This window comes from Cupriavidus cauae, assembly GCF_008632125.1.
Classification (GTDB): Bacteria; Pseudomonadota; Gammaproteobacteria; order Burkholderiales; family Burkholderiaceae; genus Cupriavidus; species Cupriavidus cauae.
On sequence record NZ_VWRN01000053.1, the window covers coordinates 56,261 to 112,057 of the forward strand.

At 64.8% G+C, this 55,797-nt stretch carries 57 protein-coding genes, 1 other RNA gene and 3 pseudogenes (1 of these 61 running past the window's edge); 26 read left to right on the forward strand and 35 right to left on the reverse strand.

Annotated features, from left to right (window positions below):
• Positions 1–123 precede the first annotated feature (123 nt).
• The 9 genes and pseudogenes from F1599_RS19225 to cmk form a co-directional block, all read right to left on the reverse strand.
• Positions 124–510 carry a ComEA family DNA-binding protein gene (locus tag F1599_RS19225; protein ID WP_149317894.1) on the reverse strand — a complete coding sequence of 129 codons (387 nt, stop codon included), beginning with the start codon at positions 508–510 and terminating at the stop codon, positions 124–126.
• A gap of 253 nt (positions 511–763) precedes the next feature.
• Positions 764–1,759, reverse strand: a complete 996-nt coding sequence (rfaD, locus tag F1599_RS19230) for an ADP-glyceromanno-heptose 6-epimerase (RefSeq protein WP_150084145.1) — start codon at positions 1,757–1,759, stop codon at positions 764–766.
• A gap of 28 nt (positions 1,760–1,787) precedes the next feature.
• Positions 1,788–2,738, reverse strand: coding sequence for a D-glycero-beta-D-manno-heptose-7-phosphate kinase (rfaE1, locus tag F1599_RS19235; protein WP_149317892.1), 951 nt, complete (start codon positions 2,736–2,738; stop codon positions 1,788–1,790).
• A 51-nt stretch (positions 2,739–2,789) separates the two neighbouring features.
• Positions 2,790–4,163, reverse strand: a complete 1,374-nt coding sequence (locus F1599_RS19240) for a UDP-glucose dehydrogenase family protein (protein ID WP_150084146.1) — start codon at positions 4,161–4,163, stop codon at positions 2,790–2,792.
• 44 nt (positions 4,164–4,207) lie between these two features.
• Complete coding sequence (lapB, locus tag F1599_RS19245) at positions 4,208–5,461, reverse strand: lipopolysaccharide assembly protein LapB (RefSeq protein ID WP_150084147.1); 1,254 nt, start codon at positions 5,459–5,461, stop codon at positions 4,208–4,210.
• 3 nt (positions 5,462–5,464) lie between these two features.
• Positions 5,465–5,788 (reverse strand): LapA family protein, encoded by a 324-nt coding sequence (locus F1599_RS19250; RefSeq protein ID WP_149317889.1) that lies wholly within the window; start codon positions 5,786–5,788, stop codon positions 5,465–5,467.
• Between the two features lie 548 nt (positions 5,789–6,336).
• A pseudogene (locus F1599_RS26675) lies at positions 6,337–6,655 on the reverse strand (integration host factor subunit beta); the annotation flags it as partial.
• 39 nt (positions 6,656–6,694) lie between these two features.
• Positions 6,695–8,389 (reverse strand): 30S ribosomal protein S1, encoded by a 1,695-nt coding sequence (gene rpsA / locus F1599_RS19260; RefSeq protein ID WP_149317887.1) that lies wholly within the window; start codon positions 8,387–8,389, stop codon positions 6,695–6,697.
• Between the two features lie 167 nt (positions 8,390–8,556).
• The gene (gene cmk / locus F1599_RS19265; protein ID WP_149317886.1) at positions 8,557–9,231 is read right to left on the reverse strand and encodes a (d)CMP kinase; all 675 of its coding nucleotides are present in this window, start codon (positions 9,229–9,231) and stop codon (positions 8,557–8,559) included.
• Positions 9,232–9,348: 117 nt separating this feature from the next.
• Here cmk and F1599_RS19270 point away from each other — a divergent pair, with 117 nt between their 5' ends.
• The gene (locus tag F1599_RS19270) at positions 9,349–9,591 is read left to right on the forward strand and encodes a DUF2061 domain-containing protein (RefSeq protein ID WP_150084149.1); all 243 of its coding nucleotides are present in this window, start codon (positions 9,349–9,351) and stop codon (positions 9,589–9,591) included.
• Positions 9,592–9,644: 53 nt separating this feature from the next.
• On the opposite strand, the gene aroA is transcribed toward F1599_RS19270, so the two are convergent.
• The 7 genes from aroA to gyrA form a co-directional block, all read right to left on the reverse strand.
• A complete protein-coding gene (gene aroA, locus F1599_RS19275) occupies positions 9,645–10,949 on the reverse strand; it encodes a 3-phosphoshikimate 1-carboxyvinyltransferase (RefSeq protein WP_150084150.1) in 1,305 nt (434 codons plus the stop codon).
• 72 nt (positions 10,950–11,021) lie between these two features.
• Positions 11,022–11,918 carry a prephenate dehydrogenase gene (locus F1599_RS19280; protein ID WP_150084151.1) on the reverse strand — a complete coding sequence of 299 codons (897 nt, stop codon included), beginning with the start codon at positions 11,916–11,918 and terminating at the stop codon, positions 11,022–11,024.
• Positions 11,919–12,057: 139 nt separating this feature from the next.
• Positions 12,058–13,173, reverse strand: a complete 1,116-nt coding sequence (hisC, locus tag F1599_RS19285; protein ID WP_150084152.1) for a histidinol-phosphate transaminase — start codon at positions 13,171–13,173, stop codon at positions 12,058–12,060.
• A 94-nt stretch (positions 13,174–13,267) separates the two neighbouring features.
• Positions 13,268–14,419, reverse strand: coding sequence for a prephenate dehydratase (gene pheA, locus F1599_RS19290; protein ID WP_149317881.1), 1,152 nt, complete (start codon positions 14,417–14,419; stop codon positions 13,268–13,270).
• An 82-nt stretch (positions 14,420–14,501) separates the two neighbouring features.
• On the reverse strand, positions 14,502–15,656 hold the full coding sequence (gene serC, locus F1599_RS19295; protein ID WP_150084153.1) for a 3-phosphoserine/phosphohydroxythreonine transaminase: 1,155 nt from the start codon (positions 15,654–15,656) through the stop codon (positions 14,502–14,504).
• 115 nt (positions 15,657–15,771) lie between these two features.
• A complete protein-coding gene (locus tag F1599_RS19300) occupies positions 15,772–16,335 on the reverse strand; it encodes a DUF2059 domain-containing protein (protein WP_053821306.1) in 564 nt (187 codons plus the stop codon).
• Positions 16,336–16,416: 81 nt separating this feature from the next.
• The gene (gyrA, locus tag F1599_RS19305; RefSeq protein WP_223819766.1) at positions 16,417–19,164 is read right to left on the reverse strand and encodes a DNA gyrase subunit A; all 2,748 of its coding nucleotides are present in this window, start codon (positions 19,162–19,164) and stop codon (positions 16,417–16,419) included.
• Between the two features lie 436 nt (positions 19,165–19,600).
• On the opposite strand from gyrA, the gene ompA reads away from it, so the two are divergent.
• The 4 genes from ompA (at position 19,601) to ssrA (ending at position 22,347) form a co-directional block, all read left to right on the forward strand.
• A complete protein-coding gene (ompA, locus tag F1599_RS19310) occupies positions 19,601–20,263 on the forward strand; it encodes an outer membrane protein OmpA (RefSeq protein ID WP_023265125.1) in 663 nt (220 codons plus the stop codon).
• 244 nt (positions 20,264–20,507) lie between these two features.
• Positions 20,508–21,257, forward strand: a complete 750-nt coding sequence (ubiG, locus tag F1599_RS19315) for a bifunctional 2-polyprenyl-6-hydroxyphenol methylase/3-demethylubiquinol 3-O-methyltransferase UbiG (protein WP_150084154.1) — start codon at positions 20,508–20,510, stop codon at positions 21,255–21,257.
• Between the two features lie 2 nt (positions 21,258–21,259).
• Complete coding sequence (gene gph, locus F1599_RS19320; protein WP_150084155.1) at positions 21,260–21,934, forward strand: phosphoglycolate phosphatase; 675 nt, start codon at positions 21,260–21,262, stop codon at positions 21,932–21,934.
• 54 nt (positions 21,935–21,988) lie between these two features.
• Positions 21,989–22,347: a transfer-messenger RNA gene (ssrA, locus tag F1599_RS19325) on the forward strand.
• 266 nt (positions 22,348–22,613) lie between these two features.
• Here ssrA and cadR read toward each other — a convergent pair.
• Positions 22,614–23,093 carry a Cd(II)/Pb(II)-responsive transcriptional regulator gene (cadR, locus tag F1599_RS19330; RefSeq protein ID WP_114483855.1) on the reverse strand — a complete coding sequence of 160 codons (480 nt, stop codon included), beginning with the start codon at positions 23,091–23,093 and terminating at the stop codon, positions 22,614–22,616.
• A gap of 69 nt (positions 23,094–23,162) precedes the next feature.
• Between cadR and F1599_RS19335 the strand changes: the two genes are divergently transcribed.
• A complete protein-coding gene (locus F1599_RS19335) occupies positions 23,163–24,290 on the forward strand; it encodes a cation transporter (protein WP_455423660.1) in 1,128 nt (375 codons plus the stop codon).
• 92 nt (positions 24,291–24,382) lie between these two features.
• Here F1599_RS19335 and F1599_RS19340 read toward each other — a convergent pair whose 3' ends face one another.
• The 5 genes from F1599_RS19340 to F1599_RS19360 are packed head-to-tail and all read right to left on the reverse strand — an operon-like array spanning position 24,383 to position 27,240.
• A complete protein-coding gene (locus F1599_RS19340; RefSeq protein ID WP_150084156.1) occupies positions 24,383–24,856 on the reverse strand; it encodes a hypothetical protein in 474 nt (157 codons plus the stop codon).
• A complete protein-coding gene (locus F1599_RS19345) occupies positions 24,853–25,224 on the reverse strand; it encodes a site-specific recombinase resolvase (protein ID WP_150084157.1) in 372 nt (123 codons plus the stop codon). Before F1599_RS19345 ends, F1599_RS19340 begins: the two co-directional genes overlap by 4 nt.
• Complete coding sequence (locus tag F1599_RS19350; RefSeq protein WP_150084158.1) at positions 25,224–26,603, reverse strand: recombinase family protein; 1,380 nt, start codon at positions 26,601–26,603, stop codon at positions 25,224–25,226. Before F1599_RS19350 ends, F1599_RS19345 begins: the two co-directional genes overlap by 1 nt.
• Positions 26,600–27,049, reverse strand: a complete 450-nt coding sequence (locus F1599_RS19355; RefSeq protein ID WP_150084159.1) for a DUF2924 domain-containing protein — start codon at positions 27,047–27,049, stop codon at positions 26,600–26,602. The genes F1599_RS19350 and F1599_RS19355 overlap by 4 nt, the downstream gene beginning before the upstream one ends.
• Positions 27,049–27,240: a hypothetical protein gene (locus tag F1599_RS19360; RefSeq protein WP_150084160.1), complete on the reverse strand. Its 192-nt coding sequence runs from the start codon at positions 27,238–27,240 to the stop codon at positions 27,049–27,051. The genes F1599_RS19355 and F1599_RS19360 overlap by 1 nt, the downstream gene beginning before the upstream one ends.
• Before the next feature lie 180 nt (positions 27,241–27,420).
• Between F1599_RS19360 and F1599_RS19365 the strand changes: the two genes are divergently transcribed.
• The 12 genes and pseudogenes from F1599_RS19365 (at position 27,421) to F1599_RS19420 (ending at position 36,817) form a co-directional block, all read left to right on the forward strand.
• Positions 27,421–27,699 carry a helix-turn-helix domain-containing protein gene (locus F1599_RS19365; protein ID WP_150084161.1) on the forward strand — a complete coding sequence of 93 codons (279 nt, stop codon included), beginning with the start codon at positions 27,421–27,423 and terminating at the stop codon, positions 27,697–27,699.
• Positions 27,700–28,512 (forward strand): hypothetical protein, encoded by an 813-nt coding sequence (locus tag F1599_RS19370; protein WP_150084162.1) that lies wholly within the window; start codon positions 27,700–27,702, stop codon positions 28,510–28,512.
• 102 nt (positions 28,513–28,614) lie between these two features.
• Positions 28,615–29,034 (forward strand): hypothetical protein, encoded by a 420-nt coding sequence (locus F1599_RS19375; protein ID WP_223819767.1) that lies wholly within the window; start codon positions 28,615–28,617, stop codon positions 29,032–29,034.
• Between the two features lie 85 nt (positions 29,035–29,119).
• Positions 29,120–29,377 carry a helix-turn-helix transcriptional regulator gene (locus F1599_RS19380; protein WP_054286341.1) on the forward strand — a complete coding sequence of 86 codons (258 nt, stop codon included), beginning with the start codon at positions 29,120–29,122 and terminating at the stop codon, positions 29,375–29,377.
• Positions 29,378–29,388: 11 nt separating this feature from the next.
• Positions 29,389–29,871 (forward strand): hypothetical protein, encoded by a 483-nt coding sequence (locus F1599_RS19385; RefSeq protein ID WP_150084163.1) that lies wholly within the window; start codon positions 29,389–29,391, stop codon positions 29,869–29,871.
• Positions 29,868–30,716 carry an ATP-binding protein gene (locus F1599_RS19390; RefSeq protein ID WP_150084164.1) on the forward strand — a complete coding sequence of 283 codons (849 nt, stop codon included), beginning with the start codon at positions 29,868–29,870 and terminating at the stop codon, positions 30,714–30,716. The genes F1599_RS19385 and F1599_RS19390 overlap by 4 nt, the downstream gene beginning before the upstream one ends.
• Positions 30,717–30,721: 5 nt before the next feature.
• Positions 30,722–31,345: a hypothetical protein gene (locus F1599_RS19395; protein WP_150084165.1), complete on the forward strand. Its 624-nt coding sequence runs from the start codon at positions 30,722–30,724 to the stop codon at positions 31,343–31,345.
• Between the two features lie 11 nt (positions 31,346–31,356).
• Positions 31,357–32,211 carry a P63C domain-containing protein gene (locus F1599_RS19400; RefSeq protein WP_009238683.1) on the forward strand — a complete coding sequence of 285 codons (855 nt, stop codon included), beginning with the start codon at positions 31,357–31,359 and terminating at the stop codon, positions 32,209–32,211.
• Positions 32,212–32,326: 115 nt separating this feature from the next.
• Entirely contained in the window at positions 32,327–32,572 is a 246-nt protein-coding gene (locus tag F1599_RS19405) for a hypothetical protein (protein ID WP_009238686.1), read from the forward strand.
• Positions 32,569–34,818 carry a phage/plasmid primase, P4 family gene (locus F1599_RS19410; protein ID WP_150084166.1) on the forward strand — a complete coding sequence of 750 codons (2,250 nt, stop codon included), beginning with the start codon at positions 32,569–32,571 and terminating at the stop codon, positions 34,816–34,818. The genes F1599_RS19405 and F1599_RS19410 overlap by 4 nt, the downstream gene beginning before the upstream one ends.
• Positions 34,785–35,558, forward strand: a pseudogene (locus tag F1599_RS19415) (DNA-methyltransferase); the annotation flags it as partial. The gene F1599_RS19410 and the pseudogene F1599_RS19415, both read left to right, overlap by 34 nt.
• A complete protein-coding gene (locus F1599_RS19420) occupies positions 35,555–36,817 on the forward strand; it encodes a site-specific DNA-methyltransferase (RefSeq protein ID WP_150084167.1) in 1,263 nt (420 codons plus the stop codon). The pseudogene F1599_RS19415 and the gene F1599_RS19420, both read left to right, overlap by 4 nt.
• Here F1599_RS19420 and F1599_RS19425 read toward each other — a convergent pair.
• The 3 genes from F1599_RS19425 to F1599_RS19435 form a co-directional block, all read right to left on the reverse strand.
• A complete protein-coding gene (locus tag F1599_RS19425) occupies positions 36,781–37,149 on the reverse strand; it encodes a hypothetical protein (protein ID WP_150084168.1) in 369 nt (122 codons plus the stop codon). The genes F1599_RS19420 and F1599_RS19425 overlap by 37 nt on opposite strands.
• A gap of 97 nt (positions 37,150–37,246) precedes the next feature.
• On the reverse strand, positions 37,247–37,810 hold the full coding sequence (locus tag F1599_RS19430) for a DUF3489 domain-containing protein (RefSeq protein ID WP_150084169.1): 564 nt from the start codon (positions 37,808–37,810) through the stop codon (positions 37,247–37,249).
• A 95-nt stretch (positions 37,811–37,905) separates the two neighbouring features.
• A complete protein-coding gene (locus tag F1599_RS19435) occupies positions 37,906–38,112 on the reverse strand; it encodes a DUF6900 domain-containing protein (protein ID WP_150084170.1) in 207 nt (68 codons plus the stop codon).
• A gap of 106 nt (positions 38,113–38,218) precedes the next feature.
• Between F1599_RS19435 and F1599_RS19440 the strand changes: the two genes are divergently transcribed.
• From F1599_RS19440 to F1599_RS19475, 8 genes and pseudogenes are all read left to right on the forward strand, one after another.
• A complete protein-coding gene (locus F1599_RS19440; protein WP_150084497.1) occupies positions 38,219–38,785 on the forward strand; it encodes an elements of external origin in 567 nt (188 codons plus the stop codon).
• Positions 38,785–40,275 (forward strand): annotated as a pseudogene (locus F1599_RS19445) (phage terminase large subunit family protein); the annotation flags it as partial. The gene F1599_RS19440 and the pseudogene F1599_RS19445, both read left to right, overlap by 1 nt.
• Entirely contained in the window at positions 40,275–40,499 is a 225-nt protein-coding gene (locus F1599_RS19450; RefSeq protein ID WP_150084171.1) for a hypothetical protein, read from the forward strand. The pseudogene F1599_RS19445 and the gene F1599_RS19450, both read left to right, overlap by 1 nt.
• The gene (locus F1599_RS19455) at positions 40,496–42,718 is read left to right on the forward strand and encodes a phage tail protein (RefSeq protein ID WP_053821295.1); all 2,223 of its coding nucleotides are present in this window, start codon (positions 40,496–40,498) and stop codon (positions 42,716–42,718) included. The genes F1599_RS19450 and F1599_RS19455 overlap by 4 nt, the downstream gene beginning before the upstream one ends.
• Before the next feature lies 1 nt (position 42,719).
• The gene (locus tag F1599_RS19460; protein WP_150084172.1) at positions 42,720–43,073 is read left to right on the forward strand and encodes a DUF2793 domain-containing protein; all 354 of its coding nucleotides are present in this window, start codon (positions 42,720–42,722) and stop codon (positions 43,071–43,073) included.
• A 67-nt stretch (positions 43,074–43,140) separates the two neighbouring features.
• The gene (locus F1599_RS19465) at positions 43,141–43,440 is read left to right on the forward strand and encodes a DUF6127 family protein (RefSeq protein ID WP_087780729.1); all 300 of its coding nucleotides are present in this window, start codon (positions 43,141–43,143) and stop codon (positions 43,438–43,440) included.
• Positions 43,437–43,913, forward strand: a complete 477-nt coding sequence (locus F1599_RS19470) for a hypothetical protein (protein WP_053821292.1) — start codon at positions 43,437–43,439, stop codon at positions 43,911–43,913. The genes F1599_RS19465 and F1599_RS19470 overlap by 4 nt, the downstream gene beginning before the upstream one ends.
• A complete protein-coding gene (locus tag F1599_RS19475) occupies positions 43,910–44,377 on the forward strand; it encodes a lysozyme (RefSeq protein ID WP_170265834.1) in 468 nt (155 codons plus the stop codon). The genes F1599_RS19470 and F1599_RS19475 overlap by 4 nt, the downstream gene beginning before the upstream one ends.
• Positions 44,378–44,458: 81 nt before the next feature.
• Here the strand turns inward: F1599_RS19475 and F1599_RS19480 are convergent, their stop codons facing one another.
• The 10 genes from F1599_RS19480 to F1599_RS26680 all read right to left on the reverse strand — a co-directional run.
• Positions 44,459–45,613 (reverse strand): S1C family serine protease, encoded by a 1,155-nt coding sequence (locus F1599_RS19480; protein ID WP_150084173.1) that lies wholly within the window; start codon positions 45,611–45,613, stop codon positions 44,459–44,461.
• A 23-nt stretch (positions 45,614–45,636) separates the two neighbouring features.
• Positions 45,637–46,602, reverse strand: coding sequence for a zinc metalloprotease HtpX (locus tag F1599_RS19485; RefSeq protein ID WP_150084174.1), 966 nt, complete (start codon positions 46,600–46,602; stop codon positions 45,637–45,639).
• Between the two features lie 7 nt (positions 46,603–46,609).
• Positions 46,610–47,080, reverse strand: coding sequence for a phosphate-starvation-inducible PsiE family protein (locus F1599_RS19490; protein WP_150084175.1), 471 nt, complete (start codon positions 47,078–47,080; stop codon positions 46,610–46,612).
• Positions 47,081–47,155: 75 nt separating this feature from the next.
• The gene (gene trxC / locus F1599_RS19495) at positions 47,156–47,596 is read right to left on the reverse strand and encodes a thioredoxin TrxC (RefSeq protein WP_028914928.1); all 441 of its coding nucleotides are present in this window, start codon (positions 47,594–47,596) and stop codon (positions 47,156–47,158) included.
• Positions 47,593–49,476 carry an ATP-dependent zinc metalloprotease FtsH gene (ftsH, locus tag F1599_RS19500; protein WP_087780727.1) on the reverse strand — a complete coding sequence of 628 codons (1,884 nt, stop codon included), beginning with the start codon at positions 49,474–49,476 and terminating at the stop codon, positions 47,593–47,595. Before ftsH ends, trxC begins: the two co-directional genes overlap by 4 nt.
• Before the next feature lie 27 nt (positions 49,477–49,503).
• Positions 49,504–50,934, reverse strand: coding sequence for a cardiolipin synthase (gene cls, locus F1599_RS19505; RefSeq protein WP_049076447.1), 1,431 nt, complete (start codon positions 50,932–50,934; stop codon positions 49,504–49,506).
• A 17-nt stretch (positions 50,935–50,951) separates the two neighbouring features.
• On the reverse strand, positions 50,952–53,801 hold the full coding sequence (gene clpK / locus F1599_RS19510) for a heat shock survival AAA family ATPase ClpK (protein ID WP_053821287.1): 2,850 nt from the start codon (positions 53,799–53,801) through the stop codon (positions 50,952–50,954).
• Between the two features lie 93 nt (positions 53,802–53,894).
• Complete coding sequence (locus F1599_RS19515; RefSeq protein ID WP_053821286.1) at positions 53,895–54,464, reverse strand: Hsp20/alpha crystallin family protein; 570 nt, start codon at positions 54,462–54,464, stop codon at positions 53,895–53,897.
• Between the two features lie 32 nt (positions 54,465–54,496).
• Positions 54,497–54,778 carry a helix-turn-helix transcriptional regulator gene (locus F1599_RS19520; protein ID WP_150084176.1) on the reverse strand — a complete coding sequence of 94 codons (282 nt, stop codon included), beginning with the start codon at positions 54,776–54,778 and terminating at the stop codon, positions 54,497–54,499.
• A gap of 227 nt (positions 54,779–55,005) precedes the next feature.
• Positions 55,006–55,797, reverse strand: the 3' portion of a protein-coding gene (locus F1599_RS26680; RefSeq protein WP_150084177.1) for a phospholipase D family protein. Its footprint extends 561 nt past the window's final position; 792 of the gene's 1,353 nt are visible here — the last part of the coding sequence; its start codon lies off the right edge, out of view; the stop codon is at positions 55,006–55,008.

A 55,797-nucleotide genomic window follows, 5' to 3' on the forward strand; every position in this document is an offset into this window, starting at 1 on the left:
CGCCACGGCGTCCGATCGGTGGCGCTGACCGGCCGCGTCGCGACATCGCCACGCCGCTGATGCGCTAGCACGAGCCATACCAGCACGGGCCGGCAGCATGGACTGAGGGCGCCGCCAGGCCGCTCAGTGCGCGGCCTTGTTCGTCTTGCCGGAACCCTTGCCGGCGGGCGAGACTGCCGCCGCCGTCGGCGCGGCGGCGGTCTGCTTGCCTCCCTTCGCCGCGGGCAGCGCCCCGCCCCGGCCGATGTTCAGCCCCTCGTTCTGCAGACGCACCACCGACTTCGGCCCCAGGCCCTTGACCCGCTCGGCCAGATCGTTGGCGTCCTTGAATGCGCCCTGCTTGCCGCGCTCCTCGACGATCCGGCGCGCCATCGCCGGTCCGATTCCCTTGACCGAGGTCAGCGCCGCCTCGTCGGCACTGTTGACGTCGACAGCGGCCAGCGCGCTGCCGGCCAGCGCCATCGACATGCCAAGACAGCACGCCAGCGCCAGCAAGGTTTGCTTGATCATGAACAGGCTCCTTCTCCGGTGACCGGAGTTCGGCTTCGTTGGCGATGCCCGGACGGGCATGCCGCCCCGCCGTCGCGACGGGGCAGGCCGAGAATAAGAGCGAGGGGAACAGTCGGCGCGCCGCGCAACAAATGTTGACGCGATTTGGCCGGAAAGCGCGGCGCCGGTTTGCGGCGATACGACAGGGAGGAAGCGGCCGCGGGGAAATCGGCGGCCGCGCGGGCTTCAGCGTGCGGGCTTCACTTGCCCAACTTCAGCCGCCGCGCTCGAGCAGCCAGCGGCAATAACGCGCCACGCCTTCCTCGACCGTATAGAACGGCGCGGTATAGCCGGTGCCGCGCAGGCGCGACACATCCGACTGCGTGAAGCACTGGTACTTGCCGCGCAGCGCGTCGGGGAACTTGATGTATTCGATCAGCCCTTCTTGCTCCATCTCCTCCAGCGTCAGCGGCGGCTTGCCTTCGGCGCCGCGCAGCGTGTTGACCACGGTGGTCGCGATGTCGTTGAACGGCTGCGCGCGCCCGGTGCCGAGATTGAAGATGCCGGACTTCTCGGGATGGTCCAGGAAGAACAGGTTGACCTTGACCACGTCCTCGACCGAGACGAAGTCGCGGCTGTGCCCGCCGGGGCCATAGCCGCCGTATTCGCCGAACAGCTTGACGGTGCCGTCCGCGCGGAACTGGTTGAAGTTGTGGAAGGCCACCGACGCCATGCGGCCCTTGTGGCCCTCGCGCGGACCGTAGACGTTGAAGTAGCGAAAGCCCACGATCTGCGAGTGCGCATTCGGCAGCGTGCGCCGCACCAGCTGGTCGAACAGGAACTTCGAGTAGCCGTAGACGTTCAGCGGCTTCTCGTATTCGCGGTCTTCCTTGAAGGTTTGCGAGGCGCCGTAGGTGGCCGCCGACGAGGCATAGAGAAACTGCACGCCCTGCTCCAGGCACGCTTCCATCAGCGCCTTGGAGTAGCGGTAGTTGTTCTCCATCATGTAGCGGCCGTCGGTCTCCATCGTGTCCGAACAGGCGCCCTCATGGAAGATCGCGCGGACCTTGCCGAATTCGCCGCGCGCGAAGCGGTCCAGGAAGTCGGTCTTGTCCAGGTAGTCGGCGATCTCGCAATCGACCAGGTTATGGAACTTGTCGGCGCGGGTCAGGTTGTCGACCGCGATGACGTTGTTCTCGCCGCGCTCGTTCAGCCCCTTGACGAGGTTGCTGCCGACGAAACCGGCGGCGCCGGTGACGATGATGGTCATGGTGAATCCAGCAGTGATAGGAGGCGCGTCAGCCTTGCGCCGCGCCGAACAATTCGGGATAGCTGACCACGGCCGTGCCCAGCTTGCCGACCACGATGCCGCCGGCGCGATTGGCATGCTGCACCGCTTCCTTCAGCGGAATGCCGGCGCCCAGCATGGTGGCAAGCGTCGCGATCACGGTATCGCCGGCGCCCGACACGTCGTAGACCTCGCGCGCCTGCGCGGAGACGTGCAGCACTTCGGCCTCGGTGTACAGCGTCATGCCTTCCTCGGAGCGCGTCAGCAGCAGCGCTTCCAGCTGCAGCGCGCGGCGCAGGTTCTGCGCGCGGATGGTCAGGTCGGCCTCGGTCTTCCAGGCGCCGACCACATGGCGCATCTCCGCGCGGTTCGGCGTGATCAGCGTGGCGCCGCGATAGCGCGAGTAGTCGTCGCCCTTGGGGTCGACCAGCACCATCTTGCCGGCGGCGCGGCCGCCTTCGACCATGCGCGACACATGGGTCAGGCCGCCCTTGCCGTAGTCGGACAGCACCAGCACCTGGTAGTCGCCGATCAATGCCTGGAAACGGTCCTGCACCGACAGCAGCACCTCGTGCGCCGGCGGGTTCTCGAAGTCCACGCGCAGCAGCTGCTGCTGGTGCGCGACCACGCGCAGCTTGATGGTGGTATTGACGCTGCGGTCGCGGTAGAGAAACGGCTGGACGTGTTCCGCGGTCAGCAGGTTCTCCAGCATGCTGCCGGGTTCGTCGTCGCCGACCACGCCGAGCATGCCGACCGACGCGCCCAGCGCGGCGGCGTTGCGCGCCACGTTGGCGGCGCCGCCCAGGCGTTCCTCGCTGCGCTTGACCTGCACCACCGGGACCGGGGCCTCCGGCGAAATCCGTTCGACATCGCCGAACCAGTAGCGGTCCAGCATCATGTCGCCCACCACCAGGATGCGCGATTGCTGGATCTGTTCGCGAGAGATCGGGTTCCTGTTCATGAGCTTCCTTTTGGCCGGCGCGCCGCTCGGCGGCCGCACCGGCATGTTGCGTCAGGCCGCCGCCGCGGGCCGGCCGATCGCGTGATATTCGATACCGGCCTCCTGCATCGCGGCCGGTTCATACAGATTGCGCCCGTCGAACACGACCGGCGTCTTCAGCCGCCGCCGGATCTGCGCGAAGTCCGGGCTGCGGAACACCTTCCATTCGGTGACGATCGCCAGCGCGTCGGCGCCGTCCAGCGTCTCCATCTGCGCGTCGCAGAAGGTCACGCGGTCGAAGCCGCCCTCGATCCCGGCCAGGTCCTGCGCCAGCGCGCGCCGCGCCTCCTGCATCGCGACCGGATCGTGCACCCGCAGCGACGCGCCGCGCGAGACCAGATCGCGCGCCAGCACCCGCGACGGCGCCTCGCGCATGTCGTCGGTATTCGGCTTGAACGCCAGGCCCCAGATCGCGAAGGTGCGCCCGCTCAGGTCCTCGCCGAAGCGCCGCACGACCTTGTCGCCGAGCACGCGCTTCTGCGCGTCGTTGACCGCCTCGACCGCCTCCAGCACGCGCATCGGCTTGCCGCTCGCTGCGGCCGTGCGCATCAGCGCCTGCACGTCCTTCGGAAAGCACGAACCGCCGTAGCCGGCACCGGCATAGAGGAAACTGTAGCCGATCCGCGGATCGGAGCCGATGCCGAGCCGCACCAGCTCGATATCCGCGCCGACCTCGTCGGCCAGGTTGGCCAGCTCGTTCATGAACGAGATCCGCGTCGCCAGCATCGAGTTGGCCGCGTACTTGGTGAACTCCGCCGAGCGCACGTCCATGTAGAAGGTGCGCTCGTGATTGCGGTTGAACGGCGCGTACAGCGCCCGCATGATCGCCTTGGCATGGCGGCCGGCGGCGTCGTTGTTGCAGCCGAGCACGATGCGATCGGGGCGCATGAAGTCCTCGACCGCGGCGCCCTCCTTCAGGAATTCGGGATTGGAGACCACCGAGAACTGCAGGTCCTCGAGCCCGCGCTTGGCCAGTTCCTCGCGGATCGCCGCCGCCACGCGATCGCCGGTGCCGACCGGCACGGTCGACTTGTCGACCACGATCTTGAAGCCCGTCATGTGCCGGCCGATATTGCGCGCGGCCGCCAGCACGTATTGCAGGTCGGCCGAGCCGTCCTCGTCGGGCGGCGTGCCGACCGCGATGAACTGCACGTCGGCATGGTCGACCGCGGCGGCGACGTCGGTGGAGAACACCAGCCGTCCGGCTTCGCGGTTGCGCTGGATCAGGTCCTTCAGGCCGGGCTCGTAGATCGGCACGCCGCCATCGTTGAGCAGCGCGATCTTCTCTTCATCGACGTCGAGGCAGAACATATCGTTACCCAGCTCGGCGAGACAGGCGCCGGTGACCAGGCCGACATAACCGCTGCCGATGATGGTGACTTTCATGAGGACGACTCCGTGAGACGGGGCGGATCAGGCTGGACGCGGACTCAGCCGAGCGCTTCGGTGCGCCGCGGCGCGTAGGATTCCCAGCGGTTGCAGCCGGGGCACTGCCAGTAGAACAGGCGGGCGCGGAAGCCGCACTCGCGGCAGGTGTAGCGCGCCAGGTTGCGGGTGCGCAGCTGCAGCAGGTCGCGGATCGCGGCGTCTTCCTGCGCGGTGGCATCGGCGGGGGTCGCATCGGCGGTGGCGTTGGCCGCGTCCGCGGCGGGCGCGCCATTGCCTTCGGCGACGTCCGCTGTCGCGGGCGCCGGCGCGGCCAGCGCGGCGCGCGCGTCGAAATAGCGGGTCAGCGCCTGCAGCGACGGCTGGCGGCGCAGCTGCTCGCGCATCAGCGCGGCGGCGGCCGCCGGGCCGGCCAGTTCCAGTTCGGTGCGATAGGCGGTATCGAGCAGTTCGGGGGCAAGACCCGTCTTCAGCAGCCCGCGCAGCCATTCGAGTGCCTTGCCCTGTTCGCCCAGGTCGCGATACGCCTTGACCACGCGATCGGCCACCAGCGGCAGGTAGCTGGCGTCCTGGCGCTCGATGCCGAGCCAGTGGCCCAGCGCCGCGCCGAGATCGCCCGACGCCATGGCGACGTCGCCCAGCAGGATCGGTGCGCGCACATTCTTCGGATTCTCGCGCAGCGCCTGCTCGAGCCAGCCGATCGCCTCGTCGGCTTGCTTGCGCTGCAGCGCGTCCTGCGCCAGCTCGCAGCAGAACTGCGCGATCTGCACGCTGTAGTCCTGCTGGGTCGCACTCTGCAGCTCGCGCGCGGCGTCGATCGCCTTGCGCCATTCCTTCTCGACCTCGTACAGCTCCAGCAGCACGCGCTTGGCCGATGCCGCATAGGGGCCCGACATCAGCGCGCGCAGCGCGTCCTCGGCGCGGTCCAGCAGGCCGGCGCGCAGATAGTCCTGGCCCAGTTCGTACAGCGCATGCTCGCGCTCGGTGTCGGGCAGATCGGGACGCGTGGCCAGGTTCTGGTGCACGCGGATCGCGCGCTCGGTCTCGCCGCGGCGGCGGAACAGCGCGCCCAGCGCGAAATGCAGTTCGGTGGTTTCGGGATCGAGCCGCGCGACCTCGATGAAGGCATCGATGGCCTTGTCCGGCTGCTCGTTGAGCAGGAAGTTCAGGCCCTTGAAATATGAGCGCGGCAAGGCGCCCTGCTCGCTGATCGCCTGCCGCAGGTCGAGGCGGGCCGCCATCCAGCCGAGCCCGAATACGAGCGGAAGGGCGAGCAGCCACCAGGTTTCAAAATTCATTGCTTAGACTTTCGGGCCGATTACGTTGTAAGGCGCCACGGCCTTGGAAGTCGACGCGCCGGCGCCATCGTCGACCGGCGTGCGTGCATTGCCGACCGCACGGCGCAGCCGGGCGATCTCCAGCCGCTGGCGCATCAGGCTGGGCGCCACCGAGATCAGCGCGGCCAGCGCGCCGAGCACGAAGGCGGCGAGCAGGATCAGAATCAGGGGCGCGCGCCAGACCGCATCGAAGAACAGCTGCAGCGACACATCGGCGGTATTGCGCAGGGCGAGCACGAACAGCAGCGCGAACAGGACGATACGGATAATCCAGGCGACAAGTTTCATGCGATTGACGAGGTGTCTGCGGCGGCGTGGCGGCGAAATGGCGAAGAAGGCGAAGAAGCGTCCGTGCGCGCGCCGGCTGTCGATATCCGAATGGCCAGCCGGCCGCGGGCGGCGGTTCCCCGGCATTGTAGCGGAATCGATTGGCGCACACGGCGCGATCAGGCCTGGCGATGCGGGCAATTTTCGGCGTCTCGTCGCGATACGGAAAGGTCACTCAGACCAGCCCGCCAGTGCCGCGGTTCCGTGCCTCGCCATGCGACGGGCATAAAAAAAGCGCTCCTTGCGGAGCGCTTTTCGATTTCCTCGCCGCTTCGTTGCCGAAGCCGCTGGAATTCAGGACTGCGCCAGATTCAGGCCGGAGCCTTCCTGCTGGACGCCGGTCATCGCGGTGCCTTGCGTCAACGAACCGGTCAACGAACCGGACAACGAACCGCGTTCGCCGCCCAGCGGGGCATGCCCATTGGCGGCGCCGCCGCCATTGCCGTTCAGCCCCAGCGCGGCGCCGTCGACACCGTTGCCATTGGCACCGTTGCCGCCGTTGCCGTTGACACCATGATCGCCGTTACCGCTGCCGTTGCCGGCCGCCGGATTGCGATCGACCCGCTCACGCAACTCCTTGCCCGCCTTGAAGTGCGGTACCCGTTTCTCAGGCACCAGCACCCGCTCGCCGGACTTGGGATTGCGCCCCACGCGCGGCGGCCGGCGATTCAGGCCGAAGCTGCCGAACCCGCGGATCTCGATGCGATGGCCATCGGCCAGCGCATCGGACATCGCGTCCAGGATCGTTTTCACCGAGATGTCCGCGTCCCGCAGCAGCAACTGCGGAAAGCGGGCAGCCAGCTTTTCGACGAGCTCGGACTTGGTCATGGCATCCGCGCGTGAGTTGGACGGTCGCGATGGACGCGATTACTGGTTGTCCTGGCCCAGCTTGGCCTTCAGCAGCGCGCCCAGGTTGGTCGTGCCAGCCGTGCCGGTGTCGGCCTGGAACTTCTGCAGGGCTTCCTGCTGCTCCGCCGAGTCCTTGGCCTTGATCGACACGTTGATGTTGCGCGACTTGCGATCGATGTTGACGATCACCGCCGTCACCTGCTCGCCTTCCTTCAGCACGTTGCGGGCATCCTCGACACGGTCGGCCGAGATTTCCGAGGCGCGCAGATAGCCTTCGACGTCGTCGGCCAGCTGGACCACGGCACCCTTCGGGTCGACGGTCTTGATCGTCGCGGTGACGATCGAGCCCTTGTCATTGGCCGAGATGAAGTTGTTGAACGGATCGCCCGACAGCTGCTTGATGCCCAGCGAGATGCGTTCCTTGTCGACATCGATGCCCAGCACCACGGCCTCGACTTCGTCGCCCTTCTTGTACTTGCGCACGGCCTCTTCGCCCGACTCTTGCCAGGACAGGTCCGACAGGTGCACCAGGCCGTCGATGCCGCCCGGCAGACCGATGAACACGCCGAAGTCGGTGATCGACTTGATCTGGCCGGTCAGCTTGTCGCCCTTCTTGTGGTTGCGGCTGAAGTCGTCCCACGGATTGGCCTTGCACTGCTTCATGCCCAGGCTGATACGACGCTTGTCTTCGTCGATATCCAGCACCATGACTTCGACTTCGTCGCCCAGCTGGACAACCTTGGACGGGGCCACGTTCTTGTTGGTCCAGTCCATTTCCGACACGTGCACCAGGCCTTCGATGCCGGCTTCGATCTCGACGAACGCGCCGTAGTCGGTCAGGTTGGTGACCTTGCCGAACAGGCGGGTGCCTTGCGGGTAGCGGCGCGAGATGCCGACCCACGGATCTTCGCCCAGCTGCTTGACGCCCAGCGAGACGCGGTTCTTCTCCTGGTCGAACTTGAGGATCTTGGCGGTGATTTCCTGGCCAACCGACAGCACTTCGCTCGGATGGCGAACACGGCGCCATGCCAGGTCGGTGATGTGCAGCAGACCGTCGATGCCGCCCAGGTCGACGAACGCACCGTAGTCGGTGATGTTCTTGACGATGCCGTTGACGATGGCGCCTTCCTTCAGGGTTTCCATCAGCTTCTGGCGCTCTTCGCCCAGGGTCGCTTCCACCACGGCGCGGCGCGACAGCACCACGTTGTTGCGCTTGCGATCCAGCTTGATGACCTTGAATTCCAGGGTCTTGCCTTCGTACGGCGTGGTGTCCTTGATCGGACGGACATCGACCAGCGAACCCGGCAGGAACGCGCGGATGCCGTTGACCATCACGGTCAGGCCGCCCTTGACCTTGCCGGTCACGGTACCCGAGATGATTTCGCCGTCTTCCAGCGCCTTCTCGAGGTTCAGCCACGATGCCAGGCGCTTGGCCTTGTCGCGGGACAGGATGGTGTCGCCATAGCCATTCTCGAGCGCGTCGATGGCCACGGAAACGTAGTCGCCGGCCTGCACTTCGAGTTCGCCCTGGTCGTTCAGGAACTCCTCCACCGGGACGAAGGCTTCAGACTTCAGGCCGGCGTTGACGACCACGAAATTGTGGTCGATGCGCACGACTTCGGCCGAAATCACCTCGCCAGCCTTCATATTGGAGCGGGCGACGGATTCCTCGAACAGTGCGGCAAAGGATTCGTTGTTTTGCAGGTCGGACATAAACGTAAGTTAGCAATCCGCAATACCGTGGCCGGCGCGACGATCACGCTCAGTCTGCCAGGGCAGCGGGGTCAGGTTGAACCATGCCGGCGGCCCGTTCCGCCTGCGGACGCGTTCGTTGTCGCGTTCGCTGCGGCCGGCTGCCGGCGCCCGATGGCGCGGCGCGGTCACCCCTGGGTCAGCGGACCCAGTTCGGCGTGCCACGCCAGCACCTGCGCCACCGCCTGATCCACCGTCATGTCGGAGGTATCGAGCAGTCGCGCATCTTCCGCGGGACGAAGCGGTGCGGCGGCACGGGAACGGTCCCGCGCGTCGCGTGCTTCCAAATCACGCAAAAGGTTTTCGATACTAGCAGAAATTCCCTTATCAATCAATTGTTTATAGCGCCTGCGGGCGCGTGCCTCGACGCTTGCGGTCAGGAACACCTTCAGGCGCGCGTCCGGGAAGATCACGGTGCCCATGTCGCGCCCGTCGGCCACCAGGCCGGGCAGCTTGCGGAAGCCCCGCTGCAGTGCCGTCAACGCATCGCGGACCGGCTGATGGACCGCCAGCGCCGAAGCCCGGTTGCCGATCGCCTCGGCGCGGATGGCCAGGCTCACCTCTTCGCCCGACAGCCAGACCCGATCCGGACCGAACTTGACATCGAGGCGACCCGCCAGGTTTGCAAGGGCCGGCACGTCGGACGCGTCGATGCCGGCGCGTTCGCTGGCCAGCGCCACCAGACGGTACAGCGCCCCGCTGTCGAGCAGATGGAAGCCCAGCGCGTCGGCGACCTTGTGCGCCACGGTTCCCTTGCCGGAGGCCGTTGGCCCGTCGATGGTGACGACTTCAGCGATAGTCATTTCTTATCAAGACAAAAGCAACGATCAATTTCTCGATCTAATTGAGAACCATTATCATTCTTCCATCGGTAGGGAGCGTCGATCCGCGGCTCCCGCAGACCAACGAGGCAATCTACCATGGCAAAAACCCTGTCGTTCGGCATCATGCACCTCGGCATCGCGTTCAGCGTGACCTATGCGCTGACCGGCAGCATTGCCATCAGCGGTGCCGTCACCTTCATCGAACCGGCCGTCAACACGGTGGCCCACTACTTCTTCGACCGTTACTGGGAGCAGCGCGAACGGCGCAAGGCAGCACAGGCGGACGCGCCGGCCGATGCCGGGCGTGACAGCGGGATGGCGATGGCGGCGGCGCAATAGGCCCGCCTGGGCCGCGCCAGCCGGCCCGGCGACCCGGCCGCTCTGACCAGGATTCAGCGGACCACCTGGCCAAACACGTCGAAATAGTCGGGAAACGTCTTCGCCACGCAGCGCGGATCGTTGATGCGGATCGGCAAGGGCCCGAAGGTCGCCAGCGAGAAGCACATCGCCATCCGGTGGTCGTCATAGGTGTCGATGCCGTCGGCGGGCGTGCGCCACTGCGCCGGCGGCGCGATGCGCAGATAGTCCTGGCCGGCCTCGATGTCGGCGCCGAGCTTGCGCAGCTCGGCCGCCATCGCGTCGATGCGATCGGTCTCCTTGACGCGCCAGCTGCCGATATTGGTCAGCGTGGTGGGACCGTCGGCGAACAGCGCCGCCACCGCCAGCGTCATCGCCGCGTCGGGAATATGGTTGCAGTCCAGCGCGATGCCCGTCAGCCGGCCGTCGTCGCGGTCCACGCCGCGCACCTCGATCCAGTTGGCGCCGGCCATCACGTTGGCGCCCATCCGGTTCAGCGCATCGGCGAACTGCACGTCGCCCTGGATGCTTGCCAGCCCCACCCCTTCGACCCGCACCGGACCGCCGCCGATGGCGCCGGCGGCCAGGAAGTACGAGGCCGACGACGCGTCGCCCTCGACGAAGATTTCACCGGGAGAGCGGTAACGCGCCCGCGCCGGCAGCACGAAGCGCGACCAGCCGTCGCGCTTGACCTCGATGCCGAAGCGCCCCAGCAGATTCAGCGTGATCTCGATATAGGGCTTCGAGATCAGCTCGCCCACCACCTCGATTTCGATGCGGCCGCCCGGCGCGTCGGCGAGCGGCAACGCCATCAGCAGCGCGGTCAGGAACTGGCTGGACACATCGCCGCGCACGCGGATCGGCCCGTCGATACGGATCTGGGACGGCTGCAGGTGCAACGGCGGATAGCCCTCGTTGCCGAGGTAGTGGATGCGCGCGCCGACCTGGCGCAGGCCGTCGACCAGATCGCCGATCGGCCGCTCGTGCATGCGCGGCACGCCCGACAACCGATAGTCGCCGCCCTGCAGCGCCAGCGCCGCGGTCAGCGGACGGATCGCGGTGCCGGCATTGCCCATGAACAGCTCGGCCGCCTTGACCGGAAACTTGCCGCTGACGCCGGTGACCAGATGATCGTCGCCGTCCTTGCGCCATGCCACGCCCAGCGTCTTCAACGCGCCGAGCATCACGCGCGTGTCGTCGGAATCGAGCAGGTCGCGCACCCGGGTCTCGCCCTCGCTGAGCGCGGCCAGCAGCAGCACGCGGTTGGAGATGCTCTTCGAGCCGGGAAGGCGAACCGTGCCGGCGGCACGGGTGAAGGGGCCAAGCGTCAGATGTTCCATGGTCGGGCTACGGTCGGGACGGCATACGAAGGGCAACAAGGCAGCGCGGGTTGGCGGCAGGATCGGCCGACATCACGGCTCGATGTCCGCCGCGGCGGCGCGCTCGGCGCCCCACTGCAGCCGGGCCTGGCTGGCGCGGGCGAACACGCGTTCGAGCGCGTCGCCATTGCCGGCCTCGATCTGCGCCTTCAGATGGGCCAGCACCGACTGATAGGTATTGAGTTCGCGCAGCAGCGCCTCGCGATTGGCCAGGCAGATGTCGCGCCACATCTCGGGCGACGACGCGGCGATCCGCGTGAAGTCGCGAAAGCCGCCGCCAGCACAGGCAAGCTTGAGCGCCGCGTCCTCGGCATTGGCGACCTGCGCGACCAGCGCATAGGACAGCAGATGCGGCAGGTGGCTGACCGCCGCGAACACCGCGTCGTGCTGCACGGCGGACATGATCTCGCAGACACCGCCGGCGGTCTCCCACATCGCGCGCACCGCCGCGACATCGGCCCGGCTGTTCTCCTGCAGCGGGCACATCACGACCTTCTTGCCGTCGTAGAGATCGTCGAGGGCGGCCTCGACGCCGTTGAGCTCGCGTCCCGCGATCGGATGGGCCGGCACGAACTGCGCGACCTTGTCGCCGAGCGCGGTCTTGGCCGCCATGATCACGTCGGACTTGGTGCTGCCCGCGTCGGTGACGATGGTGCCGGGCTGCAGATGGGGCTCGAGCGCATGCAGCAGCGCGAAGGTCTGCGCCACCGGCGCGCACAGCACGATCATGCTGGCGCCCTGCGCGGCGTCTTCGAGCGAGGCGGCGCGGTCGATCACGCCAAGCGCCAGCGCGCGTTCCAGCGAGGCGGGAGAACGGCCGACGCCGACCACTTCGCCGACGACACCGGCACGTTTCAGGGCTCGGGCCAGGGAACCGCCGATCAGGCCGACGCCGACGATCACGACACGGGAAAAATGCAGGGCACTCACGACAGTACGCCGAGATCGGCGGCGGAAAGGAGGAAAACCGGCATTGTAGCCGGTCGCTGCGCGCAGGCGGGCGCCGGTGGCGCCGATATGGCAGACAGGGCGCCAGCGGCGCCCTGTCGGGAGTTGGACCGCGGCGCCCCTACTGCAGCGCGCGCTCCAGCGCTGCGATAAAGGCCGCGTTCTCCTGCGGCAGCCCGATCGTCACGCGCAACCACTGCGGCAGCCCATAGCTGCCGACCGGCCGCACGATCACGCCCTGCTTGAGCAGCGCCAGATTGACACGCGCGCCCGCCTCATTGTCGTCGCCGACACGGACCAGCACGAAGTTGCCGTACGAAGGCACATATTCGAGGCCGAGCCGATCGAATGCCGCCACCAGCTGCGCCTTGCCCTCGCGATTGAGCGTCGCACTCTTGCGCAGGAAGGCCTCGTCGCCGAGCGCGGCCACCGCGGCCGCCTGCGCCAGGCTGTTGACGTTGAACGGCTGGCGGATGCGGTTCAGCAGATCGGTCAGCGCAGGCTGCGCGACCGCATAGCCGACCCGCAGCCCGGCCAGGCCATAGGCCTTCGAGAACGTGCGCGAGACCATCAGGTTCGGATACCTGCGCACCCACTGCACCGACTCGTACTGGTCCTCGGGGTCCAGGTACTCGTTGTAGGCCTCGTCGAGCACCACCACCACGTCGGCCGGCACCTTCGCCAGGAAGGCTTCGATCTGCGGGGCCGGCAGGAAGGTTCCGGTCGGATTGTTCGGGTTGGCGATGAAGACCAGGCGGGTATCGGGCGCGATCGCCGCCGCCATCGCGCCGAGATCGTGGCCATAGTCGCGCGCCGGCACCTCGATCGCACGGGCGCCGATTTCCTGCGTCGCCAGCGCGTAGACCGCGAACGAGTACTGCGCGTAGACGATCGATTCGCCCGGCTTGACCAGCGCATGCGCGGCCAGCTCGAGGATGTCGTTGCTGCCGTTGCCCAGGGTCAGCCAGTCGGCCGGCACGTCGTAGCGGGCCGACAGCGCGGCCTTCAGCTCGAAGCCGTTGGAATCGGGATAGCGGCCCAGCTCGGCCACCGCGGCCGCCATCGCGGCCTTGGCCGACTCCGGCATGCCGAGCGGGTTCTCGTTGGAGGCCAGCTTGACGATGGTTGCCTCGTCGAGGCCGAATTCGCGCGCGACCTCGGCGATCGGCCGGCCCGCGACGTAAGGGGAAATCGCCCGCACATATTCCGGACCGAACTGCCTGCCCTGCTCTGCCATATCGACTCCTGATTGCCTTGCCTCGGCCCGCCGCGGGCCCGGTGTTCCACCTTGGGTTGTTCTGTCCGCAGTGCGCTGCCTGCCTGCGTGCGTGCTACTTGCTGGACGGATACGAGCCCAGCACCTTGAAGTACGCCGCGTTGGCGCGCAGCTGCTGCAGCGCGCGTTCGACCGCGGCATCGCGCTGGTGGCCCTCGATATCGACGTAGAAGTAGTACTCCCAGGCCCCGCTGCGCGCCGGCCGCGATTCGAAGCGGCACATCGACACGCCGTTGTCGGCCAGCGGCGCCAGCAGCTGGTAGACCGCGCCGGCCTTGTTCGGCACCGACAGGATCAGCGAGGTCTGGTCGCTGCCCGACGGCTCGGTCTCGTAGCGGCCGATCACCGCGAAGCGCGTGCGATTGTGCGGATCGTCCTGGATATGCGAGCGGATGATGTGCAGGTGATAGCGATTAGCCGCGGTCTCGGCGGCGATCGCCGCCACCGTCGGGTCCTCGCTGGCCATGCGGGCCGCCTCGCCGTTGCTCGACACCGCCTGCCGCTCCAGATGCGGATAGTTGGCTGTCAGCCAGTGCTGGCACTGGGCCAGCGCCTGCGGATGGGCGCGCACCACGGTCACGCCCTTCATGTCGGGCGACGACGCCATCAGGTTGTGATGGACCTTGAGCGCGATCTCGCCGCTGATCTTCAGCGAGGTCTGCAGGAACAGATCGAGCGTGCGCGACACCGCGCCCTCGGTCGAATTCTCGACCGGCACCACGCCGTACTCGACTGTGCCGGCCTCGACCGCGCGGAACACCTCGTCGATGCTCGGGCACGGCACGCCGGCGACCTCGTGGCCGAAGTGGGCGTACAGCGCCTGCTCGGAGAAGGTGCCGGCCGGGCCGAGGAAGGCGACTTCCAGCGGCTTCTCCAGGCCGCGGCAGGCGGACATCACCTCGCGCCAGATCGCCGCGACGCTGTCGCCGCGCAGCGGCCCGGGGTTGTTGCCCTGGACCTTGCGAATGACCTGCAGCTCGCGCTCCGGCCGGAACACCGGCGCGCCGAACTTCTTCTTCACTTCGCCGACGTCCAGCGCCAGCTGCGCGCGGCGGTTCAGCATCGCCAGCAGCTCACGATCGACGGCGTCGATCTGCTCGCGCAGCGGTGCCAGTTCCACGGACAGCGCGCGCTCCTGCTCCTCGGTCGGCATGGCAGGCTGCTGGCCCTGGGCAGCGGCCGCAGCGTTTTTATCTTGGTTCGTCATGATGGAAATCCCGATTCGCCATCGATCGGCAGGCCACGCCCACGCAGGACCGTCTCGCCGCCGATGGCGCAATGGCCGCCGCTCAGGCGGCGCTGCGCTCGAACTCGCGCATATAGTCGATCAGCGCGGTGACACCCTCCAGGGGCATCGCGTTATACAGGCTGGCGCGCATGCCGCCCACCGACTTGTGGCCCTTGAGCTGGACCAGCCCGTTGGCGCGCGCGCCGGCCAGGAAGGCCTCGTTGCGGGACTCGTCGGCCAGGAAGAACGGCACATTCATGCGCGAACGGCAGCTCGGATCGATCTCGTTGCGATAGAAGGCGCTCTGGTCGAGGAAGTCGTAGAGCGCGCGCGCCTTGGCGATATTGCGCTGCTCGATGCCGTCCACGCCGCCCTGCCGCTTCAGCCATTTGAACACCAGCCCGGCGATATAGATCGCGTAGGTCGGCGGCGTGTTGTACATCGAATTGTTGTCGTTGACGACGCGCCAGTTGAACGCCGACGGGCACAGCGGATGCGCGTGGCCGAGCAGGTCCTCGCGCACGATCACGATGGTGACGCCGGCGGGGCCGATATTCTTCTGCGCGCCGCCATAGACCACCTGCACGCGCGACCAGTCGATCGGCCGCGACAGGATATGGCTCGACGCGTCGGCGACCACCACGCGGCCGTGGTTCTGGCCGATATCGGGCACTTCCTGGAATTCGACGCCGACGACGGTCTCGTTGGTGCACAGGTGCACGTAGGCGGCATCATCGGACAGCTGCCAGCTCGCCGGATCGGGGATGCGCGCGAAGCGCTGGTCCACGCTGCTGGCGGCGATATGGCTGGCGCCGTAGCGGCGGGTTTCCTGCTCGGTCTTGACCGACCAGGTGCCCGTCACGATGAAATCGGCCTTGGGCCGCTCGGGGTTCAGGCGTCCGATCAGGTTCAGCGGGACGATGGCGTTCTCGCCGATGGCCCCGCCCTGCAGGAACAGGATGCGGAATTCCTTGGGGACGCGCAGCAGCTCGCGCAGATCGGCCAGCGCCTCGTTGTGGATCCCCTCGAACTCCTTGCTGCGGTGGCTCATCTCCATCACCGAGATGCCGGTGCCGTGCCAGGAGAGCATTTCTTCGGCTGCCTGCTGGAGCACCTCGGCCGGCAGCGTCGCGGGGCCCGGGGAGAAGTTGTAGACACGTTCGGCCATGGCGCGCTGCATCATGGCGGCAAGGGCGGGATTCTGGGGATCGTTCATGAACGGAAAGAAAAATGGCTGCTTGGGATAGCCCAAGCAGCCATTATTACCTAAAGACGCATTTCGTTGGCGCCCCGGCGTCGCCGAGATGGCGCACCGGACGCCGGCGCCCGGCTTACTTCGATGCCGCGGTGACTTCCTTCTCGGCGGCGTCGCGCATCGACTTGCCGACCTGCGGGCCGTACTTCTGCATCATCGAGCCCCAGATTTCCTGGGTCGCCTTACCCTGGTTCGCCATGAACTTCTGGCCGGTCGGCGACTTCAGGAAGGTGGTCAGGTCGCGGATTTCCTGGGCGGTGTAGTACTTGCCGAAGGCGTCATAGTGCGCCTTGATCGCGTCGTTCTTGAACGCGTCGGTGCCGAACTGCTTGCCGGCGCCGTCGACCATGCGCTGCACCGCGCCGTTCTTCTTCAGCTTCTCGACCGCGGCCTGCTTCTGCGCGTCGCTCAGCGTCTTGTTCTCGACCAGCACCTGTTCGAGCACCAGCGGCGCTTCCTGCTTGGCGCCGGCCTGCCAGTTCTCGGCCTGGCCCTTGACGGCCTGGTCGGCCTGCATCACGGACAGCAGTTCCTTGATCGCCGCGGTCTTGTCCGCGTCCTGCGCGCGCGCATGCTGCGCGACCATCAAGGCCGGAACAAAAGCAGCCAGCACAGCAATACGTCGAGTGGTGTTGAGCATTATGACTCCCTGATGAATTCGTCCGGTTTAGTCCGGTAGCGACTGGCCTAGTTCCAGCGGCCGCGCCATTGTTGCATCTGATTACGATTGAGCGCCATTGTCACCATTTGCGACATCATCGGCGCCGTTGCCGGCACCATTGTCGTCGCCGTTGGTGCCGGCATTGGTTTCGGCATTGTTTTCGGCACCGGCGCCCTCGCCTTCCGCGTCGATCTCGCCGTTGTCGCCGCCGTCGCCGTTGTCGCCATTATCGGCATCGCTTTCGACGATGCGCTGCAGGCCCGAGAGCTTGGTGCCCTCGTCGACGTTGATCAGCGTGACGCCCTGGGTGGCGCGGCCCATCTCGCGGATTTCGGCCACCCGGGTGCGGATCAGCACGCCGCCGGTGGTGATCAGCATGATCTCGTGCTCCGGCGCGACCAGCGCGGCGGCGACCACGCGGCCATTACGCTCGCTGGTCTGGATCGCGATCATGCCCTTGGTGCCGCGGCCATGCCGAGTGTATTCCGTGATCGGCGTGCGCTTGCCGTAGCCGTTCTCCGTCGCGGTCAGCACGCTGCCGACCGAGCCGGCATCCTCGGCATTCTCGGCCGGCGCGACCAGCATCGCGATCACGGTCTGACCGTCGTCCAGGTTCATGCCGCGCACGCCGCGGGCCTGCCGGCCCATCGGACGCACGTCGTTCTCGTCGAAGCGCACCGCCTTGCCGGCGTCCGAGAACAACATCACGTCGTGCTGGCCGTCGGTGATCGCCGCGCCGATCAGGTAGTCGCCCTCGTCGAGGTCGACCGCGATGATGCCGGCCTTGCGCGGATTCGAGAATTCGGTCAGCGCGGTCTTCTTGACGGTGCCGCGGGCGGTCGCCATGAAGATGAAGTGCTCGGCGTCGAACTGGCGCACCGGCAGGATCACCGTGATCTTCTCGCCTTCCTGCAGCGGGAACATGTTGACGATCGGCCGGCCGCGCGAGGTGCGCGAGCCCTGCGGGACCTCATAGACCTTCAGCCAGTAGAGCCGGCCGCGGTTCGAGAAGCACAGGATGTAGTCGTGCGTGTTGGCGACGAACAGCGTATCGATCCAGTCGTCGTCCTTGGTCGCCATCGCCTGCTTGCCCCGGCCGCCACGCTTCTGCGCGCGGTATTCCGAGATCGGCTGGCTCTTCATATAGCCGCTGTGCGACAGCGTGACCACCATGTCCTGCGGGGTGATCAGGTCCTCGGTATCGAGCTCGGTCGCGTTCAGCTCGATCTGCGAACGGCGGTCGTCGCCGAATTCGGCGCGGATCGCGGTCAGTTCGTCGGTGATGATGGTGGTAATGCGCTCTGGACGGGCCAGGATGTCGAGCAGGTCGGTGATGGCGTCCATCACGTCGCGGTACTCCTGCACGATCTTGTCCTGCTCCAGGCCGGTCAGGCGCTGCAGGCGCATCTGCAGGATTTCCTGGGCCTGGGAGTCGGACAGGCGGTACAGGCCGTCGTCCTGCATGCCGAACACCGGGGGCAGGCCATCTGGACGGTAGGCCGCGCGGCCGCCCGGGGTGTCGGTCTCGGCGCGCGCCAGCATCTCGCGCACCAGCTGCGAATCCCAGGATTTGGCCATCAGTTCCTGCTTGGCGATCGGCGGGGTCGGCGCGGCCTTGATGATCGCGATGAACTCGTCGATGTTGGCCAGCGCCACCGCCAGGCCCTCCAGCACATGGCCGCGCTCGCGGGCCTTGCGCAGTTCGAACACGGTGCGGCGGGTCACCACCTCGCGCCGGTGCGACAGGAAGCACTCCAGCATCTGGCGCAGGTTCAGCAGGCGCGGCTGGCCGTCCACCAGCGCCACCATGTTCATGCCGAAGGTGTCCTGCAGCTGGGTGTTCTTATATAGGTTGTTCAGAACGACCTCGGGCACCTCGTTGCGCTTGAGCTCGATCACCACGCGCATGCCGGACTTGTCCGATTCGTCGCGGATATCGGAGATGCCCTCGATCTTCTTCTCGGTGACGAGCTCGGCGATGCGCTCCAGCAGCGTGCGCTTGTTCACCTGGTAGGGCAGCTCGTCGATGATGATCGCCTGGCGCTGGCCGCGGTCGATATCCTCGAAGTGGGTACGTGCTCGCATCACCACACGGCCGCGGCCGGTGCGGTAGCCTTCGCGCACGCCCTGGATGCCGTAGATGATGCCCGCGGTCGGGAAATCGGGCGCCGGAATCAGTTCGATCAGCTCGTCGACCGTCGCCTGCGGATTGCGCAGCAGGTGCAGGCAGCCGTCGACCACTTCGTTCAGATTGTGCGGCGGGATATTGGTGGCCATGCCGACCGCAATACCCGACGAACCGTTGATCAGCAGATTCGGGATACGGGCCGGCAGGATTTGCGGCTCGTTTTCGGAGCCGTCGTAGTTCGGGACGAAATCGACGGTTTCCTTGTCGATGTCCAGCAGCATTTCATGCGCTATCTTGGACAACCGGATTTCCGTATAACGCATGGCTGCGGCATTGTCGCCGTCGACCGAACCGAAATTGCCCTGGCCGTCGACCAGCATATAACGCAGCGAAAAATCCTGCGCCATGCGGACGATGGTGTCGTAGACCGCGGTATCGCCGTGCGGGTGATATTTACCAATCACATCGCCGACGATACGCGCCGACTTCTTATAGGGGCGGTTCCAGTCGTTGTTCAGCTCGTGCATCGCAAACAGCACTCGCCGATGGACGGGCTTCAGGCCGTCCCGTACATCGGGAAGCGCGCGCCCGACGATCACGCTCATCGCGTAATCCAGGTACGAGCGACGCATTTCCTCTTCGAGGGAGACCGGAAGGGTTTCTTTGGCGAATTGATCCATTGCGGCGTGGCTTATGCGGTTGAAACGCCCGCAAGCGGAGGTCGGCACCGGATGATCCGGTGCTGCCGGCGCGGCGGGTAACATGGCATTCTAACATGCGCCGCACCGCCTCCCCGCGCCCCTCCAACCACCCTTCGCGCTGCCCCCGCCGATCCGCAGCGATGCCTCGGAACCCAAGCGGCACAAGGGTTAGCGGGCCTCGCAAGGGCCATGTTGCACAAACACCACAGGCCCCGAAGCCATGGATTGAATCGCATATATTTACTTCTTAGGAAACGAGCCTTGTGGCACAATTCCCCAGCGAAGAGCCAGACATTGTTCGAAGTGGAGCATTCGTCACCTCGAGCGAGAAGGTTATACTCCGAAGAATGTATGACTTGTTTTCGTCCATTTGCTCGCAGTAACCCTGCGGTGATCTCATCCTGAGAGGAGAAATATGAAAAAATTTGCCAAGCTCGCGCTCGTTGCAGCTACCGCAGTAATGGCCGCATCCGCTCAAGCCCAGACCGCGTCGGTCCCCTACGAAAAGAAGGCCGTCAACGACAACTGGGGTAACGGTACGAGCGAGTACGTGTGGAAGAATGGCACGAACGAGCTCTGCTGGCGCGATAGCTCCTGGACCCCGGCCACGGCCAATGCTCAGTGCGATGGCGCGCTGGCTCCGGCTGCTGCCCCGGCTCCGGCTCCGGCTCCGGTCGCTCCCCCGGTTGTCTCGAGCGAGAAGGTCACCTTCGCCGCTGACACGCTGTTCGACTTCGACAAGGCTGTCCTGAAGCCGGAAGGCCGCGCCAAGCTGGACGACCTGGTGTCGAAGCTGTCGGGCATCACTCTGGAAGTGATCATCGCCGTCGGCCACACCGACTCGTTCGGTACCGATCGCTACAACGATCGCCTGTCGATCCGCCGCGCCGAAGCCGTCAAGGCCTATCTGGTGAGCAAGGGCGTGGAAGCCAACCGCGTCTACACCGAAGGCAAGGGCGAGCGCCAGCTGAAGGTCGATCCGAAGTCGTGCAAGGGCAACCGCACCGCTCAGATCGCCTGCCAGCAGCCGAACCGCCGCGTGGAAGTCGAAGTGGTCGGTACCCGCAGCGCTCGCTGATCGGTCCCGCTCCACGGCGAAAAAGCCCAGCGCAAGCTGGGCTTTTTTTCGTCCTGCGTTTTCGTTCGGTCTCCGTCCCGTTCCTGCGGTCCCGCCGTCCTGCCTGCCCTCCTGGCTTGGCACCCTGCCTCGCCTCACTCGTTCACTGGGTCAGCAATTTCCTCCCGGCTCGCCTCAGGGGACGCATTTTGTTAGAGTTGCCCCAATTCCTAATGTCCCGCGCCGCCAGGCGCGCGCCAGATTCATGACGCCGACTTCCCCCGTGATTCACCCCACCGTCGAAACCCACCAGATTGCGCGCAATGCCGACCTGAAGGAGATCGACAAGTTCAGCGAAATGGCCCACCGCTGGTGGGATCCGAACAGCGAATTCAAGCCGCTGCACGAGATCAACCCGCTGCGGCTGGGCTGGATCGACAGCATCGCCGACCTGCGCGGCAAGCAGGTGGTGGATATCGGTTGCGGCGGGGGCATCCTGTCCGAGAGCATGGCCCGCGCCGGCGCCACCGTGCGTGGCATCGACCTGTCGACCAAGGCGCTGAAGGTCGCCGACCTGCACAGCCTGGAATCGGGCGTGGCCGTGACCTACGAGGAGATCGCGGCCGAAGCGCTCGCCGCGCGGATGCCGGCCAGCTTCGACGTGGTCACCTGCATGGAAATGCTCGAACACGTGCCGGACCCGGCCTCGATCGTCCGCGCCTGCGCCACGCTGGTCCGCCCCGGCGGCCACGTGTTCTTCTCGACCATCAACCGCAACCTGAAGGCGTATCTGCTGGCCGTGCTCGGCGCCGAATACGTGCTCAATATGCTGCCGCGCGGCACGCACGACTACGACAAGTTCATCAAACCCGCCGAACTTGCGCGCTTCGCCCGGCAGGCGGGCCTGGACCTGATCGAGCTGCGCGGCATGGTCTACCGGCCGCTGTCCCAGGTCTACGAGCTGAGCCGCGATACCGACGTCAATTACATGATGGCCCTGCGCCGCACCGCCTGAGCATGCCGACCTTCGACGCTGTTTTCTTCGACCTGGACGGCACGCTGGCCGACACCGCCCCCGACCTGGCCGCCGCCGCCAACCGGCTGGTGGTCGAGCATGGCCGCCCGCCGGTGGACTATGCGCTGCTGCGCCCGGTCGCGTCCCATGGGGCGCGCGGCCTGATCGGCGCCGCCTTCGGCAAGACGCCCGAAGACCCCGATTTCCCGGCACTGCGCGATGCCTTCCTGAACTACTACGAGGCCGATATCGCGGTGCAGACCCGGCTGTTCGACGGCATGGAAGAGGTTCTGGCCGCACTCGAAGCCGCCGGCATCCGCTGGGGTATCGTGACCAACAAGATCGCCCGCTTCACCACCCCGCTGGTCAATGCGATTGGCCTGGCGCCGCGCGCCGCCGCCGTGGTCAGCGGCGACACCACGCCCTATCCGAAGCCCCACCCCGCCCCGCTGCTGCACGCCGCGCAGGTCAGCGGCGTCGATCCGAGCCGATGCGCCTATGTCGGCGACGACCTGCGCGACATCCAGGCCGGCAAGGCGGCCGGCATGGCCACCATCACGGCGGCCTATGGCTACTGCGGCGAGGGCGAGCCACCGGAGCGCTGGGGCGGCGATCACCTGGTGCGCCATCCCAGCGAGTTGATTCCGCTGCTCACCGCGGCCGTTCCCGCCGCCTAGGGAACCGACGCGCACGCCCGGCGTCGAAAGCGGGTACAATCCGTTTTCCTTACTGGGGCCGACCTGGTTTCGACGTGGGTTGCAAAGCAGTAGAGGGCATACCGAGGACCCGTCACCTCGTAAATCAATGGGAACGCAATAACTGCTAACGACGAACGTTACGCACTGGCAGCCTAAGGGCCGCCGTCCTCGCACTGGCTCGCTGACGGGCTAGGGTCGCAAGACCACGCGAGGTCATTTACGTCAGATAAGCCCTGCGGGTGTCACGACCTCAGGGACGAAAACCAAGTGACTCGCCGTCGTAGAGCGTGTTCGTCCGCGATGCGGCGGTTAAATCAAATGACAGAACTAAGTATGTAGAACTCTCTGTGGAGGATCTGCGGACGCGGGTTCGATTCCCGCCGGCTCCACCATAATGTGAAATCCCAACCCTTATCCGGTTGGGATTTTTTTGCCCGTTCCCCCTGTGTTGGCGCGGTTTCCGGGCATGGCCTCGCGAGCGCCACCCCTGCGAAGGCGGCGTTTTCACCCCATTCGGGGCCTCTCCGTTCTCAGTTTTCTCTGGTGGTCTCGCGAGCGTTCGCGAGATCACTTCCTTGGCTGGCAAGGGCTCTGAGGCGGTCGGTTGTGGTCGGAGACTGCTGCAGCGCTGGCGACCGAGAACCGCACAGGCGGGTTTTTACGACGCTGTTGACTCTGCGCCTGAGCGCTCATGTCCACCTTTACGGCCTAGTTTCACGCCTGTCGGGTTATCTGCGTTCGCACCGGTCGTATCCCGCAGAGACTCCAACGCACCACATTCCCCAATGCATACCCCGCCGGCGCAGGCGCTGCGAATGCCCTGGATTTGCTTACGCAAAGCCTTGAGCTCAGAAATACGTCCTTCGACCAGTCGCAGGTGTTCATCGAGCAGCACATTGACATCGTCACAGGGCTTGGCCGGGTCGTCCTGTAAGTGCAGCAACACCCGAATTTCGTCATGAGTCATGTCCAGCGACCGGCAGCGCCGGATGAAGGCCAGCCGGTCGACATGATGAGCGCCGTAGTCGCGGTAGTTGTTGCTGCCACGGGCGGGCGGTTCCAGCAGTCCCTCCACCTCGTAGAACCGGATCGTGGAAACCCGGCACCCCGTCAGTGCTGCAAGTTCGCCGATTTTCATGAAAACTCTCCTGAGGGCTTGACTCTACAGTTACTTGAGGGTTTCTAATGGGTGCAGGAGAACAAAACTATGAAAACATGTCAAGGCAGTACCTGCTCTGGCGGGTGCACATCGGACCAAATCAACACCCCCGTCTCGACCAGCGCAATGCCGCCCGGTCGAGCTGAAGCGTTTTCCAGCGTGTTTGCTATCCCGAAGATGGATTGCCCTTCGGAGGAGAACCTCGTCCGGATGGCGTTGGCGGGGACCGAAGGCGTGACAGCACTGGAATTCGATCTGGCCACGCGGCGTCTCACGGTCACGCATAGCGGTGAAGCGGAGCGCATCGAGGCGAAGCTCCGTCCGCTGAACCTTGACGCGGCGCTCATCGAGACTGCGGCAGCGAAGTCGACAGTCGGCACCCTGACCCGCTTCTCCATCCCCAAGATGGATTGCCCCTCCGAAGAGAACTTGATTCGCATGGCGTTGGCCGATCAGGCGGGTATCGGGACGCTGTCGTTCGATCTGCGCAAACATGAGCTGTCGGTCATCCACATGGGGCCGACGGAGGACATCCTCGGCAAGCTGGCCCCCCTGAATCTGAATGCTGAGCTCATCGATTCGGTGCCTCAAGGAAATGTGCCCTTGGCCAGACCGGACCCTGAAGGCGACGCTTCGGAAGCCCGTACGCTGAAGGTCATGCTGGCCATCAACGGCACCATGTTCGTCTTTGAGATGCTGGTGGGCTTGATCGCGCAGTCGACCGGGCTGATCGCCGATTCGCTTGACATGTTTGCCGATGCGGCTGTGTACGGACTTGCGCTGTACGCAGTCGGACGCGCCGCGGGCATGAAAATCAGAGCCGCCCATTTCGCCGGATGGCTTCAGATGGCGCTGGCACTTGGCGCTTTGGGCGAGGTGCTGCGCAGGGCCGTGTTCGGCAGCGAGCCGCAATCGAGCTTGATGATTGGCGTCGGGCTCATTGCCCTCGTGGCCAACGTGACCTGCCTCGTACTCATCGCCCGCAAGCGGGATCGCGGTGTGCACATGACGGCCAGCTACATCTTCTCGGCCAACGATGTCATCGCCAATCTGGGCGTGGTCGCCGCAGGCTTGTTGGTGGCATGGACCGGCTCACCCTATCCGGACCTTGTCATCGGTAGCATTATCGGCGTGGTCGTACTCAGCGGCGCACGGCGCATCCTGAAGCTGAAGTGAAGGTAAGCGTTCCGGAGCGATTGTCAGCGAGTTTTCAGGCGAACCATTCCAGAACCGCCTCGAAGGCGTTCGGCGTGGTTGGGCTCGGCGCATCAGGCTCGCGGCGCAAACACGCGGATCTGGTCGTCCCAGCCGTTGGGCCAAGGGCGGCGCATCACCTGCTCCAGCACAGCCCCGGGCGTGCTGATCAGTCGCTCGACGACCTCCGGTGCCAACAGAGTCAGCCGCATCACGCGACGCACCTGGGTGACGTCAATGTCTTCGGCCTCGGCGATGTCGGCCACGGACGCCACCCGCTGTTCGTCCAGCAAGCGTTGCCAGTGATACGCCAGACCCAGCGCGCGCATCAACGCGGAGTCCTGCGCAGCCTCGCGGGCCAGACGTTCCTGGTGCGCCTCCTCCGAGAACGCCTGCGGCGCGTCAAGCGGTGTGATGACCTGCTTCTTCAGACCACGGCGCACAAGCGTCCAGGGCAGAAAGGTTTCGATCTGCACGCCGCCAGCGGGCAGCGGCGTCTGATACGTCACGGGCTCGCCTTTGGCCCGGCCGCGATGCTTGAGACTCATGCCTCCTCCTCAAAACTGGCCATGAGCTGGCGCTGGCCCTGCCAGTCGACCATCAGGCGGTTTCGCTGAAACCACATCAGGGTCAGACGGCGCGGCTGCTTGCCCGCCATGAACTGCTCAATGATGTCGGGGGCCAGCAGGGTCAGGCGCAGCAGTTCGTTGACCACCGAATGGTGCAGTTTCTCGGCCCGCGCAATGGCGGACCCGCTCGCCATTGCGCCGGTGTCCAGCAGGTGCTGCCAGTAGAAGGCGCGCGCCAGTCCGTCGATCAGCGTGACGTCGTAGACGTCCCGGTCGTCGCTGGCCACACGTTGGACGCCACGGCGGCGGAACACCAACGGCACGAAGGTTTCCAAAGACTCGTCCATCAGGCCTCGACCTCCAGCATCTCGGCACCGATACTTCGCGGCGCGAATTCCTCGATCAAGGCGTTCCAGCCGATCTCGCGCCACTTCACCTTGATGCCCTGCACTTCGCCGACGTGGACGAGGTCGATGCGCTCGATCATCAGGTTGGCGATGCGGTGACGCTCGACCGGGAACAACTGATCCCACACGTCGTTGAGCCGTCCCATCGCCATTACCGTGGTGGCCTCGTCGATCTGAGCGCCATTGCGCTGGATATGGCGCACCACCGATGCGATGGATTCGGGGCTGGTCAGCACCGTGCGGATCTGGGCCACCACCGCCGCCTCGATCTCAGGTGCAGGCAGGCGTTCGTAGCTCTTGCCCGGTGCCCCGAACCGGCTTTCCGACTTGGACACGTAGTAGTGGTACTTGCGCCCGTTCTTGCGCGAGTAGGTCGGGTACATCCGTTCGCCCGAGGGGGCGTACAGCAGGCCGCGCAGCAAGGCGTCAGTACGCGACCTGATCTTGGTTTCCACCGACCGTGCGTGCCCATCCCTGGCCAGCACCGCGTGAACCCTGTCCCACAGCTCCCGGTCGATGATCGGCAGGTGAGCGCCGGGGTACCAGTTCCCTTTGTGCGACAACTCCCCCAGGTAGATGCGGTTGCGCAGCAGCTTGTGCAGGTACTTTTTGTCGATACGCGTGCCGTTGCGGGTCTGGCCCTCCTGCGTCGTCCAGGCCTTGGTCGTGATGCCGTCGGCGGTGAGATTGACGGCGATCTGGGTTGGAGAACCAATGGTCAGCATCTCCTCGAAGATGCGACGCACCACTGCCGCCTCGGCCTCGTTGATGACCAACAGGCGGTTGTCGACGTCGTAACCCAGGGGCGGGACGCCACCCATCCACATCCCCTTGCGCTTGGCGGCGGCGATCTTGTCGCGGATGCGCTCGCCGGTGACCTCGCGCTCAAACTGGGCGAAGGACAGCAGGACGTTGAGCATCAACCGGCCCATCGAGGTGGTGGTGTTGAACTGCTGGGTGACCGACACAAAGGACACCTCGTGGCGTTCGAACACTTCGACCATCTTGGAGAAGTCGGCCAAGCTGCGCGTCAGGCGGTCGATCTTGTAGACCACCACGATGTCGATCTGGCCGCGCTCGATATCCGCCATCAGGCGTTTCAGCCCCGGCCGATCCGTGTTGCCGCCAGAGAAGCCGGGGTCGTCGTAGTCGTCGGCCACCGAGATCCAACCCTCGGATCGCTGGCTGGCGACGTAAGCATGGCCCGCCTCCTTCTGCGCGTCTATGGAGTTGAACTCCTGGTCAAGCCGTTCATCCGAGGACACCCGGCAGTAGACGGCGCAGCGCTTGCGGGCGCGGGTAGCGGCAATCTCGCTCATCGGGCACCTCCCTTGCTCAGGCCAAAGAACAGCGGCCCAGACCAGTGCGCGCCGGTGATGTGGCGGGCCACCGCTGTCAAGCTCTTGAAATTGCGCCCCTGGTACTCGAACAGCCCCTCGGCGGTGACTGTCACCCGGTGCTCGCGTTCGCCCCATTCGCGCAGCAGGATCGTGCCCGGCGCGAAATCGAACTCGCGCGGCTTGGCCCGCAACTTGATCTTGGAGTGTTTCGCGCCGATGGCTTCCAGACGCTGGCGGGTTGCGGGCGCGAGGCCACCAAAGGCCTCCTCCTGTAGCTTGTAGGCGATCCGGGACTCGACGTGGGTGCGGTTGGGGTAGTCCGGGCGGCGCGGGAAATACCGATCCCAGACCGTCCAGAGCTCGGACATTGGCAGGCACGCCAGTTCCGCGATCCGCGCGGCGACGGATGCTTGTTTTTCGTTCATCACAACTTCTCCTCTTGATAGGGGGTTGTATGAACGCGCTGGTCGGGCAGGAAGCCAAGGCCAACTGCTCTCTGTTTTGGCTCATCCGCGACGAGGGTGCGGACGATGGCGGCCGCAAGGATGGCGGCGATTTCGCCAGCACGGGCGCTGGCGCTCATCTCCGTGGGAGATGCGAGTTCGAGGTTCTTCATGACGGCTCCGAGGAATTGCAACCGTCAGGGATAGTGAGCCTGATCTTCCGAAGCGGATGGCAACGTAGGGTAATCAAGCCCGCCCGCAATGTATTTGTTGCGCGTTAACGAAACGATTGACAGCGCAGCCCTTGACCCTTACCATCCATCGTTAACTAATCACGCAATCAGGTCACAGTCATGCCCTTTGGAGCATTCATCCGCAAGAAGCGCGAAGAGAAAGGCATTCAGATGAATGACTTTGCGCGCCAGCTGGAGATATCACCCGCCTACTGGTCGCGCATCGAGCGCGACATGGAAAAACCGCCCAAGGACGAGCTGATCCGCAAGGCGGCCGAGATCCTTGGAATCAGCGCCGACGACGCTTTCGTCGAGGCCAGTCGCCTGCCGCCCGACATCCGCGATGATGTTGGCAACCTGGTTCGGATGTACCGCCGGAACGTGATGGAGAAGAAGTGAATGGCGGTACTGACTCTCGACTACCGGTGCTGCGACCGGAAGCGCCCCCTGTACATCAAGCACATTGAGGTCGAACGCATCGCCGCGACCGCGCGCCAGCAACTGGTCGCGGACAGCATCGATGCCATTTCTTTCGACGCGCTGCGGCAGATCTCCGGCCTGAAGATCAACGGCATCGACTTCGCGCTGGAGGTCAGCACCGACTACGCCGTGCATGACGAGCAAGGCAACCACGTATTCGGCGTCTGTGAATTCGACCCCGCGATGCCCGACGCCGCGATGGTGTCCATCTCGCCCGTGGGGGAAAGTCTCAGCGAACTGCTAGCCCTCAGCACCTTGGCCCACGAACTGGGTCATGCCGTGTTCGACGCCCCCGGCTGGGTTGTCCAGGGCAGTAAGGGCCCCGGGTTGTTCGATGACATCGAACCGACGATGCAACGCGCCTACCGCACCACGACGCCGGACAGCGACCATCTGTCCAAGTCTCTATCCGCAAAACCAACGACGGAAGAACACTTCGCCGAGCTGCGCGCCAACGAGTTCATGGGCTCCTTGCTCGTGCCGCGCCAGCGCATCATCGCCGCCGTCGAAGAGCTTGCATCCGAGCACGACATCACCATCCATCGCCATCCCTCCACCGATCCCGACCACCCCGGTACGGCGCTGCGCATCACGGCGGGCAGCGACACAGGCGTTTTCGACATGGAACGCTTCGAGAAAGCCTTGGCCGCGCGCTTCGGCGTCAATCGCCGGTTCATCCAAGTTCGCCTTAATCGCTACGGCCTCACGGGTCAGGAGGCCTCGATGCGCTGACCACCATTCAACTCGCCCGTGGAGCCGACTTCGCGTCGGCATTTTTTGAATCGCCCGATTAACTGTTCGCGCAATCACGCACTTTGTCAAAGGAACTTGCCCATGCCAGCAGACCAAGCCTCGCTGCCACGTGACCACACGCTGCGCGGCTTCGATGAGTTCGTCCGCGTGACCGATGGCGCAGATGCGTTCGACACCGATGCCTTTGATCGTGTCCTGCGCGGCTACGCAACCCACGTGGGTGAGCCGGAACCGGTGCAGTTCTTCAATGGCAAGCGGCTCAAGCTCCCGCACATGGCGTCGTCCATCGAACTCACCGAAGCGCGCGCCAAGATCATCAAGCTGATGTGGGGGACCGAAGGAAGTGCCCCGCCCGTGATGTCGTGGAAAGAGGTGAATGGTTCCGTCACCGTCAACACCGGCTTCCAATCCTTCGACGATGCCTTCGGCGACAAAGTAGCGCGTGAGGAGGTGATTGAGCTGGTTTCGCGCGGGAAATACCGGGTGAGGCGCAACACATAAACGCACCCATAAATCGAACCAGACACGGCCCATAAACCCGTGCGGAGACTGCGATGTGCTCATTTCATACAGGAGGCACATCGAAATGCAAACCCACTTCACCAATGCAACATCTGGCCTGATCCCGGCCAAAACCGGTGCGCCACAGCGCATCGCCCTTGACGAAAACGAGCTGGCCATCCGCTGGGGGCTTTCCGTCAAGACCCTGCGCCGCTGGCGGCAGGAACAACTCGGCCCGGTCTTCTGCAAGCTCGGTGCCCGCGTCACCTACCTGATCTCCGAGGTCGAAGCCTTCGAGCGTCGCGTTTCGCGGCACTCGACCTTCACTCGTGCATACCAGTGAGGAGAGCGGCCATGAGCGATCTGACCATTTTTCCCGCCGACCTCGCTGCCATGAGCACCGTCCAGTTGGTGGCGCTGCCGATTACCGATTTCGTCGCTGCAGAGCGCAATGTCGACGAGGCCACTGCTTACCTCAAGCAGCTGCGTGCCAAGCTGGATGCCGCCAAGCTCCAGCGCTACGGCGAGCAGGCCCGTAGCGCGCTGCGGGATTCCGGCCGCGACTTCGGAACCGCCCACGTCAGCGACGGTGCGCTGCACGTGAAGTACGAGCTCCCCAAAAAGGTGACCTGGAGCCAGACCATCCTCAAGGAGATGGCCCAGCGTATTGCCGCCTCGGGCGACAAGGTCGAGGACTACATCGACATCAAGTTGTCGGTGTCCGAGTCCCGCTACACCAACTGGCCCACGGCGCTGCAGGAGCAGTTCGCCGCCGCGCGCACGGTCGAGGAAGGCAAGCCGACCATCACCCTGACGCTCGATGGGGGTGCCGCATGAAAAAGCTCCCCATTGTGTCCGCCGTCGAGCGGATGGCCGAGCGCAAGGGCGTGAAGCTGCTGATGCTGGGCAAGTCCGGCATCGGCAAAACCACGCGGCTCAAAGACCTCGACCCGGCCACCACGCTGTTCCTCGACATCGAGGCCGGTGACTTGGCGGTGGCCGACTGGCCGGGCGACACCATCCGCCCGGCTTCGTGGCCGGAGAGCCGCGACTTCTTCGTGTTCCTCGCGGGCCCGGACAAGTCGCTGCCGCCGGAGGCAGCCTTTTCGCAGGCGCACTACGACCACGTCATCGAGAAGTTTGGAGACCCGGCGCAACTCGACCGCTACCAGACCTTCTTTCTCGATTCGATCACCCAGCTGTCCCGCCAGTGCTTCGCGTGGTGCAAGACGCAGCCGGGTGCCGTCAGCGACCGATCCGGCAAGCCCGACCTGCGCGCGGCCTATGGCCTGCTCGGCCAGGAAATGATCAGCGCATTGACCCACTTGCAGCACGCACGCGGCAAGAACGTGGTGTTCGTGGCGATCCTCGACGAGCGGCTCGATGACTACAACCGCAAGGTGTTCGTCCCGCAGATCGAAGGCAGCAAAACCAGCCTGGAGCTGCCCGGCATCGTCGACGAGGTCGTGACGCTGGCCGAGATCAAGGCCGAGGACGGCAGCACCTACCGCGCCTTCGTCACCCACACCGTCAATCCCTACGGCTTTCCGGCCAAAGACCGCAGCGGTCGCCTCGACCTGCTGGAGCCGCCGCATCTCGGCGCGCTGATCGCCAAGTGCGCAGGCGCTTCCGCCGTGCCTGCCAGCGCCGCCACCCCCGCACACATCGAATCTCAGGAGTAATCGCAATGACCGCATGGAATGACTTCAACGACGCCGACGCCCAGCAATCCGGCTTTGATCTGATCCCCAAGGGCACCGTTGTCCCTGTGCGCATGACACTCAAGCCCGGTGGTTACGACGACCCGTCGCAGGGCTGGGGCGGCGGCTACGCCACCGAGTCTTTCGAGACCGGCTCGATCTACCTCGCCGCCGAATTCGTGGTCACTGCTGGCGACCACGCCAAACGCAAGATGTGGTCGAACATCGGTCTGCACTCCAAGAAGGGGCCAACCTGGGGCCAGATGGGACGCAGCTTCATTCGTGCGGCGCTCAACAGCGCCCGCAACGTCCACCCGCAGGACAACAGCCCACAGGCTTCTTCTGCGCGCCGCATCCAGGGCTTCCACGAACTGGATGGCCTGGAGTTCCTCGCCCGCGTCGACATCGAGAAGGACGGCAAGGGCCAGGACCGCAACGTGGTCAAAGTAGCGGTCGAACCCGACCACCCCGACTACGCAAAGTTGATGGGCGTGCCGACCAAGGCTGCAGGCGGCGGCACTTCCGGGGCTCCGGCGCAGGCAGCACCCGCGTACCAAGCACCGGCTCCGCAACGCGCACCCGTGACGGGCAAACCGTCGTGGGCGCAGTGAGGGAGGTGGCCATGAACGCATCCATCCTCACTGCCAGCCACTACGGCGTCGTCCATTTCGGCGATCTCGACTGCGAGGCGGTTGTGCTCACCACCGGCGAGCGCGGCTACGTCCGCAAGGAACTGGCCAAGCTTCTCGGTTTTCACGAATCGCACAAGGGTGGCCGTTTCGCCCGTTTTCTGGCTGACATTGCACCTAACTCATTGTCTCTATTGGAGAAATCATCCGGGCCGATTTTGCTGCCATCGGGACGCCAGACCCAGTTCTTCCCTGCAGGCATCATCGCGGACGTGGCCACCTCCGTGGTGGACGCAGCCATTGCAGGCACGCTGCACCGCGCACGCCAGGGCATCGTCGGTAACTGCCTGACGATCATGCGCGCTCTTGCCACCACTGGCGAGGTCGCGCTGATCGACGAGGCCACTGGCTACCAGCACCACCGCGCACCGGATGCGCTGCAGGAGCTGATCTCCAAGTTGCTGCGCCAGTCCTGCGCATCGTGGGAGCGCCGCTTCCATCCGGACTACTACCGCGCCATCTATCGGTTGTTCGGCTGGAAGTATCAGGGCCACGACCAGAACCCTCCGCATGTCGTCGGCCAGATCACGCTGCGCTGGGTCTACGGGCCGGTGCTGCCAGAGGACTTGCTGGGCGAGATCCGCAATCGCAAGGGCATCTCGCAGAAGCACCACCAGTGGCTGTCCGATCAGGGACTCGCGCATTTGGAATCGCAGATTCACGCGGTCACGGCGATTGCGCGCAGCTCGATGAGCTATCCCGACTTCAAGCGCCGCTGCGAGGCCGCCTTTGCTGGCGCTGCCCTGCAGTTGGGCCTGCTGCTCGATGAACTCGAGGAGGGGGCGTGAAATGCTGGGTCATCACGGCGACCGAGGCTGGCGAACTGCTGCCACGCGCCTTCCACGATCCGACCCACTTCGAATGCCGGATGTGCGCGTGGCAAGACCGCTGCTGGAGGACAACATGAGCAACGACACGCAATTCATCGGTGGCGTCGAACCGATGATCGACGCCAAGCAGGCCGCTGCCGCACTGCGACTGCCGTACTACTGGTTTGCTGATCCGCAGATGCGCAGCAAGTACAAGATTCCCCACTACCTGATGGGCGGTCTGGTGCGCTATCGACCATCAGAACTGTCCGCGTGGGCCGCGCGCAGCACCGCCGCGCAGGGGCGCAACGGGGACGCCGATGTTGAGGAGGCCGAATGACGCTCGACTTCAACGACATCGCGCCACTGCCCGACCCCACCCGCCGCACCCTCGGTGATGCCGAACGCGAAGAACTGCGTGCCGAACTGCTCGCGCGTCTTGAATCAGTTCTGATCACCTTGTTCCCGGCGGGCAAGAAGCGCCGTGGCAAGTTCCTGATCGGAGACGTGCTGGGTAGTCCCGGCGACAGCCTCGAGGTGGTGCTCGATGGCGAGAAGGCTGGACTGTGGACAGATCGCGCCACCGGCGACGGTGGCGACATCTATGCACTGATTGCCGCGCACCTCGATATCGACGTGCTCAACGACTTCCCGCGCGTGCTCGACGCCGCCGCCGATCTGATCGGACGCTCGCGTTCCGCACCAGTACGCAAGGCCAACAAGAAGGACGTGCCGGTCGACGAACTCGGCCCCGCCACCGCGAAGTGGGACTATCTCGACGCCCAAGGCCATCTCATCGCCGTCGTCTACCGCTACGACCCGCCCGGACAGAAGAAGCAGTTCCGGCCCTGGGATGCGAAGCGGCGCAAGATGGCACCGCCCGACCCGCGTCCGCTCTACAACCAGCCAGGGATGACCAGTACCGCGCAGGTGGTGCTGGTCGAAGGCGAGAAGTGCGCGCAGGCCCTGATCGACGCGGGCATCGTGGCCACCACGGCGATGCACGGCGCGAACGCTCCGGTTGAAAAGACCGACTGGTCGCCATTGGCCGGAAAGGCTGTACTGATCTGGCCCGACCGCGACAAGCCGGGCTGGGAGTACGCCACGCAGGCGGCACAGGCCATCTTGTCGGCGGGGGCCAAATCCTGCCACGTCCTCTACCCGCCCGAAGAGGCTGCAGAGGGCTGGGACGTGGCCGACGCCATCGCCGAGGGCTTCGATGTCGCCACCTTCCTCACCCACGGGCCGCGCCTTCAGATGCACGACGTGGCCGATGACGTTGATCCAGTCGTCAGCAGCGACGAGTCCGTCTGGGGTACGGAGGACGCGCTGGCGCTGTCCTTCACGCGCCGCTACCACCGCGACTGGCGCTACGTGGCTGGCTGGGGAAAGTGGCTGGTGTGGGACGGGCAACGCTGGCGCACCGAGGACACGTTGGCGGCCACGGACTTGATCCGCAGCGTTTGTCGCCAGACGGCTGTACGCGCCGACAACCCCAAGGTCGCTGCCAAATTGGCCAGCGCAGGAACGGTCGGCGGTGTGGAACGCCTGGCGCGTGCTGACCGCAGGCACGCGGCCACTACCGACGAATGGGATGCAGATCCGTGGCTGCTCAACACGCCAGGCGGCGTGGTCGATCTCAAGACAGGCCGGATGCGCCCGCACGAGCGCGCCGATCGGATGACCAAGATCACCACAGCCACGCCCAGCGGCGACTGCCCGACCTGGAGGCAGTTCATCGACGAGGTCACGGGCGGTGACAAGGAACTGCAGTCCTATCTGCAACGGATGGTCGGCTACGCGCTGACCGGATCGACGCAAGAGCACGCGCTGTTTTTCCTGTACGGCACAGGTGCGAACGGCAAGTCGGTGTTCGTCAACACGCTGGCCACCATCCTCGGTGATTACGCGACCAATGCGCCGATGGACACCTTCATGGAAACGCGCACCGACCGGCACCCGACCGATATGGCGGGACTGCGCGGCGCGCGCTTCGTGGCGGCCATCGAAACCGAACAGGGAAAACGCTGGGCCGAGTCGAAGCTCAAGAACCTCACCGGTGGCGACAAGATCTCGGCGCGCTTCATGCGCCAGGACTTCTTCGAGTTCTTCCCGCAGTTCAAGTTGTTCGTGGCGGGCAACCACAAGCCCGCGATTCGCAATATCGACGAGGCGATGAAACGCAGGCTGCACCTGATCCCTTTCACGATCACCGTGCCGCCCGAGCGCCGCGACAAGAACCTGCAACAGAAGCTCCTGGCCGAACGTGACGGCATCCTCGCGTGGGCCGTGCAGGGCAGTCTCGACTGGCAGCGCCACGGACGACTCAGCCCGCCACAACGCGTGGTGGACGCCACCGAGGAGTATTTCGAAGCCGAGGACGCCCTGGGCCGCTGGCTCGATGAGCGCTGCGTGCGCGAGCCCAACGCCAAGTCGCTGACCGCCGAGCTGTTCAACGACTGGAAGCAGTGGGCTGAAGCCTCTGGCGAGTTTGTCGGCGCACAACGCCGCTTTTCCGATCTGCTCATCACGCGCGGGTTGGACAAATGGCGCAACGGGATGGCATCTCCGATTGGGATGGCCTGATGCGCGGCGTGTTCGCGCACCTGCCGATGGCGGGCGACGGTCAGGTGCTGGTCAATCTTGGCCTGATCCACCGCGACAACGAGGTGATCCCGTATTGGGACGGTTGGCTATCTTGGATGCGCCAGCAAGGGTGGCGGCGCTTCGCCTGGTACGTCTGGGATCAGGGGCCTGGGATGCCCGGCGACTGGGCAGGCCGTTTCGCGCCGAGCTTCGAGTTCGTCTTTCACTTCAACCGGGAGAGCCGTAAGCCGAACAAGATCGTCCCCTGCAAGCACGCAGGCCAGGAATCCCACCTGCGCGCCGACGGGTCGTCCACCGCGATGCGCGGCAAGGATGGCGAGGTGGGCGGCTGGACGCACAAGGGGCTGCCGACGCAAGACACCCGTATCCCCGACTCGGTGATCCGCGTGATGCGCCACAAGGGCAAGATCGGCCAGGACATTGACCACCCGGCCGTGTTCCCGGTGGCGCTGCCGGAATTCGTGATCGAGGCTTACACGGACGCGGGCGACATCGTGTTTGAGCCCTTCGGCGGCAGCGGCACGACGATGCTGGCCGCCGAGCGCACCGGTCGGATCTGCTGCAGCGTGGAGATCGCCCCGCAGTACGTGGACGTGGCCATCAAGCGGTTCCAGCAGAACCACCCCGGCATACCGGTCACCTTGATCGCCACCGGTCAGTCCTTCGAGCAGGTCGCCGTTGAGCGCGCCACCACCCCGGATGCCGAGGTGGTGGCATGAACTGGCTGGCCGACAAGATCGAACAGTGGCCGACCGCCAAGTTGCTGCCCTACGCCCGCAACGCGCGCACCCATTCCGAGGAGCAGGTGGCGCAGATCGCCGCCAGCATCGCGGAGTTCGGATTCACCAATCCGATCCTGGCGGGCAGCGACGGCATCATCGTCGCTGGCCACGGTCGTCTCGCTGCCGCCCAGAAGCTGGGTCTGGAACGGGTACCGGTGGTCGTGCTCGATCACCTGACGCCGACCCAGCGCCGGGCCCTGGTCATTGCCGACAACCGCATCGCAGAGAACGCAGGCTGGGACGATGCGATGCTAAGGATCGAACTGGAAGCATTACAACTCGAAGGCTTCGATCTAGACATCACCGGCTTCGACGCCGACGCGCTGGCTGAACTGATCGCGGGCGACGAGCCGGACAACGAGGGTCAGACGGACGAGGATGCGGTGCCCGAGGTCAGCGAGACACCCATCTCGCGTCCGGGCGATGTCTGGATCATGGGCCAGCACCGGCTGCTGTGCGGCGACTCGACCGTGGCCGAGAGCTACGACCACCTGATGCAAGGCGCGGTGGCGGACATGGTCTTCACCGACCCGCCGTACAACGTGAACTACGCCAACTCTGCCCGCGACAAGATGCGCGGTAAGGATCGCGCGATCCTGAACGACAACCTGGGGGATGCCTTCTACGACTTCCTGCTGGCAGCGCTGACGCCCACGGTGGCGCATTGCCGGGGCGGCATTTACGTGGCGATGTCCTCCAGCGAGCTGGATGTGCTGCAGGCTGCCTTCCGTGCCGCCGGTGGTAAATGGTCTACCTTCATCATCTGGGCCAAGAACACCTTCACCCTGGGGCGCGCCGACTACCAGCGCCAGTACGAGCCGATCCTCTACGGATGGCCCGAGGGGGCGACACGCCACTGGTGTGGTGACCGCGACCAGGGGGATGTCTGGAACATCAAGAAGCCGCAGAAGAACGACTTGCACCCGACCATGAAGCCGGTGGAGTTGGTGGAGCGGGCAATCCGCAACTCCAGCCAGCCTAGGGACGTGGTGCTCGATCCCTTCGGCGGTTCCGGCACGACGCTGATCGCGGCGGAAAAGTCAGGGCGCGTTGCGCGGCTGATCGAACTCGATCCGAAGTACGTGGATGTGATCGTGCGTCGGTGGGAAGAGTTCACCGGGAAGCAGGCCACCCGCGAGGCGGATGGCGCGGCGCTCGATCAGACGGCCAGCGATTCCTCGACGATCTCGCAGTGAATCACAAAGCCCGTCAGGTAAGGCAGGCCGCGCGGGATGCCGTATTGCTTGCTGGTCTGGCGGCCAATCGTCCAGCCCATCCAGCGTTGGGTGGCTGCGTTGATCGCGTCCGCCAGGGCCTTGCCCTCGTAACGCCCGTTCTGGACGTCGTCGGCAAAGTGGCGTCCGTGGCGGCTGTCGAGGAAGGCCCGAACCGATTCGAGGGGCTGGCTGGTGGCGTCCGAAATGGCGACCATCGCCAGGGGCCACGCCGCGCTGGCGTGCTCGTTCATCGTGCCCCAAAAGCCCCAGGCTTCGTTCTGGGTGGCGGGGATCTGCGTGGTGGTGTTCATCTCTGGCTCCTTCGGGTTGATCGTTGCGACACCCGTAGTAACGCGCTGTTCGATTGAGAAGCCAAGCGCCACTTGGCCTCTTCCTCGATCTTTCTGATCAGGCGATGCGGTACACCCGCTCGCCGCCCTGCGGTTTCTCCGACACGATGGTCAGGCCCAGCTTCTTCTTGAAAGCCCCGGCGAAGGTGCCGCGCACTGTGTGTGCCTGCCAACCGGTGGCGGTGCAGATCTGGCCGATGGTTGCGCCTTCGGGGCGTTGCAGCATCCGGATCACTTCGGCTTGCTTGCTGTTGTCGCGGGTGCGCGGCTTGGCCCACGTTGCTTCGGCGGCGGTTACGGCGGCTTCCAGTTCGGGATCGCTCGTGGCGACTGGTGCGCCTTCAGCGTTGGCGATGATCTGGTCGAGATGGGCTTCGAATTGACCGATGCCATTCTTGTTCACCCCCGGGCGTGACATGCCCAGGGCGTCGTAGCCCTCGGCGGCGACGAACCAGTCGGTGCCATCGGTGGTGATAAGGGCACGGTTGAACATCCCGTCGAGCACTTTCTTGCGTGCGCCGCCTTTGATGTTGTCGGGGAACCAGTCGATCTTGCCGCCGCTGGTGTTGATGGCCTTGGCCAGGATGGCGTGCTGGGCCGGGGTCAGGTTGGTGGTGGTCATGGGCTGCTCCTTCGGGGGTGGTGGATGACGATGTGATGAACGCGCTGTCTGGGACTGAAGCCAAGCGCTTTCTGCTTGGCTTCGTGTGTTTCCGATCAGTCCTTGGCGATTTCTGCTTCCGTGGCCTTCGGGCTCGCAGCGCCAAGTTCGACGCCCGCCTTGAAGGCCGCTTCCAACGCGTCCCGGATGCACCACACCGCCGTGTCGTGGAAGTCGAGGCTGTCGGCGTTGCGGGTCTGCAGGGTTTCGATGCCCAGATGCTTCTGGGCGATCTGGGTGAGGATGGTGTCGATCTGGCTCATGGCGTGTTCCTTTCGGGGGTGGTTGGCGTGACGTGATGAACGCGCTGTTCCCGATGGAAGCCAAGCTCAATCTGCGGACATGACGAACAAATGAGTGAAGGTGACGATGGGACTTTCGATTCGCGCCTACGCGCGCCACCGTGGCGTGTCGCACGTGGCCGTGAAAAAGGCTATCGACACCGGGCGGATCACGCCGCTGCCTGACGGCACGATTGATCCGGACACGGCCGATGCCCAGTGGGCACAAAACACATTGCAGCCGCGCAGCGCCGCTGCGCCAGAGAAGGTCAGCACTGCGAAAGCGCGGCGCGTGGTAGCGACGGACGAAGCAGCAACGCAGCGCGATGCCGTCGACGCCAGCACAGCGCCGATGTCGGCCAGTGGCACCTCGCTCTTGCAAGCGCGCACGGTCAACGAGGTGCTCAAGGCCAAGCTCAACAACCTGGAGCTGGCGCACCGCAAGAAGGAACTGGTGGATCGGGCGCAGGCCGTGGCCCACGTTTTCAAGCTCGCGCGCATCGAGCGCGATGCGTGGTTGAACTGGCCTGCGCGCGTCTCCGGCCAGATGGCGTCCACGCTCGGCATCGACGCGCACCAGATGCACGTGGCGCTCGAATCTGCTGTGCGCGAGCACTTGATTGAGTTGGGCGAGTTGCGTCCGCGCGTGGATTGATGACGATGGACTACGAAGGCGCGCAAGAAATCGAACGGGCGTGGTGCGACGGGCTTACTCCCGACCCGCTGCTCACGGTATCGGAATGGTCGGATCGCCACCGGATGCTGTCCAGCAAGGCCTCGGCCGAGCCGGGGCGCTGGCGCACCAGCCGCACGCCTTATCTCAAGGCGATCATGGACTGCCTGTCGCCGACCTCGCCGGTCGAGCGGGTGGTATTTATGAAAGCGGCACAGCTTGGCGCGACCGAGATGGGATCGAACTGGATCGGCTATGTGATCCATCACGCACCCGGTCCAATGATGGCGGTGTGGCCAACAGTGGAGATGGCCAAGCGCAACTCCAAGCAGCGGATCGATCCGCTGATCGAGGAGTCGTCTGCACTGGCTGAACTGATTGCACCGGCGCGCAGCCGGGATTCCGGCAACACCATCCTGGCCAAGGAGTTCCGGGGTGGCGTGCTGGTGATGACCGGGGCCAACAGCGCGGTCGGCCTGCGCTCGATGCCGGTGCGGTATCTGTTTCTCGACGAGGTCGATGGCTATCCCTTGGACGTCGAGGGTGAAGGTGATGCGATCTCTCTGGCCGAAGCCCGCACACGTACCTTCGCGCGGCGCAAGATCTTCATCGTCTCGACTCCGACGATTTCAGGGGCATCGGCTATCGAGCGCGAGTACGAGGCCAGTGACCAACGTCGCTACTTCGTGCCGTGTCCGCATTGCTCCCACCGTCAGTGGCTGCGTTTCGAGCAGCTCCGATGGGACAAAGGGCAACCGGAGACCGCTGCCTACATCTGCGAGTCGTGTGACACCGCGATTGCCGAGCACCACAAAACGTGGATGCTGGAGCACGGCGAGTGGCGCGCGATGATCACCGATGGCACGGGCAAGACGGCAGGCTTCCACCTGTCGTCGCTATACAGCCCGGTGGGCTGGCGTTCGTGGCGTGAGATCGCCGCTGCGTGGGAAGCCGCCGTCAGTAAAGAGTCGGGATCGGCCGCTGCCATCAAGACCTTCAAGAACACCGAGCTGGGTGAAACCTGGGTCGAGGAGGGCGAAGCCCCGGACTGGCAACGACTGGTCGAGCGCAGAGAGGACTACCGCGTCGGCACGGTGCCGCAAGGCGGTCTGCTCTTGGTCGGCGCGGCCGACGTGCAGAAAGATCGTATCGAGGCGTCGGTCTGGGCCTTCGGGCGTGGCAAGGAGTCGTGGCTGGTCGAGCACCGAGTCCTGATGGGCGATACCGCACGGGACACAGTGTGGAAGGCGCTGGCCGCGATGCTGGCCGAGAACTGGACGCACGCCTCGGGGGTGGCGATGCCACTGGCGCGCTTCGCGCTGGACACCGGCTTTGCCACGCAGGAGGCTTACGCCTTCGTGCGAGCCTGCCACGATCCGCGCGTGATGGCGGTCAAGGGCGTACCGCGCGGTGCCGCACTGATCGGCGATGTGCGGACAACGCCGATCAAGACCAAGGGGGGTGGAAAGAAATGAGCGAACAGCGCAGCAACCTTCAGATCGCCACCCACCTCGATGCCAAGGCGCTGGGCTATTGCAATGCTGGCCTGCGCCGTTGGTTTCCGCGCGACGGCGTGACCTTCGAGGATTTTCGCCAGCAGGGCGTGAGCACCGACTGGCTGCGTGCCACCGGAGACGCGATGGCGATCCGCTTGGCCGAGTACGTCGAGCAGGCAGAAACAGAGGCCAAGGCATGAGCGGTGGCGGCAAAGGCAGCAAGAGCGTCACAGTCGGCTACCGCTACTATGCCGGGATGCATCTGGCGTTGTGCCATGGCCCGATCGATTCGCTGAACAGTATCGTGGTCGGCCAGCGCACGGCGTGGTCGGGGGCGCTGACGTCCAGCGGACGGATCACCATCAACCAACCCGAGCTATTTGGCGGCGACGACCGCGAGGGTGGCATCGTCGGTGCCGTCGACCTGGTGATGGGAAATGCTTCAGACGGTCCGAACGATTACCTCGTCTCCAGGCTCGGCGCCAACGTACCGGCCTTTCGGGGCGTGGTGTCGCTGGTGCTGCGTCAACCGCAGTTGTCGGCGATGAACCCCTACATCAAACCGTGGAGCGCTGAGGTGACGCGGATCATCCGGCGCTCCGACGGATCGCCGCAGTGGTACTCGGACAAGGCCGCTATCGACGGTGACATGAATCCGGCGCACATCATCTATGAGTGCCTGACCGACCGCACTTGGGGCCGGGGCTACAGTCCGGCCGAGATCGACGATGCGTCGTTCCGTGCCGCCGCCGACACGCTCTACGCCGAGAGCTTCGGTCTCTCGATCCTGTGGGATCAGCAGCAGGATATCGAGGCCTTCATCGAGCGCATCCTGCAGCACATCGACGGTTCGATCTACGTGAGCCCGCGCACGGGGCTGTTCACGCTGAAGCTGACCCGAGACGACTACGACCCGGCGACGCTGCTGGAACTGAACCAGACCAACGTTATCCGGCTGGAGTCCTTCGAGCGCACCTTGCCCGAGGAATTGGTCAATCAGGTCACGCTCTCGTACCACGACCGGGCAACCGACAAGAGCGTGTCGATCTCGGTACAAGACATTGCCGGCATCGAGCGCAGCCTGGGCGAAATCAAGGATGCCAAGGTCAGCTACGAGGGCGTGGCCAACGGCGCCTTAGCCGCACGCCTCGCGATGCGGGATCTGCGTCAGCTTTCGTCCACTCTGGCGAAGGTCACGCTGGTGGCCAACCGCACGGCCGCCAGCCTCAACATCGGCGACGTGTTCAGATTCTCCTGGCCCGAGCTGCGGATCGAGCAATTGATCCTTAGGGTCGCGCAGATCAGCTACGGGACGCTGGCCGACGGCCGGGTGCGGATCACCTGTGTCGAGGATGTGTTCGGCCTGCCTGATGCCGTTTATCTCGTACCCGCCGAGAGCGGCTGGGTCGATCCCCGGCAAGCGCCGATCGCGGCGAATTTCGTGTCGGTGAGCGAACTGCCGTACTGGACCCTCGTGCGCGAGCTCACCGGCGAGTCGGCCGCCGCACAGGCCGAGATTGATCCGGACGGCGGATTCCTGTCTGTCTCCGTCGTGCGGCCCTCGAATGCAGCCATCAACTACACGGTACTGACCCGGCAGGGCTCGGCGGCTTTCGAGAAGATCGGTGTCGGCGACTTCGTCCCGTCGTGCGTGCTGGCGAACGACATCGGGCAAACCGAAACCGTGCTGAATGTCCTCTACAGCGTCGATCTGGATTTAGTGGCGCTGGACACCTACGCGCAGCTCGGCGGAGAACTGGTTGCGGTCAGGGCAATCGATGTCGCGGCCGGCACCGTGTCGGTGGATCGCGGCGTGCTGGATACGGTACCCGCGAAACACGCGGCCGGCACCCGGCTGTACTTCGTCGAAGGTGGGCAGTTTTACACCACGGCCCAGTATCTGAGCGGCGAGACGGTGCAAGCCAAGGTGCTGCCCGCGACCGGGATGGGGCGCTTGGCGGAAGCCTCGGCCGCCGCGATCAGCTACACCTTTGCCAAGCGGCAGATCAGGCCTTATCCACCCGGCAGGTTCAGGGTCAACAACCTTGACTACACCGTGAGTCACATCACGGGGGAACTGACGGTCAGCTGGGCACACCGCAGCCGGGTACTGCAGACCTCCTATCTGGTGACGCAGGGAGAAACCAATATCGGGCCGGAGCCAGGCACGACGTACACCGTGCGGATCTATGGCGAGGCCGGCACGCTCAAGCACGTAGAAACGGGAGTGACCGGCACGAGCTGGACCTATCCGATGGCCACCGAAGTCGCCGAAAGCGGCCTGAACCGACCGAACGAAAAACTGACCGTCAAGGTCGAGGCGGTGCGCGACGGGTACACCAGCTGGCAGGCCCAGCAGATCGACATCCCCGAGTGCCGTGGCTACGGCATGTTCTACGGGGCCACCTACGGAGAATGAAATGGCAGCACTGATCGGCCCGAACCTGGGCATGAACTACGGCTGGAGCGCCCGCGAGTCGGGATGGAACACCGGAATGGATGCCAACCTGAAACTGCTCGATGCGGTGCTGCAGTTGTCGGTGAAGTCGCGCACCTTGGCAAGCCCGTCGACCGCTCCAGCGAACGGCGAGCGCTACATCGTGGCATCCAGTCCCACAGGCGCGTGGGCCGGAAAGGCCGGGCAGATTGCAGTGCGCCTTGAGGGTGCGTGGTTCTTCTACGTCCCGAAGATCGGCTGGACCTGCTTCATCGAGGACGAGGACGTGCTCGCCGTCTACAAGCCCACCGGCTGGAGCGCCGGCCTGCCCATCTGAACCGCATCCCCACCCCACTATCTCGAACCCGCCCACGTGGCGGGTTTTTCGTTTCTGGAGACCACCTATGACCGAAGACGCCAAACCCGCCCTCGTCGAGAACATGGTCCTGCTGCGCCGCGAGGACTTCGAGGAACTGCTCGACTGCGCCGCCGAACGCGGTGCCGAGCGCTGCCTCGCCCACCTGGGCCTGGAGAACGGCAGTGCCGCCCGCGACATCCGCGAGCTGCGCGACCTCCTTGATGCCTGGCGCGACGCCCGTCGCACCGCCTGGCAGACCTTCGTGAAGGTGCTGACCACTGGCCTGCTGGCCGCGCTGTTGGTCGGCGCCGCGATCAAGTTCAAGCTCATGGGAGGCTCGCAATGATCGAGACCCTGCTCGGAGGATTGCTCGGCGGGGCCTTCCGTCTTGCACCTGAAATCCTCAAATGGCTTGACCGCAAGGGAGAGCGTGGCCACGAACTGGCGATGCAGGACAAGGCGCTGGAGTTCGAGAAGCTGCGCGGCGCGCAGCGAATGTCGGAAATCGGCGCGGGTGCCGACGCGGCATGGAACGTCGGAGCCATCGAAACCTTGCGCGAAGCCGTTCGCACTCAGGGCGAGAAAACCGGTGTGCGCTGGGCCGATGCGCTGAGCTCCAGCGTCCGCCCGGTCATCACCTACTGGTTCATGGCGCTGTACTGTGCGACCAAAACAGCAACAGTCGCCGCCGCTGTGACAGGTGGCACAGGCTGGGGCGTTGCCATCCTGTATGCCTGGACGGAGGCAGACCAAGCCCTCTGGGCCGGGGTGCTGAACTTCTGGTTCCTCGGGCGCGTATTTGACCGGGTGCGGCCGTGATCGAGGTGCCGAAGGCGGCCATCGAACTGGCCAAGCGCTTTGAGGGATTCGAGCGTAAGGTGAAGCGCGGAATCGAGATCACTGCCGTTCCCTATATCTGCCCAGCAGGGTTCTGGACGATTGGGTACGGCCATCTCTGCGATCCCAAGCATTCGCCGATCACGGAGGCAGAAGCTGAGGTCTATCTGGCGCGCGACCTGCAATCGGCACTCGCCGCGACGCTGCGCTACTGCCCGGTGCTGGCCACAGAGCCAGAGAGCAGGCTCGCTGCCATCGTGGACTTCACGTTCAACCTCGGGGCGGGGCGGCTGCAGACCTCGACGCTGCGACGGCGGATCAACCAACGAGACTGGGGTGCAGCCGCAACAGAGCTGCGTCGATGGGTCTATGGTGGCGGCAAAGTGCTGCCGGGACTCTTCGCGCGACGAGAGGCTGAAATTTCCTTACTGGACACCAAAGTGTAGGGCATCGAGTTTCTGCGGCGCGAATACTTCATGCATCCCATCGCTATTCTTTGCCGATCCCCAGAAGTCCTCAACTCCAGATCAGGCGCCAGGTTGCAACTCCACGCGCACTTCCCGTGGTTTACCGGCCCGCTCAACTGACAAGACCACAACATCTCCTACCTTTCGCTCGTCAAGCCGTGCGAGCAGTTTGGCGACATCGTCGACGGGAGCGCCGTCTATGCCTGTGATGCGGTCTCCCGGCACGATACCTTCGGGGCCAACGGTGATACCGCTCAGCCCCGCCTTTTGCGCCGCTGAGCCAGGGGCGACGCGGAGCACAAACACGCCTTGGGTGCCGGTCAGCGCCTGCAATCGGCGGTTGAGCTGCTCGTCTACCTCGATCCCAAGCGCCGGACGGATGTATTTGCCGGTCTTGATGAGTTGTGGCACCACACGCATGACCGTGTCCACCGGCACGGCGAAGCCGATCCCCGCCGATGCACCGGAAGGGCTGTAGATCGCTGTGTTGATGCCGATCAGGCGGCCGGCCGAATCGAGCAACGGCCCACCCGAGTTGCCGGGGTTGATGGCGGCATCGGTTTGAATCAGGTGTTCGATGGTCACTCCGCCAGATTCCCCGGGCAGCGATCGATCGAGCGCGGACACGATGCCGGTGGTGAGTGTCCAATCCAGGCCGAAGGGGTTGCCGATGGCGAACACCTTTTGTCCCACCTTGAGGTCTGCGCTGGTGCCGACCGGAACGGCGGGCGGGCGCTGGAAACCGACGCCGATTTTGAGCACCGCGATATCGTGGGCCGGACTCACGCCGACCAGCGCGGCTTGGTAATCGCGGCCGTCGGCCAGTTTGACAGTGGCCTCCGACGCCCCCTGAATCACATGAAAGTTGGTAACGACATGACCGGCGTCATCCCAGATGAAACCCGAACCCGTCCCGCGCGGCACGGAAAAGACGTTGCGCGTCCAGACATCTCGTACCAGTTGGGACGTCGTGATGTAGACCACCGATGCCCGGGATTTCTCGAACAGTTCGATGGTGGCCTGTTCGTCAGCGGCCAGATCGCCACGCGGCGTGACGGTGCGCTCAGCGGCTTGGCGCGGGCTGAACCAGGCCTCGATGGCGGGCAGGAACTGCCAGAACAGCATGAGTGCGGCAACGCACGCAGTGATGAAGAGCCACCGCCGGACGAAATGATCCGGAGCTGGGCGTTGTGGGTAAGGATCGTGGTAAGCCATGGCGGGGGTTCCTTTCGAGTGATTTAGCGCCAAAGGCCGCTCAGGCCCCGGCGTGGCGGGCGCATCGGGGCGAACGACCTTGGCGCGAGATATTCCGTTTGGAACGGCAGGGCCTGCGATGGCTGAGGTGCCAACGCCATCAGGCGCGCGATACGATCCTCTGTCGCCGGATGCGTGCGCAACCAGGACGGTTCGGGATTCCCCCAGCCGGGCAACAACCAGGCTCGCCACGAGCGGCTCACCCGCTCGATCTTCGCCAGCGCCGAGGCGAGCCCGTGCGGATCTCCCGTCAGCTCTACTGCCATCCGGTCGGCATCGAACTCTCGCACACGTGACAGACCCAACTGTGCGAGCAGTGCCAGTTGCGGCGAAGCGGCCAACAACAGTAAGCCAATCCAGTTAATTTCTGCTGCACCGACCAGCAAGGCTGGAATGCTGATCAGGAGCGCGACCTGACCCAACAACGCCAGCAGGTTCGTGAGCCGGCTGATCGAATCGGCCAAGCCCATGACACGAAGATCTTCTTGAGCGATGTGCGCGACTTCATGCGCCAGCACGGCTTGCAGTTCGCGCATACTCAGGCTGCGGAGCAGGCCATCGGTGAGGGCAATGGAGGCAAGGCGCCTGGAGCCGGTGGCAAAGGCATTGACGATGTCGCTGGGCACATAGTACGGAACCGGCGTGTTCGGCAATCCTGCGCGAGCTGCGAGCGCTCGCAGCAACGACCAGATTGCGGGGGCTTCATCAGGGCGCAAGGGACGGGCGCCATACAGACGCAAGGTCATCGCGGAGGCGGCGACAGGTTCGATCAGCAGGGTCAATGCGCATGTTGCCAGTGCCAGCCAAAGGCCAATCTCGCCGAACAGCAGACTGCCAGCGGCAGCCGCGATCCCCACCAGGGTCAAAACCAGCAGCGCGGTTTGAAAGCGATTGAGCCAGCGGTGCCTCGACCTGGCATCGTGTCGGCCGACTAGACCATAGGGGGTCATGCCTCCATTACTCGCTCTTGCGGTCATCGCGTTCACGCATGAGCCAATAGGTCAGACCCAAGGCCAGTACCGTCCCCGCCAGCGCGGCCACTTTGGCAGGATCAACGTCGGGTTCGAGGATGATGAACTTGCGGGCCAGTGCCAGGATCGCGATCAGAATGATGGTCTTGACCTGGATGATGCTTTCCTTGCGCAGAGCCACTTTGACGATCGAATGCTTGAATTCCATGGCGATCAGCAGCGTCATGGTGGCACCGAACACCAGCTGGAAAACCTTATGATCCAGTGGATTCAGCGCATCCATGACGAGCAGCGTGAAGACGAGCCGAATCAACTGGATCAGCGAGATCACAATGACCACCGCGATGACGCCCGAAAGCGTGATGGCAACGACCTGCTCGAAGCGCTCGTAAACCGTCATCAACCGCCACTGGGAGCGTATCTCGTCAAGGGCCGTGTGGCCAGATTCTTTATGCATAAGCGTCGCGCTCTCTCTTTCAACGAAACGTTAATGGAACGGGGAGTCCGAGAAGACGACTCGATTGCACCTGAATCATCGGGGCAATTGCGAAGCCACCCAGCGCATAATGTCCTGCGCGCCCGTGGCGCCCGCCTGACGTGCAACCTCATGTCCCCCTCGGAACAAAATCAGGGTTGGAATGCTGCGAATACCGAACTGGGCGGCCAGGTGAGGCTCGGCCTCGGTATTTACCTTGGCCAACCTCACCTTGGGTTCAAGCAGGGAGGCTGCCTGCTCGAACTGCGGCGCCATCATCTTGCACGGTCCGCACCACGGCGCCCAAAAGTCAACCAGCAGCGGCAGGTCACTGCGCTCCAGATGACGGGCGAAGGTCGCTGTGGTCAGATCAATGGGTTCTCCGGTGAACAGCGGGTGCTGGCACCGCCCGCAATTGGGCTTCTCTGCCAACTTGTTGGCTGGCACGCGATTGATGGATTGGCAGTGTGGGCAGACGATATGAATGCTGTCACTCATGAGGTGGCTCCTTGGGACACAGAGGAAGTAATGGCTCCGGCAGTTGGGCCGCTGTGACATGGGGATTCGAGCTGTAGCCCTTGCGTCAGTTGCCGGATGCTGTATTCATCCAGCGTTTCCCGTGCGAGCAGTTCGCGCGCGCACCGCTCCAGCACTTCTCGGTTAATTTCGAGAATTCGGTATGCACGATCAAACACGCCCATCACGATGTCGCGGATGGCCTGATCGATGCGCGCCTGGGTCGATTCGGCCACCCGGCAGCCGCCTTGGGCCAGTTCCGGTGTATCGAGAAAGCGGGGCCGCTGCGCCTCGAAGGCGATGTAGCCCAGTCCTTCGTCCATGCCAAAGCGGGTGATCATGTCGCGGGCAATGTCGGTGGCCCGTGCGAGGTCATCGGCAGCCCCGGTGGACAGCTCGCCGAACACGAGCTTCTCGGCCGCACGACCGCCCAGCAGCACGGCGATCTTGTGTTCCAGATCGGCGCGCGTCATCAGGAAGCGGTCTTCGGTGGGGCGTTGCAGCGTGTAGCCCAGCGCGCCGATGCCGCGCGGGATGATTGAGATCTTGTGCACGGGGTCGGTGCCGGGCAGCGCCAGCGCCACCAGCGCATGGCCCATCTCGTGATAGGCCACGGTTTCCCGCTCCTTGGGATTGAGCACTCGGTTCTTCTTCTCCAGGCCCGCCACGATGCGCTCGATGGCGGCGGTGAAATCCTGCAACTCCACGGCGGACGCTTTGCGCCGGGTCGCGGCCAGCGCGGCCTCGTTGACCAGGTTCGCGAGGTCTGCACCCGAAAAGCCCGTGGTCAGCGCAGCCACCTGTTCGAGATCGATATCCTGAGCCAGCGTCACCTTCTTGACGTGGACTTTCAGGATGTCCAGCCGTCCTTTCTTGTCGGGCCGGTCCACCAGCACCTGACGGTCGAAGCGACCGGCGCGCAGCAGCGCCTGGTCGAGGATTTCGGGGCGGTTGGTGGCGGCGAGGATGATCAGCCCGACCGAGCTGTCGAAGCCGTCCATCTCCGTGAGCAGCTGGTTGAGGGTCTGCTCGCGCTCGTCGTGGCCGCCGATGGGGCCGCCGACGCCGCGCGCGCGGCCCAGCGCATCGAGCTCGTCGATGAAGATGATGGCCGGCGCCTGCCCGCGGGCCTGCTCGAACAGGTCGCGCACGCGCGCTGCACCCACGCCGACGAACATCTCGACGAACTCCGAGCCTGAGATGGAAAAGAACGGTACCCCGGCCTCGCCCGCCACGGCCTTGGCCAGCAGGGTCTTGCCCGTGCCGGGCGGGCCAACCAGCAACACACCTTTCGGGATGCGCGCGCCGAGGCGGCCGTAATCCTGCGGGTTTTTCAGGAAATCGACGATCTCAACCAACTCCGCCTTGGCTTCATCGACGCCAGCGACATCGGCAAAGGTCACGCCAGTGTTCTTCTCCATGAATACCTTGGCACGGCTCTTGCCGATGCTCAGGAAGCCACCCATGCCCTGCTTCTCGGCGAAGCGGCGGAACAGGAAGAACCAGACGCCGAAGAAGGCCACCGCCGGCAGAATCCAGGAGAGCACATCACGCAGCCAGGTGCTTTCCACCACCCGCGCATAGGGCACGTCGTACTTGGACAGCCGCTCGGCCAGGTCGGGTTCGACACGGGTGGCCACGATGGTGGTCTTGCCCCGGCTGTCCGGCGATTTCAGGCGCCCGGTGACCGTGCGGTCCGACACCAGCACTTCGGCGACGCGCCCCTCGGCCAGCGCCTTCTCGAATTCGCTGTAGGGCACGGGCTCGACGGTCTTGGCCGCCTGCCAGTAGTTCTGCAGCGTCAGCAGCAACAGGCCGGCGACGATCCAGTAGCCAATGTTCCATTGATCTTTCTTTTCCATGGGCAATGTTCCTCGCAAGTCGTGTCGCTAGAGAATGGGGGTGAACAGACGGGCCACCCCGTCGCGCAAGCGGATGGCCAGCGGGCGGGCGCGCAACGCCTTCGCCGATATCTCGCCCGACGCATCACGAGCGGCATCAAAAAGGGATTCCAGCCGCGTAGACAGCGCGGTGTCGTACACCTCCACATTGAACTCGAAGTTGAGGCGCAGGCTGCGCGCATCCCAATTGGCAGAACCCAGGCAGCACCACTGGCCGTCTATCAGCATCAGCTTGCTGTGGTCGAACGGGCCAGGCCGTTCGAAGATGCGTACACCGTGCTCCAGCACCTGCCAGTAGTGGGCGCGCGCGGCCCATTGCACCGTGGGATGGTCGCCGTTTGCGGGCGTCAGCACCTCGACGCGCACGCCGCGCAACGCGGCCGTGCTCAGCGCCGCGATCATCGGCTGATCGGGCACGAAGTAAGGTGTCCAGATGCGCACCGAATGCTTCGCCGCGCTCAAAGCGCCCATGAAGGTCCAGCGCATCCTGTCCAGGGCCTCATCGGGACCGGCCTCGATGCCGCGCGCCCAAGAGGTTCCTTGCTCATCAGCCGTTGCGGGCGGTTCGCCCCAGAAACCCTTGCTGAGCCGCTCGCCCGTGGTATCGCACCAATCATCGGTGAAGCACCGCATCAGATGCGCAACCACCGGCCCGCGCAGACGAAAGTGCAAATCGTGACAGGCCTGCTCCGGCGCATCGGGCCGCCAATACGGGCTGAAGATGTTCATGCCGCCGGTGAAACCCGTCTCGCCATCGATCACCAGCAGCTTGCGGTGATTGCGCAGATGCGCGGCATGCAGGCGCGCGGGAATCAACGTCGGGTTGAACGTCGCCGCCGGAACGCCGGCGCGTTGCAAGGCGCGGTAAGCGCTGCGGGGCCTCCAGCGGGCATAGACGTCGTCGATCAGCACCCGCACTTGCACGCCGCGCTCATGAGCCCGGCGCAGCGCATCGACGAACTGCGCCCCGATGCCTTGGCTGTCGAAGATGTACGAAGCCAGCGCGACGCTGTGCCGCGCCGACTCGATGGCAGCGAGCATGGCCGGGTAGGCCTGCTCGCCATCGACGAGCGGCTCGATGCGGTTGCCGCTGGTCAGCGACTGGCCGGTGGCACGTCCCACCAGGTGCGCCAGGCCGGCAAACGGCGCCGATACGGCCTGGGGCATCGTAGGCGCGAGGTCCTGCCGAACAGCAGGATCTGCCCCCGGAAACAGCCGCCGCGCCCGCCGCTGGTAACGGTTGATGCCGAACAGCCCATACAGCAGCGAACCGCCCAGCGGCAACAGCGCGATCAGCAGCACCCACAGCGTGGCCGATCGCGGGTCACGCTTGTAGATGACCGCGTGCCCCGCTGTGGGGATAGCGACCGCCAGCGACACGAGGGTGGCTGCCCATGTCAGCCCGTTGGGGTCGGACACGACAGCCTCCCCATGACTCAAGATTCGCCGCCCGCTGACTTCTTCTTGCGCGCAGGCTTGCTCGCGTCGCTCGGCGGCGTCTCGGCCACGTTCGCGGCATCGGGCTTCTCAGGCTCGGCCGGCTTCGCGGGTGGCTCCTGGCGCTCGAAGACCACCCGTTCGGCCTTGTCGTCCCAGCGGGCGCTGGCGTGATCGGCCTTGCCGATACCGCCACCCAGCATCTCGCGCGCCAGAGCAGTTTCCAGCTCGCTGCGGATCAGCCGCTTGAGCTCACGCGCGCCGAACTCGGGCTTGTAGCCTTCCTCCGCGAAGTGATCGATCAAGGTCTGATCGAAGGTCAGCGTCACGCCCTGGCTGGCGGCGTTGCGGGCCACACGATCGAGCTGCAGGCCGACGATATGGCGGATCTCCTCCTTGCCCAGCGCATGGAAGACGATGATCTCGTCGATGCGGTTGAGGAACTCGGGGCGGAAGTGTCCGCGCAGCACGTCCATCACCTCGGACTTGGTCTTCTCGTATTCCTCGCCGGCGGCGCCACGGGCCTTCAGCCGACGCTGGATGATGTCCGAGCCCAAGTTCGAGGTGGCGATGATGATGGTATTGGTGAAATCCACCACCCGGCCCTTGCCGTCGGTGAGCCGCCCGTCGTCGAACACCTGCAGCAGGATGTTGTAGACGTCGGGGTGAGCCTTCTCGATCTCGTCCAGCAGCAACACGCTGTAGGGTTTGCGCCGCACCTTCTCGGTGAGCTGGCCACCCTCGTCGTAGCCGACGTAACCCGGAGGCGCCCCCACCAGGCGTGCCACGGTATGGCGTTCCCCGTACTCGGACATGTCGATGCGCAGCAGCGCACCTTCATCGCCATAGATGGACTCGGCCAGCGCCTTGGCGAGCTCGGTCTTGCCCACGCCGGTCGGCCCGAGGAACAGAAAAGTCGCCACCGGCTTGCTGCCTTCGCGCAGGCCCGCGCGCGACAACCGCACGGCATCGGCCACCGCGCGCACTGCTTCGTCCTGGCCCACCAGGCGCTCGTGCAGCCGCTGCTCCAGATGCAGCAGCTTCTCGCGTTCTTCCACCGTCAGCTCGTTGACCGGAATGCCGGTCAGGCGCGAGACGATCTGCGCGACATGCTCGGCCTTGACTTCGGCGCTGCCCGAGGCGCGCTCGCGTTCCCATTCCTCGACGAGCTTCTTGAGTTCAGTCTCCTTGGCCTCGATGCGCTTGCCCAGCTCGGCGGCCTTGTCGTACTGCTTGCGCGAGGCCACATAGTCCTGCTCACGCCGCAGCTGGTGCAGTTCGGACTCCAGCTCTTGCACCGCCACCGGGCGGGCCGTGGCCGACAGCTTCACGCGTGCGGCCGCCTGGTCGAGCAGGTCGATGGCCTTGTCAGGCAAAAAGCGCGCGGTGATGTAGCGGTCCGACAACTCGGCGGCGGCGATGATCGCATCCTCGGTGATGCTGACCTTGTGGTGCGCCTCGAAGGTGTCGCGCAGGCCGCGCAGGATCATCATGGTCTGCGCTATCGTCGGCTCGGGCACCATCACCGGCTGGAAGCGACGCTCCAGCGCGGCGTCCTTCTCGATGTACTTCTGATACTCGTTGAGCGTGGTAGCGCCGATCAGGTTCAGTTCGCCGCGCGCCATCATCGGCTTGAACACGTTGGCCACGTCCAGCCCGCCTTCGCCGCCACCCTGGCCTGCACCGACGATGGTGTGCACCTCGTCGATGAAGAGAATCAGCTCGCCCTGGTGCTCGGACACTTCCTTGAGCACCTTCTGCACGCGCTCCTCGAACTCGCCGCGGTACTTGGCGCCTGCCACCATGGCGTTGATGTTGAGTTCGACCAGACGCTTGTCGCGCAGCGTCTCGGACACTTCGCCGGCGACCATGCGCTGCGCCAGCCCTTCGACGATGGCGGTCTTGCCGACGCCGGGCTCGCCGATCAGCACCGGGTTGTTCTTCTTGCGCCGGGCCAGCACTTCGATGGTCGTCTCGATCTCCTGCGCGCGGCCGATGACCGGATCGAGCTTGCCCTCGCGCGCCATCTTGGTGAGGTCGCGCGAATACTTGTCGAGCTCGGGTGTGTTGGTCGGCGTCTCGGCGCGGCCATCCTCGGCCCCTTTGCCGACCACCTTGCTTACCTGCTGGCGCAGCGCTTGCGGCGTGAGGCCGTAACGGCGCAGCAGGTTGGCCGCCAAACCTTCGCCTTCCTCGGCGAGCCCGATCAGGAAATGCTCCGGCCCGACATAAGAGTGGCCGAGTTCGTTGGAGGCCACGAAAGCACGGCTGAGCGCGTCCTTGACCCGGGGCGACACGCCGATCTCGCCCTCGAACGGCTTATCGCCGCGCTTGGCTTCGGATTCGATCTGGCGCTTAAGGTCATCGACCTTGATCTTGAACTGCCCCAGGATGGTCTTGACCACGTCGCTGTCGGATAGCGCCAGCAGCAGGTGTTCGGTATCGACTTCGGCGCGCCCGAACTCTGCAGCGTGTCGGGCGGCCTCCTGCAATAGGGCCTCGGACTGTTCGCTGATACGGCTGGCGAGCCCACTGCCGCGACGGCGCGCGGTGCCCGTACCGGCCGGGGCGGGTTCGCCGAACGAGGCATCGACGACCTCGTCGGTATCGGCCGCCATGGACGGTGCGTCGTCACCGATGCGGAAGAAGTCGCTGCCAAGGAAGTCTTCGAACAGCCCGCTGCGCGAGCCGAACAAGGCTTCCAGCGGTGAGACGGTGCGCTTTTGCTGGCGCACCAGTTGGCGATAGTGATCGTCACACAACAGCATGGTGCTGTGGCGACCATTGAGATTGGCTTCCACCCGCACCGTGGCGGGCTGGCCGCAGACTTGGCATTGTTTTCTGGCCATGCTGATGCTCCTGTAAAGATTGATCTGACGAGGCACCGCCGATCACGGTGCCTCATCTCTTTGTGGTTTTTGAGAAAAACGCGCTGCCCCGCGTCAGCCGTTGATCGGGATCGAGCGCCCCTGCTGGGGCGTACTGGCCTCGCGCTTTTCCATCGTGATCGTGAGCACGCCGTTCTTGAAAGCGGCCTTGATCGTGTCCTGGTTGGCATCGGCCGGCAGGTTCAGAGCGCGCTGAAAGCTGCCGTAGGAGCGCTCCACCCGATGGAAACCGCCGTCTTTCGTTTCCTGCTCCTGACGCTTTTCACCGCGCACCAGCAGCACGTCGTTATCGAGCGTGATCTGAATGTCCTTTTCCTCGACGCCGGGAACCTCCAAAGAAATCTTGTACTGCTTGTCGGTCTCCTGGATGTCCAGCGCCGGTTTCAGCAGGCCCGGCCACTCCGACGGCCAGCGTGGCATGGCCAGCGTCGGGAAACCGAAGCCTCGAAACGCGTCGTCGAACAGGCGATCGATCTCGCGATGCAATTGCAGGATGGGACTGACGGGCCCACCCGCCACCGGCAGGTCATTGCGCTGCACCGGCAGCGAGACAGTGCTCTGTTGTTCTTCCTGCTCCTTTTTGAACCAGTTCCAGGGAGCCAATTTCTTGAAATCAATGTCCATGTCATACCTCCAGAAATCAATTGAAGACTCACTCAATCCGTTTGCCTGCGGCTATGGATAGCGCGCCCAGGCAACACGGGATGTTTCGCTGACTTCGGCTGCTCACCTGTGCGTATCACCTCCTTCTTTCTGCCTGCTTGGATCTGATCATTGATCCATTGATCGATTTCACTTTGACGAAACCGCCACGTCCCGCCGAGCTTGAAGGCCGGAATTTCCCCGTGCGCGGCGAGCCGGTAAAGCGTCCGCTTGCCGACCTTTAAGTAGGTAGCCAACTCGTCGAGTGTGAAGATCGCCTGCTGGCGCGCTGTCATACCACCCCCACAAGTTCCGTCGTCACGCGGCCTCGCTCGAGGAAATTCTTGCAAGACTTTGCAAGATATTGCGCCTAACATGCCGAAAGTCAAGAGTCTACATCCAGCGACCTGCTGGCCGATTGATGTGACTCAAATCTTCAAGGACGGTATGCCAGGGCGGGCCGGTCCGGCGCAGGGGACGGTGGATTGATCGGGACCTTGCGGGCGCCGCCCACGGCCGCAGATCAAACACCGATCCTCACGTTGTAACCGAGCGCCCGCAGCCCCTTGCTCGTCCGCATGTTCCTTGGTGGATACTCGTCTGGGCGCGCCCAGCCGACAATTTCCCCGAGGCTGCTCAGACCAATGTGTGGAATTGCCCAGTCGTCGCTGCGGATCGCGTTCCAGAGCCGGGCTGAAACACTTCCGTTGCCCCAGACGACGTAGTTCAACAGCTCAAGCACCGTCCGCCCTTCGCGAGATCGCTGCCGCCAGAGCCACTCGCCGAACTTTTCCACCTTGTCGTCGCCGGCCTGCGGTCGGTCGGGCAAGCCTAAGTGCTCGTTTTCCTGCTTGATGGCGTGGTCTCGGATCGCGTGCACCCGGGAAACGGCATCCACGAACTCCTGCTCGGTCAATTTGAGAATGCGATCGCGTGCCAGCAGCTCACGCAGCCGGGGCGACCACTCGTAAATGGTGCGTTCTTCAAACGAGTGGTCGAAGTCGGCGTCATGCCACCACTCCAGCGCGTCGCGCAGCGCCAGCTCAGGGTTCTTCGAGTTCCTGTCGAAGAACTCCTCGTAAGGATGACGGTTTCCATCCTTGACCTGCTTGTAGTAATAGGCGTGCAGGAACTGATCCGCTTGAACGCCGGGGGCCACCGACGCATCAATCCAGCCCGGTTTGGCGCCGGGCGCCGAAACCCTGGATGCGATCGATCGCATCACCTGCAGCGTGTCGTTCCAATCCTGCTCGAACTTCTGGAAGCGCTTCTCAGACGATCGCTTCGTGTCGACAAACACCAGACCGTGGTTCTT

Coding starts and splice junctions, on each gene's coding strand:
- F1599_RS19225 (WP_149317894.1), bottom strand. CDS start 510: ATGATCAAGCAAACCTTGCTGGCGCTGGCGTGCTGTCTTGGCATGTCG.
- rfaD (WP_150084145.1), bottom strand. CDS start 1,759: ATGACCATCATCGTCACCGGCGCCGCCGGTTTCGTCGGCAGCAACCTC.
- rfaE1 (WP_149317892.1), bottom strand. CDS start 2,738: ATGAACAGGAACCCGATCTCTCGCGAACAGATCCAGCAATCGCGCATC.
- F1599_RS19240 (WP_150084146.1), bottom strand. CDS start 4,163: ATGAAAGTCACCATCATCGGCAGCGGTTATGTCGGCCTGGTCACCGGC.
- lapB (WP_150084147.1), bottom strand. CDS start 5,461: ATGAATTTTGAAACCTGGTGGCTGCTCGCCCTTCCGCTCGTATTCGGG.
- F1599_RS19250 (WP_149317889.1), bottom strand. CDS start 5,788: ATGAAACTTGTCGCCTGGATTATCCGTATCGTCCTGTTCGCGCTGCTG.
- rpsA (WP_149317887.1), bottom strand. CDS start 8,389: ATGTCCGACCTGCAAAACAACGAATCCTTTGCCGCACTGTTCGAGGAA.
- cmk (WP_149317886.1), bottom strand. CDS start 9,231: ATGACTATCGCTGAAGTCGTCACCATCGACGGGCCAACGGCCTCCGGC.
- F1599_RS19270 (WP_150084149.1), top strand. CDS start 9,349: ATGGCAAAAACCCTGTCGTTCGGCATCATGCACCTCGGCATCGCGTTC.
- aroA (WP_150084150.1), bottom strand. CDS start 10,949: ATGGAACATCTGACGCTTGGCCCCTTCACCCGTGCCGCCGGCACGGTT.
- hisC (WP_150084152.1), bottom strand. CDS start 13,173: ATGGCAGAGCAGGGCAGGCAGTTCGGTCCGGAATATGTGCGGGCGATT.
- pheA (WP_149317881.1), bottom strand. CDS start 14,419: ATGACGAACCAAGATAAAAACGCTGCGGCCGCTGCCCAGGGCCAGCAG.
- serC (WP_150084153.1), bottom strand. CDS start 15,656: ATGAACGATCCCCAGAATCCCGCCCTTGCCGCCATGATGCAGCGCGCC.
- F1599_RS19300 (WP_053821306.1), bottom strand. CDS start 16,335: ATGCTCAACACCACTCGACGTATTGCTGTGCTGGCTGCTTTTGTTCCG.
- gyrA (WP_223819766.1), bottom strand. CDS start 19,164: ATGGATCAATTCGCCAAAGAAACCCTTCCGGTCTCCCTCGAAGAGGAA.
- ompA (WP_023265125.1), top strand. CDS start 19,601: ATGAAAAAATTTGCCAAGCTCGCGCTCGTTGCAGCTACCGCAGTAATG.
- ubiG (WP_150084154.1), top strand. CDS start 20,508: ATGACGCCGACTTCCCCCGTGATTCACCCCACCGTCGAAACCCACCAG.
- gph (WP_150084155.1), top strand. CDS start 21,260: ATGCCGACCTTCGACGCTGTTTTCTTCGACCTGGACGGCACGCTGGCC.
- cadR (WP_114483855.1), bottom strand. CDS start 23,093: ATGAAAATCGGCGAACTTGCAGCACTGACGGGGTGCCGGGTTTCCACG.
- F1599_RS19335 (WP_455423660.1), top strand. CDS start 23,163: ATGAAAACATGTCAAGGCAGTACCTGCTCTGGCGGGTGCACATCGGAC.
- F1599_RS19340 (WP_150084156.1), bottom strand. CDS start 24,856: ATGAGTCTCAAGCATCGCGGCCGGGCCAAAGGCGAGCCCGTGACGTAT.
- F1599_RS19345 (WP_150084157.1), bottom strand. CDS start 25,224: ATGGACGAGTCTTTGGAAACCTTCGTGCCGTTGGTGTTCCGCCGCCGT.
- F1599_RS19350 (WP_150084158.1), bottom strand. CDS start 26,603: ATGAGCGAGATTGCCGCTACCCGCGCCCGCAAGCGCTGCGCCGTCTAC.
- F1599_RS19355 (WP_150084159.1), bottom strand. CDS start 27,049: ATGAACGAAAAACAAGCATCCGTCGCCGCGCGGATCGCGGAACTGGCG.
- F1599_RS19360 (WP_150084160.1), bottom strand. CDS start 27,240: ATGAAGAACCTCGAACTCGCATCTCCCACGGAGATGAGCGCCAGCGCC.
- F1599_RS19365 (WP_150084161.1), top strand. CDS start 27,421: ATGCCCTTTGGAGCATTCATCCGCAAGAAGCGCGAAGAGAAAGGCATT.
- F1599_RS19370 (WP_150084162.1), top strand. CDS start 27,700: ATGGCGGTACTGACTCTCGACTACCGGTGCTGCGACCGGAAGCGCCCC.
- F1599_RS19375 (WP_223819767.1), top strand. CDS start 28,615: ATGCCAGCAGACCAAGCCTCGCTGCCACGTGACCACACGCTGCGCGGC.
- F1599_RS19380 (WP_054286341.1), top strand. CDS start 29,120: ATGCAAACCCACTTCACCAATGCAACATCTGGCCTGATCCCGGCCAAA.
- F1599_RS19385 (WP_150084163.1), top strand. CDS start 29,389: ATGAGCGATCTGACCATTTTTCCCGCCGACCTCGCTGCCATGAGCACC.
- F1599_RS19390 (WP_150084164.1), top strand. CDS start 29,868: ATGAAAAAGCTCCCCATTGTGTCCGCCGTCGAGCGGATGGCCGAGCGC.
- F1599_RS19395 (WP_150084165.1), top strand. CDS start 30,722: ATGACCGCATGGAATGACTTCAACGACGCCGACGCCCAGCAATCCGGC.
- F1599_RS19400 (WP_009238683.1), top strand. CDS start 31,357: ATGAACGCATCCATCCTCACTGCCAGCCACTACGGCGTCGTCCATTTC.
- F1599_RS19405 (WP_009238686.1), top strand. CDS start 32,327: ATGAGCAACGACACGCAATTCATCGGTGGCGTCGAACCGATGATCGAC.
- F1599_RS19410 (WP_150084166.1), top strand. CDS start 32,569: ATGACGCTCGACTTCAACGACATCGCGCCACTGCCCGACCCCACCCGC.
- F1599_RS19420 (WP_150084167.1), top strand. CDS start 35,555: ATGAACTGGCTGGCCGACAAGATCGAACAGTGGCCGACCGCCAAGTTG.
- F1599_RS19425 (WP_150084168.1), bottom strand. CDS start 37,149: ATGAACACCACCACGCAGATCCCCGCCACCCAGAACGAAGCCTGGGGC.
- F1599_RS19430 (WP_150084169.1), bottom strand. CDS start 37,810: ATGACCACCACCAACCTGACCCCGGCCCAGCACGCCATCCTGGCCAAG.
- F1599_RS19435 (WP_150084170.1), bottom strand. CDS start 38,112: ATGAGCCAGATCGACACCATCCTCACCCAGATCGCCCAGAAGCATCTG.
- F1599_RS19440 (WP_150084497.1), top strand. CDS start 38,219: ATGGGACTTTCGATTCGCGCCTACGCGCGCCACCGTGGCGTGTCGCAC.
- F1599_RS19450 (WP_150084171.1), top strand. CDS start 40,275: ATGAGCGAACAGCGCAGCAACCTTCAGATCGCCACCCACCTCGATGCC.
- F1599_RS19455 (WP_053821295.1), top strand. CDS start 40,496: ATGAGCGGTGGCGGCAAAGGCAGCAAGAGCGTCACAGTCGGCTACCGC.
- F1599_RS19460 (WP_150084172.1), top strand. CDS start 42,720: ATGGCAGCACTGATCGGCCCGAACCTGGGCATGAACTACGGCTGGAGC.
- F1599_RS19465 (WP_087780729.1), top strand. CDS start 43,141: ATGACCGAAGACGCCAAACCCGCCCTCGTCGAGAACATGGTCCTGCTG.
- F1599_RS19470 (WP_053821292.1), top strand. CDS start 43,437: ATGATCGAGACCCTGCTCGGAGGATTGCTCGGCGGGGCCTTCCGTCTT.
- F1599_RS19480 (WP_150084173.1), bottom strand. CDS start 45,613: ATGGCTTACCACGATCCTTACCCACAACGCCCAGCTCCGGATCATTTC.
- F1599_RS19485 (WP_150084174.1), bottom strand. CDS start 46,602: ATGACCCCCTATGGTCTAGTCGGCCGACACGATGCCAGGTCGAGGCAC.
- F1599_RS19490 (WP_150084175.1), bottom strand. CDS start 47,080: ATGCATAAAGAATCTGGCCACACGGCCCTTGACGAGATACGCTCCCAG.
- trxC (WP_028914928.1), bottom strand. CDS start 47,596: ATGAGTGACAGCATTCATATCGTCTGCCCACACTGCCAATCCATCAAT.
- ftsH (WP_087780727.1), bottom strand. CDS start 49,476: ATGGAAAAGAAAGATCAATGGAACATTGGCTACTGGATCGTCGCCGGC.
- clpK (WP_053821287.1), bottom strand. CDS start 53,801: ATGGCCAGAAAACAATGCCAAGTCTGCGGCCAGCCCGCCACGGTGCGG.
- F1599_RS19515 (WP_053821286.1), bottom strand. CDS start 54,464: ATGGACATTGATTTCAAGAAATTGGCTCCCTGGAACTGGTTCAAAAAG.
- F1599_RS19520 (WP_150084176.1), bottom strand. CDS start 54,778: ATGACAGCGCGCCAGCAGGCGATCTTCACACTCGACGAGTTGGCTACC.